This window comes from Micromonospora globispora (assembly GCF_003857015.1).
GTDB classification, from domain to species: Bacteria; Actinomycetota; Actinomycetes; order Mycobacteriales; family Micromonosporaceae; genus Micromonospora; species Micromonospora globispora.
The window spans coordinates 1-54732 of record NZ_QGGF01000612.1 but is presented as its reverse complement, the minus strand read 5'-3'; the positions used below and the strand labels follow the sequence as shown (position 1 = coordinate 54732).

The following is a 54732-nucleotide window of genomic DNA, read 5'->3' as shown; positions in this document are numbered from 1 at the left end:
GCCCGCAGGACAGGCTGATGGTGGAGGTCGCCACGGCGTCTCATCTCGACGAGAGAATGGCGCAGCAGGCGGCCCGCGAGTATGAGACCAGTTGGGTGTTCCGCGAGTTCGTCATCAGCGCGTTGCACCAGAACACCGACCTCTCGATCAACATGAATCATGTGCGATTCGAGGGAGTGGTCGAAGAGGGTCGCTCGCTGCTCATCAAGGTGATCTACTGCAACAAATCGGCCGAAGATCTGAAGATCGTACTTCCGAACCGCAGTGAGGTCCATTTCCCGAGCGGGGACACCATTCGCCTCCACATCACGCGGAAATACCAGCTGAAGGCCTTGGCAACTGCGTTGGCCAAAGCGGGACTTTTCGTGGAGAGTGAGGCCTTCACGCAGTTCCAGGCCTACGAAAAAGTCCGTCGGTTCGGCATGGATCTGATGCTCCTGTCGAGCAGCGACGCCGGCAACGGTCCCGACACGGCCGCGCGAGACGTGTTCCGCCGCGTAGGGAACTGATGAGCGGGCCGGTGCGGCCCCGAGCCGAGGCGCCGGTGCGCCACCTGCCGCCCCTGCCGTCATGGGTGAAGGCGCCCCGCACCTGGATCATGTCGGTCACGGCCGGCAGCCTGGCGGTGGCTTTCGTCGTCAGTGCTGTCTGGTGGAGCCGGTCATACGGGGTGTCGCGCTTCGAGCCGGCGGTGCAGATCATGGGTCTGCTCGGCGGCATCACCGGCATCGTCGCCGAGCGCTGGGCGGCGAATCGGGAAAGACGCGCCGAGGCCCTCCAGGCCATCGAGGACGAGTTGCAGGACAACCGGAAGATCCTGACCTCTCCGCCCTTCACCGCGGGAACCACGCCACTCGCTCGTCGGCAGGTCTACCCACGAATGAACCTCTCGGCGGTGAATGCTGCGTTGTCCTCAGCCGTGCTGTCCCCACGGCGCGATGAAACGCTTGCCAGCATGCTCCATGACTGGCGGAACGAAGCGGAGATTTTCAATCATCAGCTCTCGCTTGCCGAGATACTGGCGTTCACCAACGGCTCTGATGACGTGCTGCGCCACCTTCACCAGGGACTGCACAGCGCCGACGGTCCACTGGAACGTATGCGGGAACAACTCACAGCCCTCCTGGCCACCGCTCCGCTCGCTACGGTCAACCTCAGACAAGGCAACGCCAGGGAAGCAAACAGCGCCCAATAGGAACCTGCCCGCCGCCGGATGCCCTGCGAACGTCGGGCGCCAGCTGTCAAGCGGGCAGCGGATCCCGGATCCAGCACCTCGCCGCCACTCGCGCCGACACCATCGACACGCAGGCCGCCGAGCTGCGCCGGATCGAACGCGACCTGCACGACGGGGCGCAGGCCCGGCTGGTCGCGCTGCGGATGAGCATCGGCCTGGCCGAGCAGCTCCTGGCCGACAACCCGGCAGCGGCGCAGCGGCTGCTGACCGAGGCACAGGAGGCCAGCGGCCATGCCCTCGCCGAGCTGCGCGATCTCGTACGCGGCATCTAACCGCCCGTGCTCGCCGAGCGCGGCCTCGACGGGGCGGTGCAGGCCCTCGCCCTGGCCGTGCCGCTGCCCGTGGACGTCGACGTGCAGCTGGCCGGCAGCCCGCCCGCGGCGGTCGAATCTGCGGCCTACTTCGCGGTGGCCGAGGTGCTGACGAACGTCACCAAACACAGCGGCGCGCCGCGCCTGGGTTCGTCTGTCCTTTGAAAACGGCCTGCTGAGGATGGTGGTCGGCGACGACGGCCGGGGCTGCGCCACCCCCGACGCGGGGACAGGCCTGGCGGGTGTGCGACGCCGTCTGGCGGCCTTCGATGGCACGATGACCGTGACGAGTCCGCCCGGCGGACCCACCGTCGTGACCATGGAGCTGCCGTGCGCGTTGTCATCGCGGAGGATCTCGCCCTCCTCCGGGACGGGCTGACCCGCATCCTCGACGCGTACGGCTACCAGGTGGTCGAGGCAGTCGCCGACGGGCCGTCCGTGCTGCCGGCGCTCACCCGGTACCGCTCCGACGTCGCGGTCCTCGACGTACGCCTGCCGCCGACCTTCACCGACGAGGGCCTGCAGTCGGCGCTCGCGGCCCGGACGCAGCTTCCCGGGCTGCCGATCCTCGTGCTGTCCCAGCACGTCGAGCAGCTGTACGCGCGGGAACTGCTCGCCGACCGGGGTGGGGGAGTCGGCTACCTGCTCAAGGACCGGGTGTCGAACGTCGGGCAGTTCATCGACGCGGTGCGCCGGGTGGCCGACGGGGGCATGGTGATGGACCCCGACGTGGTCGCCGCGCTGCTGGCTCGGAATTCCGGGGCGCAGCGGTTGGGGGAGCTGACTGCGCGGGAGCGGGAGGTGTTGGGGTTGATGGCCGAGGGGCGGTCGAACGCGGCGATCGCGGGGCGGTTGTTCGTGACCGAGAAGGCGGTCAGCAAGCACATCAACAACATCTTCAGCAAGCTGGGGATGCCGCCGTCCGATGACGACAACCGGCGAGTGCTCGCGGTGCTCGCGTACCTGAACGGCTGAGACTCAGGCGGTAGACCGCCGCAGCATAGGCTGTCATCATGACGCGGGCAGATGCAGTCGACCAATATCGATCGGCCGTGAAGCGACTTGCTGAGCTGGCCGACGAGGTGGCGGCAGAACGATCACACGATGAGGTGCTCGACGCTCTGGCAGACGTTCGCGCGGCGGTCGCACGTGCATACCAGGGAAGGCGGCCGCGGTCCGAGCGTGGTGGTGGCGCACAAGCGCGGATTCTCGCCTACCTGTTGAAGCATGTGGGTGAGTGGGTCAGCAGTGGGGAGATCGCTGCTGTGTCCGGTATCGGGGAGTGGGCCCGCCGGATTCGTGAGCTCCGCGTCGAGGAGGGGTATGAAATCGAGGAAGGTGGTGGACGCTACCGAATCCTCACCGAGGAGCCCAATCTGGCACGGCGCGAACGATGGCGGACTGTGACCTCCATCCGTAACGGGCAAGGCAGTTCCTTAGAGCGTGTGCAGAAGCTGTTCGAGGCGCTGGTGGGCGAGATCGTGACGCTGGAGGAGATCTACCGCGTGGCGCACGGTATTGAGGGGGCGGAACTGGCGCGCCAGCTACGGAAGCGAGAGCTGTTGCCCATTGAGACCAATGCCGACGCTCCCGACCTCGATCCCGGCGATCACCGTCTGGCTTCACTCATGGAGTGGGATCGTCTGCATCCTTCTCAGGCATTGTTCGGCGAGGACATCCGTCGGCAGGTGTTCTCGCGGGATCGCTTCATTTGTCGCACGTGCCGCATGGGTCGAAGCACATCAGGTACGGCGGACCGGGCGTTCTACCTCGTTATTCGTCACCTGGATGCGTCGCCCGACGCGCTTCCGGGCCTCCAGGCCGAGCGCTTGACCGACCTTGCACGACTGGCAAGCTGGTGCAACCGCTGTGCCTCGAAGGGAAGCGCGTAGGGTCTGCTCGCGGCCAGCGCCCGGCGTAAGCAGTCTTGGTGTCTTCACGAGGAAAGCTTGGCGGCTTCCTGTCTTGCGAATGCGATGACGTCCTGGAAGTACCCGGGAGCGCCTTCGTCTCCGACAAGCATGACGCGGTCTAGCAGCAGGTTGCCCCGTTCACACGACGTCTCTGAAACCAAGGAGCAACCGTGACACGCGGCCAGGTTCATACTTCCGAGTCCTTGGCCACGGCTCCCACGACACAACGGATCAGATGAGCACCATGCTGCGCTCTCGAGCGCGGACAGCAGCGTCCTGACCAGTCGGGGTGGTTCTCCCTGGCGGACAAGCCCACCCAGCGTGCCCTCGGCGTCTCCGGCCGCTGTATAGATCAGCAGGCCTGCCTCTGGCTTCGGGCCTGTCGAGGCGTAGACGCGTTCGCGTAGGGAGGCGGCCGAGTAACCGCAGGAGAACGCCAGCTGCCGCATGAGGATATGGGCAAGCGTGTGTAGCAGGATGAGTCGCGGCGTCGCGTCGGAGAGCCGTGACCCAATCGGGGAGTCGCGTCGTCTGCGCTCCAGCTGTCGCGCACGTTCCGTTATCGCCTCGCGGTTCTCCCACTCCGTCAGGCGGCTTTCATCGAGGGTCAACAAGACGCCCTCGCCGAAGGACTCGACGGCTGGCAGCCATCGCGCGCGTCCCCTCGGCGCAAGGTTGACGTCGACGATATCGGCTGCGAGATCGTATCGGCGGAATCCGTGCAGCACTCGCACTTCCCGGAGTCTGTGGGCCAGCACGACGTGCCCCACCAGCTCTTCCGCGGCGCGGTGCACGGAAGGAGCGTTTGGCTTGAGGAAAGGGGTGGCGGAGACGATGAAGGTCGGTGTGCCGATCGACTCTGCGGGGTTGTCGATGGCCTGCTGGAACGCCTGCCATTCGTCGGCCAGAAGCCCGTCGCGTGCTGCCTTCACTTCGTCGTCGGGGCTGGTGGTGGAGGTGACCACTCGGCGTACCAGGTCTGTCGTTACCCCCAGCTCCTCCGCGATCAGCTCGATCAGCATCTCGGCGCGTGGTCCCGTCGGCGCCGATTTGACGTTCTCGAAGTTGCGATGCTGCCTGATCTCGGCTTCTTCATCACGTATGGGCATCGAGGGTTCGGGGATGTCCAGTGCGGTCGTGACTTCGTTGAGTGTCACGTTCGTCGCTCCGCGCTGCAGCACCTCGACCGGTTCGTCGCAGCCGTTCACGCTCGAGGGCTGCCAGGGTTGTCCGCCCGCGCATCGGAAGCCGATTCGGTTCAGGGCTCCCTTGGCCGTCAGATCGCCGAGGTCGCGGCTGGCGGAACAGACGGCGCAGTGCACGACGAGGCTGGATAGGCCCTCCGAACCTCCCCCCCGCGTCTTGAACAACAGGTCTTCTACCCGGCATCGCTCTTGGTCCGCGTTTCTGGGCTCGGAGTGTGTCCATCGGACCCAGGGAACGTCCATTGCGTGACCACGCTTGGTACCCACGGCGATGAAGCGCATGGGGACCATCGGGCCTCTGCAGTGTCTGCAAATGGGCACCTCCCCGGTCTCATCGTGGCGCTTGATGCGATGCATGCGCCGGCAGTCCTGGCAGAAGAGCCATCCAGGGAAGCGTTGATAGAAGATGCCGGGTGTGCGTCTCGAGGGATACGAGGGGACGCTAGGCGGGCTTCGGAGCTCTGTGACCCCGAGGCTCTCCTCCAGACGCCGGGACTCGATGCGCTGGGTGTGATCCACGGGCCATAGGCTGATGTCGGCGGCCATCAGCGATTCGCCGTCGATATCCAGGATGGCACCGACGCCGAACGGTGAGATGGTTTGACTGAGTCGGGTCTTCCTCATCAGGCCTCCCCCAGCGCGATCACCCGCACGGTGCGGTCGACTGAGCGCATCGAATGCATGGTCGGCCACGCATCCCGCCGCTCTCCGAAGTCGCACAGCAGTACCGGGTGTTCGTTGTCGCTGCTGTCGTAGCGCAGGTTCAACCCGAGTTCCTCAGCGCGGCGAGCCTTGCGCTCCCATTCGTTGACAAGCCGTTGTAATTCGACTCGAGTGTCCTCGGCTGCTTCCGGTTCGCACTCGGTCACGGCGTCGAGCAGGATGCGGACGGCCTTGGCCACGGGTGCGTCGGTAGCGCGGAACTGGCTGGCATCATCGTTAAATCGCAGTCCTGCACCGTGCCGGACGAGCATAACCAGCGCTGCGTGAAGTGATCGTTGCCGGGATGCCGCCGACCACGGTGTGACGCTGGTCGGTTCGACGTGGCGGTACAGCGATTCGTGGAACGCCCTGAAGGATTCGTAGTGGGAACGGTCTCGGGGTTTTCCCGCGCGGAGCAGGGTCACGACGAGGCCGGGCACGTCGGATCGGCCCACTCGGCTGGTGGCCTGGATGTATTCGGAGGTCGTCTTTGGCTGGCCGTTCATGAGCATCAGGCCGAGGCGACTGATGTCGATCCCGACGGACAGCATGTTGGTCGTGGCCACGAGGTCGATGGCATCACCGTGGTCGACGCGGCGTTCGAGGCGGGCGAGCCTCTTGATCAGGGCACTGGGCGGGACGTTACTGGTGAGTTCGACGACGCCGTCCCGGCGGATCCGCCGGGAGTTCTTTTCCCGCATCGATGCTCGGGCGGTGAGCATGCTTTCAATGTCGTCACGGGCGATGGTGACGGTTCGCCCGAGTTCTCGGAGCGAGTTGTGGTAGGCCACCACTGTCCAGTAGGCGTCCAGATCGCTGGGCTGTTCACGGACCAACATGGGCGCTTCGAGGAGGGCTACCGCGGCCAGGCCGGTCGCCCGGGACTGGGTGTGCGCCTGGGGCATTAGTCCCACATACATCCGGCCGGGCGACTCCCGGTCGACGGCGGCGAAGTAGCTATCGTCGGCGTCGAGCCCGCTGGGAGGAAATAGTGCGACCTCGGATCCGTATAGACGACGTACCTGTTCGGGCGCTGATCTGATCGTCGCAGTTGAGGCGACTACCTTGGCTCTAGTGCCGTTCCAGCCGATTAGCCCGAGGACGGCGGCCTCATAGAGTGCCACGGTCGTCCCCAGCGGACCCGACAGCAGGTGTAGCTCATCTTGGATGACGAGGCCCGGCGGATCGTACGGTGAGTTGTCGCGGCCCAGCACCACCCCTGCTTCGTTATGCCAGGGCATCCTGGCGAACTTGTCGACGGTTGCCACGAGAAGTGTGGGCGGATCGGCGAATATCTGCTGGTCGACGACCCGTACCGGCAGCTCCTGGTGGAAGGGGCACTCGGTGTGGGGGCAGAACAGTTCGAACGTGTGCCTGGTTGACCGCACACCGTAGGCGCCGTGATCCCTAGTGCGTTGCGCAGGGAGCAGCGGCGTGGCGCACCAGGGGCAATTGTTGATCTGGAAGGGGTTGTCTGGCTCCGACGCCCTACGAAGCTCTCGGGTAAGAGCGTGGGCCTCCTCGAACCTGTTCGGCGTCGTCTCGCCACCGACCCAGAGACCGATCGAGAAGGGAGCCTTTCCGGCAAGCCGGTCGTCCTTTTGGCGCATGCGCTCTAGCGCGCAGATGAGGGTCGCGGCTCGTTGGAACTGCTGGGCGGTGAGCATACGCAGGGTGTACCTGGTGAGGACGGCTGTTCCTCCGCCGTGGTGTCCCCGTATCAGCCGCCTGTGGATCATCTCGAATGCGGCTAGGGCGAGGTAAGCCTCAGTCTTACCGCCGCCGGTCGGGAACCAGATCAGGTCCACGACGCCCCGGTCCTCATGCTTGCTGTTAGCGGTCGAGGCGATGGTGAGAAGCTGAAAGGCGAGCTGGAACGGGTACCAGGCCGGTTCCGACATCTCGGATGGCCGCTCGACCAGAGGCTGGTTACGCCGTCCGGGTGCAACCTTGGCGTGACGGGTCTGCAGGATCTGTTCACGCATAGCCTTGTTGGCCAGACGGAACGCGACCAGTTCGTTACCGTTCTTCGCCAGGACGCGTACACCTTCGCGCATCCTTGCCCGGGCCGTGTCCATGCGGGTCAGGAGCCGGCTCGCCGCGTCGCTGTGATGGGCGCCGAGCGTCGGCGCCTCTTTGTGGCGTGCTTCTACCCACTCGTCGTAGGCGTCGATGAATGCATCGAGGGCCTCGACTAGCCGTGCCGTCGGCACGGTCTGGTCCGCAAGATATGCCAGGCGCAGTACGGCGGAACCGCGGGATCCAGGAGACACACCAGGCACGATGCTCCGGGGCAGCATCTCAGTCGCCACCGTGCGAACCGTTCCATCGGGCAGGGCGTCCCACGTCACCGAGCATCCGTGCCCGACCCCGTAGACCTGCCGGTGTCGGTACAGCAGCTGCAGTTCCTCGTCTTCTTGGTCGTCACTGAGCAGGGTGACCGAGGGGTACGGCCGCACCTGGCCGCTCTCTACGGTGCAGACAATGCGGACCTGGAACAGACAGTCCTCAGTGGGAGGCGGGGACTCTGCGTTGTCGTGGCGGGCACTGTTTTCAACCGCCACCGTGACCAGCCATGCATCACCTGTCCTGCGCCACTCGGCGCGAAGCCGTGCGGCACCGTCGAAGCAGGCGACCGGGTCGGTCTGCGGGTCGAGCACGATGGGTGCTTCAGTCAGTGGCAGGCGTCGCCAGCCGGTTTCGTCGGCTAGGCGCTCGTAGCGTGCCGCGGACAGCAGGACGGTGATCTCGGCTCCGTCATGGAGGAAAGATATGGCTGCAGAGGCTGGATGCCATGCATTCGCCAGCTCGATCGGTTCGTCAAGCCCTTCCTCGTGGCCGTCGTCGCCCAGGATCTCACCGTCGAGGGGCTGGGCCGCGGGTCCACGAGGGTAGAGGGTGCCGACGAGGTACACCCTGTCGGGGCGGTCCTTCAGCACCTCTGACTCATCGTTCTCAGGGCCGAGGTATTGGCGCCGCAGGTATGTGACGACGTCCTCGCGCAGTCGAGCGAAGGTTCGCGGTTCAGGCATCGCGGCGTCCTTCGGGCATCTTCGACAACTGTTGCCAGGCTAACGGACTGACGGCCAGCCACAGGGAGACCCGTGGCCTGGTCATAGCAACATACAGCTTCGACATGTCGCGGGCCTCGGACAGGTCATCCACGTCGATCACCAAAACGTGCTGTGCCTCCAAGCCCTTGTACTCCTGAACCGTCACCAATCGGGCGACACCCGCGACCGTTGGCGTTCCGGAACCCGTCTCGGCGACCAGTTGTCCTCTCATGAAAGCGCGGCTTCTCGTGGCAGCGCTATTCGCAACCGAGTCCCGCAACGTGACGACCACGATCTCGGCGAGGTCGATCTCCTCCTGACGGAACCTTTTGAGGCGTGCATCCAGCAGAGCCGCTGCATCGAGGTCGGTGGCGGGCCTCACGAAGTCCACCGCCGGGCCCTGGCCCGCCTTCGCGACACCCAGGTCGGCCCCGGTCATAAGCTGTGTCTGATCGACGATCGCTGAGGTGTTCCGGCAGTTGTACGGGAGCTGGTAGCGGGCGGCGCCGGCCGCCACCTCCTGATAGATGTCGGGGTCGAAGGCGCCATGAATGTTCGTCTGATTGTTGGGATCACTGAACATGCGCCATCGGCCTCGCTGTAGGCCCCCCACGACGAGCCGGTCGAGTTCCAGGCAGTCGTCGAGGTTGAGTAGGTCCTGCGCCTCGTCCACGACGAGGACGTCGAAGGGGTCGAGCTTCTCCGCATCGGACCATGGCACGCACCTGACCTTGGTCTCGCCGAGCGAACGACGCATCACATCGACGACGCCGGAAGAGCGACAGGTGAGAAGAACGGATGCCCCGCTGCTCGCCGCGCGGCGGGCCGTCTCGACCGCGAGAAGTGTCTTGCCCGAACCGGCGCCGCCCGTGCAGAAGATCCTGTCGTTGATCTCGCTGCCGCGCAGCATGTCGTACTGCTCCCGAGCCAACGCCACATACTCGGACTCGATGGCACCGGTCAATAGTGAGAGGCGGGGTACGCGGTCGAAGTCCGGCCGCAACACCGACAGGACACTCTGGTAGTCAGATCCCCTTGGGATACGAGACGACCTGCCGCGCCAGAATCTGAGGGCCTTGATCAACGCCGTTTCGAAGCCACTGACGGTCATGGCCGAGGGCCCGATGTGTTCGGCCGGATCCCACTCCAGGTCACGGTCCAGTGCCTGGCCGGGGGTCACGACAACGGTGCCGAACGCCGCAGTGAGGCCGGGTATGCGCTGTGCCAAGGTCGCCTCGAGGGCAAACATCGCGCTACGCGCCTGCTCGAACGGGCCTTCGCGTTTGGTGTGAACCTCTCCGAACCGATCCGTGAAGGTCCACAGGCCGTCCCGCCGAGACAGCCTGCCGCCCTTCACCTCGATGACCAGCAGCAGGTCTCGCAGCACTATGAGGAAGTCGATTTCCGCCATGCGCTTGTACTCGTGGCGTGGCAGATGAACCGAGTAGAAGCAGGTTGCTGGCTCACCCAGATCTGCCTGGGACAACAGCTTGGCGACACGTGTCTCCGCAACCGACTGGACGTATCCGAGCCGGTCCAGCCCAGGGATGATCTTCAGTTGGGACCACCACCCTGGTTCTTCCATAGGTGGTCGAACTTCTGGTAAGCGAGTTCCTCGCCGAAGGTCTCGAAGGTGTCCGCGACGTTGACGACCAAGCACTCAGCCTTACCGCCGTTGGCAGGCCCGCGTAGAGCCCGCCCGACCATCTGGATGTAGGCGTTCGGGCTGAAGGTGGGCCGCGCAATGTAGAGCGCCCGAACGCCCGGGGCGTCGAACCCCTGGGTCAGGACGTTGCAGTTCGTCAGCACCTGGATCGTTCCGTCACGGAACGCCTCGATCGTTCGCCGCCGTTCAGTCGTCGGTGTGGCGCCACTGATGGTGGCCGACGAGATGCCACGCAGCCGAAGGAGCGCGGACAGGGTCTGCGCGGCAAGCACCGATGAGGTGAAGACGAGGATCGGCCAGTCTTCAGGCAGCTTCGAGATGTCGTCCAGCAGGCGCAGGGTTCGATGCTGGTCTCGACCGACTCGCTCGAGGACCGATCGCGGGACGTCACGGTATCGGGCCAGTTGCTGCCGTTCGGCGGGGTCCAGGGCGTAGTAGGAGCCTGGCAGGACTCGGTGCTGGATCCTGGCCAGCACCTCGAGCCGCTGCAGTTCACCGTACGGGTCATCACCCAGCACGTTGAGCTGCCTGTTGTTGAAGCGGCTTGCCAGGGCCTTGTTCGCGGCTTCTCCGGTTCCCTTAAATGGGGTCGCTGTGAGCCCGAGCAGTGGGCGGGCGGTCCTCCCTTGGCCGATCCCGAGCCATCGAAGTGTGGCCGTAATGCCCTGTGCCGTGGCACCGTGCGCTTCGTCTATGACCACGACCGCAGCATCCAGCAGCCAGTCGTAGTCGGAGCGGAGGCGGACGTGGTCGAGCTTCGCATCTGTGGCCACGACGACGTTCGCGTCGGAGTCACTCGCAGTGACCTCGTTTTTATCCCACAGTCGGCACAGCCGCAGCGGGCGATTGCCGACCTGGCGCCACACCGTCGCCCACGTCTGGATCGCCTGCTCGCAGAGTTCCTCGCTCTGGGCGATCCAGAGGACGGGGCCGGTGAAGATGCGGTCGTGGATGGAGGTGGCCAACGCCTCGACCGTCACGCGGGTCTTGCCTGCCCCGGTGGGAAGGAAGAGGAGCGCTCGATCAGGCTTGTCGCTGGGATGCACGAGATCCTGGATCTGCTCGGCCAGGCGCTGTTGGTAGTCGTGGAGAGGTTTCAGATCGGGGGGGCCGAGGACTGTGATGTCGGAGTCGAGCTGACGGCCACGCTCGCCGGCGAACTCGGCGGAGAATCCCAGCTTGCGCACGAAGGCAATGGCCGGTGCAGATCCAGCCCAGGTTTCGGGTACGGGGTAACCATTGTCCCGGAGGTCGTGGCGCAGTTCGCTGAGCACGTTGTAGCCATGTACATGCCACAGCAGCTCGGCGACCTGCTTGTTCCCGGCGTCGCCCGACACCGCCCGTACCGTCTCGAGCAGCCCCGCGGGCAGCTTGGCCTCAAGGGCGGCGACGGGGAGCAGGGCCAGCAGTTTATCCCCCGGCTCGTGCAGTGAGCGTGCCTGTGCCATGGCGGCTTGGATCCGCTCGCTGTCGGCCTCTTGAAGGATGCGCGTGATGGCCAGGGCGTCGAGACCGAGCTGGAAGTGCTCTGAGATCCTCGCGAGCAAGTCCTCCTCGCCCAGTGAGTTCTCGAAGTAGATCGTACGTCTGGCGACCGCGAAGTCCTCGGGACGGCTGTCGGTTCCTGTGGGTAGGGTCACCGCCCGGCTCAGGGAGGCGCATCCGATCAGCTCGAACTCGTCGAGTTCTCCGCTTGTGTAGTCGCGCAGGCGGCGGAAGCGGTCGAGGAGCACGATGGGTTCGCTCGGCGTCTCAGGGAGGATCTCCACCCGGAGCATCGACGCAGCGGACTGGCATCCCCATCTCTCGACGAGGCCCTGTGCGACCGACTCGTCTTCGACGACGACGAACGGAAGCCCTTCCTCCTTCAGCGTTCTGACCTCTTGATCGGTGTTGGCGATGAGCAGCTGTGCGGTCGGCACGCTGTCGTAGCCGTTGTTACTTACTGCAGGTAGGCACTCCGGCACGTCGCCGGCTGGCAGCCGCTGGAGCGCGGTGCCGATGAGTGCTCCGAGCTGTCGGGCGTCGCCACCCACGGGCGTGCGCGAGACGAACTCACGCCACAGGTTGACGGACACGTCCTTCTCGTCGGCGATGGTGTCCAGCTTCGCGGCGACCTGCCAGCGCGCCACGGGAAGAAGGGGATCCAGGTGTGCGAGGTCGGGATGCAGGGAGCGCAGGGGCTCACGTGGACCCCAAGCTGTCTCCAGCAGCCCGTAGTTCTGCGCCGCCCAGATGTGTGGGGCGGCGACCTGGTGTGGCGCGAATTTCTTGGTGTTGGGGTGTTGCAGGGTCCACGTCGGCGGGGTGTCGATCTCGAGCAGAGCTCTTGTCCAAAGCATGCGTGCTCGGTCGTCGTGCGTGTCTTGGAACCGTCGTAGCACGTGTAGTGGCGTGGGGCCTTCCTGCTCGACGAAGTCGATGTCGCCGCGTTCGGGACGGCCACGTGGGGGCAGGCTCTCCACGTACTCGACGCGCTGCCTGCGTCGATACTCGGACAGCGTCAAGTCTTGTAGTGCGACGCTGCTGATCACCGGTCGATCGGCCACACCGATGACTCTGAGCAGATCCAGATGAAGCTCATGGTAATCGATGTCGACCGCTAGAGAGGCATCGATCGGATCCACGAGGCCGGGGGTTACTGCGCAGCCGACGTGTTGCCAGGAGCCGTCGCGGCACTGCACCTTGAGGGTGGCGCCCTTCCTGACATGTTCGAGGAGGATGACCTGAGCGTCGCGAACGCTGACGTCCGAGACCAGGTTCCAGAAGTCCCGCCACTCCTGGCCCGTCCACCGGTTGGCGACTGTCGTGGCGAGCTGCTGCAACTCGTGCTTAGGGTCGACGTCGGTGAAACCGAGTGCTCGGAGCTGATCCTCGACGTCCGGCAGGTCGAGGAAACTCGGCCGCACCAGTCGGATCCCGGCAGTCGCACTGAGGCGGTCACCGCGCAGGAAGAGGTTGTTCACCAGGCCGAGGCGGGTCAGCGTGCCCGAGGAGTCGGGAATGATGGGAGCGCGAAGCATGTCTCGGCGGACTGGTTCGTCTCCGATGGTGAAGACCACTTTCAGCGCGGCTACGCATTGTTCGTCGCTGGCGTCGGGTACCAGACTTGTCAGCCAGTCCGCCGCACTCAGTTCGTTCGGTGCGGGTCGGGTGGCATCGCCTCGCACCAGCCTACGGAGGCGGGCGCGACGTGTCGGCGTCCGGTAGCAGGTCCAATGTGGGCTGCGGACGGGCCTGCCAGGAGCCTGGCTCCACGCCACGAAGCTAGCCATCTCCAGGCGGAGGTCTGCGTTCGCGTATTCCAGATCCGCGGGCAGACGCAGGAGACCCTCGGCGTCCGGTACGCACGCCTCCGTCGCGGCGGCCTCGGGCACGAGCTCGGTCAGCCGGAGATCACCGAAGTTGTCAGTCTCGCGGCCACGTGCCGGCATGTAGTCGAAATGACGCGCCGGGTCCTCCTCGGTTCGCAGGTGCGGCAGAGCGGTCACCACGAGATCCGAGGCCACCCTGAGCAGTTCTTCGTTGAATCGACCGGGGAGGAGGTTGGTTCGGTCATCGCTGATGTGCCAGGGCGCATTGAAGATCCCACGGGCCGACGTGTAGTCCTGCAGCGGGAAATACGCCCAGAAGCGGCCCAACGTCTGCGTCTCGTCCAGCGGGGCAGCGTAGGAGACAGTGACCTCCGGTCGCCGGATGGCCTCGCTGACCTCGGCCAGCGCCTCCTCAGAGGGCCGGTGCGTCTGGTGCCATACCATCCAGTCCGCCGACGTGCCCTCCGTCCCGATCAGCCGGTACCGCCGTTCACCGAGGTCTTCGCAACGGAACCCCTGTCCGGATCCGTCGGGAAACCTCATGACCAGTTCGGATACAAAGGGCGCGAAGAGCAGGAACTCTTTCGGGAAGCTCCGCATGTCGTCGTTCAACCGCTGGTTGGAACCCGCCAAAGGCAACCGGATGATCGTCTGCGCCCAGTCGCCGAGGCCGGACAGAATTGGATCCGTGCTCATCTCCGCCCTGGCGTCAGCGAGAATCGGCAGACGCAGCACCGGGTACTTCGGCGCGTCCGGCGCCACCCGCGTCAACGCCCGGCGGCTCGCCTCAGCGCTGAAGGAGAAGGACACGGAGCGGCTGAGGACCAAGGGGGTGTTGGTGACGCCGAGTACTGACTTGAAGCCGAGGCCGAACCGGCCCATGTCGTCGCCGCGTTTGCCGCTGAGGTAGGCATGAGAGAGCGCCTCCAGCCCGTCCAGCCCGAAGGGTGCACCCTCGTTGGCGCAGTAAAGCGTGCCGTCGAAGAGCACCACCTCCACGCGGCCGCGGGTTCCGGCGCGCCGCAGAGCATCCGCGGCGTTCTGGACCAGTTCGAGCACCTGCCGCTGGGCGTATCCGCCGGTCCTGAACCCGTCCTCTTGGAGACCGTGTTCCCCGACTAGCAGTGGATCAGCCTCGTACGCGTTCAGGGCATTCTTCCGGTGCGTCTCGATCCATGCCTGAAGGGCTGGATCAGGCTGGTCCCAGTTGGCTGCGGTCGGCACGGTGATCATTATGGGGACCGAAGTACCGTTGGTGGGACCCCTAGTCGGCCGAGAGCTTCGACTGAGCGGCTGAATGTACCGGCGCGCGGACGGACATACCTCAAGGCTCAGTGCACTCGTCCGCCGCGCGGCCGGCTCTCCGTAGCCGCGCCGCAACGCGTGCCACCTTGGCTGCAGCCTCTTCCGCAGGCTCGTGCTCCCAGATCCTCACGACTATCCAGCCTGCCGTCGCCAAGACGGCGTTCGTCTCGGCATCCCGTCGACGATTGGTCGAGACCTTCTCAGCCCAGAAGGCGGCGTTCCTCTTGGCCACCGTGTGATGGTCAGGGCAGCCGTGCCAGAAGCAACCGTCAAGGAACACCGCGAGCCGCAGGCGCGGAAACAGGAGGTCTGCCGTGCGGCGGACGGATTTGATCGGACGCCTGTTGACGTAATAGCGCAAGCCGAGGGCGTGCACGGCCCGGCGGAGCGCCAGTTCAGGCCGCGTGTCGCGTCCCGTATTCGCCTGCATGGACTTCCGCACCCCTGCGGACGAAGCCCAGGATTTTTCGGACATGCGTTCTACCTCACCGGCGCGCCGGCGTTGCTTCGAGAGCAGGGGCAACTAACATGTCGCGGGTGAGCGACCGCCTAAGCATGATCGACCTGTTTGCAGGGTGCGGCGGTATGACCGTCGGTTTCCATAGTGAGGGCTTTCGTCCGGTTCTCTCTGTAGAGTGGGACTTGGCGGCGGCGGCAACCTACGCCGCCAACTTTGGCGAATCGCACACGCGGTGGGGGGACATCGCCCTCGTCCGTGAAGACGAGATCCCTCAGGCTGAGGTGATCATCGGTGGGCCGCCCTGCCAGGGGTTCTCGAACCTTGGCAGCAAGGACGTCGACGATCCGCGCAACAAGCTCTGGAAGGAGTATCTCCGCTTCGTTGTAACGGCGCAGCCCCAGGTGTTCGTCATCGAGAACGTGGAGCGCTTCTCGAGAACCAGCGAGTTCCAGCTCCTGTTCAACGAGGCCGACCACGGCATTATCAAGGACTACGAGCTCAGCTCGGGAGTCCTGCTCGCAGCCGACTACGGAGTGGCGCAACGTCGTCCTCGTACCATCGTGATCGGATCCCGCATCGGCAGCATACCGCTACCGCTGCCCACACACGCCAAGGTGCCGACCGGGGATCTCCTGCCATGGGAGACGGTGCGTAGCCGCATCGGATCCGTGGATGAGCATCCGGCTACGACAGAGCTTCCCGACGCCACGACGGAGTATTTCGGCGAGCGCATCAAGGGTGAGTTCAAAGGAACAGACATCCATTTCGGTCGACAACCTACAGCTCGATCGCTCGAACGCTATGACCACATCCCTCCAGGTGGAGGTCGTTTCAACCTCCCGGACCACCTCTTGTCTCGCTGTTGGCGTGAGAAGAAGACCGGGACGACGGACGTCATGGGACGCATGCGCTGGGATGCGCCGTCGTTGACGATCCGCACGGAATTTTTCAAGCCAGAGAAGGGCCAGTACCTTCATCCGCAGTGGGATCCCGTCGACCCGGCACGGCGGGTGAACCGCGTCATCACTCACTACGAGGCGTCACTGCTGCAGGACTTCCCCAAGGATTACCTGTGGTGCGGTTCGAAGATCGAGATAGCCAAGCAGATCGGCAACGCGGTGCCGTCCGGCTTGGCCGCAGCCATCGCGCGCCACCTCAAAGATTACCTGCGCTGAACTGTCAGCCCCATAGAGCAACACGGAACGGGGCTGTTTGACGAGGGGAGCCTGGTCTGGCAGCCTCCGCCTGTGTCGGTCACTCAAGGTGAACTCTTCTCGGATGACGCGGTCGATGTCGTGATACCTCGCACCGTCGATGTCGTGACACCACGCACCGTCGAGGTCGTGATACCACGTACCCTCCGGGTACACCGCAGGCGCGTACTGCCACGCCGCCCGTCAACCACGGGCCGGCCACGACCTGCCACGGGGCCCGCGCCGTTCCGAACGGACGCACGGCCGCCCACCCCGCAGGAGGACCCCGAGCTGTGGGGTGTATATGCGGCCATCAAGTCCATGGATCCAGACGGCGTACGAACGGGATATGCGATCCGGGAAGCGCTCGACCAGATCTACGACGGCCAACGTACCGGCCGCTGGGACTTCACACAGCTCATGAAGACCGAGAAGACGCACATAGGCACACTCGTCGAGATCTGGCTGCAGCGGGAATTCGGCTTCGACGACGGGGAGGAACTCGATTATCGGATAGCCGGCGTGGACGTCGACTGCAAGTGGTCGTTGAACCTGTACGACTGGGAGATCCCCCAGGAGATGCACAGCCGGGGCGCCAAGCTGGCTTTCGTCGCCTGGGCCAACGAGTACACCGCGCGGTGGGCATCGGGCCTCATTCGCATAAGCGAAGAGGTGCTCAAACCATTGGGACGCCAGCGCGACGGGAAACGACGGCTCAATGATCGCGGGCGTGACCGCATCCTCTGGGTAGTGCCCGGTGCGGACCTTGTGAGCAATACGCTTCTACATATCAAGGACGCCACCAAGCTGGACCTCATCGCCTACGCCAGGCATGGTCAGACCGCCGTCACGAACCTGTTCCGAGAACTGACCGGCGAGCTGGTCAATCGGGCCACGGTCCTCACCGCCGCCCAACAAGTCGACAGTGCCAAGCGAGTACGCGACGCTCGTAGGAAGTTGAAGCCCGAGGGCATAGTGATCTTCGGTCACTATGCGCCGCACCCCCAGATGGCACAAGAACTCGGCCTGCCTGCACCCACGCTCGGCAGGTTCGTCAGCACTCGTCTGCACCCTTGGGGACAAGGTGACCCCGAGCCATTCGTCGAGGTCAACGGAGGTGCATGGCGGCGCGCGCGGCCAGAGGACCCCGTAGTCGAGGCTCCGACGCTCCCCGCCCAAGGCGAATGAGTGCCGCCCCTAGACCTGTGCCTGGGCGAACGAACTCGGGCTTGCTGAGGCCGTAAGCGGCCTCCGCATCGAGGTCATCGCATGGCGCGGGGCAGGGACCGCGGTCTGTAGGACGGAGGGACTCAACGGTGTCGGTCACTCACCGGATCTACCCGACGAACGAGAAGAGCGACTACTACCTCGACAACCCAAATGGGGACACTGAGGTGTCATCGCAGCGTCTGCTTGACGACATTGAGCAGAGCCCTGACAAGGCGGATCCGTGGATCCTTGGCACCGGGTACCGCAAAATGCGGCCCGGCGATGCGGTCTGGGTCTACGCCGCTGGTCGATACCAGTACATCTGCGCACTAGGGAAGGCTGTCGACATCTATCCCGACGGTAACCATTGGTACGCGTTGCTCGATCTGGAACCTCGACGCCACTCATAAGCTGATGCGAGAGCCGATCCCGCGCTCGGCGTTCGGTCAGGTCGCCCAGAGAGCGGCGGTCCGAGCCGACCGGAGGACGGTAGATGTCCTCGATGGCTGGCTGCGGTCCAGGAGCATCGCGCTGCCTGATCTTGAAGGCGAACCAGATCCTGCCGAGGACCTGCGGCTCCGCACACTGCGATACATCGTTCAGCGGCAGGGGCAGGCGAGCTTCCGGCAGCGGCTGCTCGACGCGTATGACGGAAGGTGTGTCGTGACCGGTGAGTCGGCCGACGCTGTACTCGAAGCGGCGCACACCGACTCGTACATGGGTCCGCACGGCAACCGCATCACGAACGGCCTCATCCTCCGCGCGGATCTGCACACGCTCCTTCGACTTGCATTGTGCCCCCCCGCTTAGCCTTCGGATGCAGTTGCACCTCGTCCGGCGACAAAGACGCCGAGGCCTTGGTGGCCGTACAGCTCGCCTGTCTCGATGAGGATCGTGATGGCCTGGCGGACTGTTGACTGGCTGCCGACCTCGTACATCTCGGCGAGCGCCTTTGTGGATGGCAGCTTGTGGCCGGGAGGCCACTCGCCCGAGGCGATGCGCTCCCTGATGTCGGCGATGATTCGCCGGTAGTGCGGCTCGAACTTACGTGGTGCGGGCATGCGAAGTACTCCCAGCTAGACCCACACATCTGATCACGGGAGCCGGGAGAACTTCAAGGGCATCGTTGACTTTACCAGTAACGCCGGTAAAGTGGGAAGGCGAGGAAGCGCCCCAGCTAGGCACTGCGGTGGATCCTTCGTCGGAGCAGCAGCCGCCTCGGCTGGCCGAATCCCCCGAGTTCGCGCTGGCCAGCGCGCTGCTCCGACGCACAGAAGCTTCCCGCCACAGCCGCTGCATCGACGGAGGGAGGAGCAGAGAACAGGACTTCCGGCCGTGACACAGCGGTGGGAGTAACAGGCAGGCCCGGGGTGGGTGCTGGGCTCCGACAGGTACGGACGCGTGGTCGTACCTGTCGTCCCCGCCCGCCTCGGCGCCGCAACCATCCAGCAATGGGAGGGACATGGACTCGATCGACGACTTCCTCGGCGAACTACCCCTACCGCCCTACGTCACCGCCGAAGACGTCACCTTCGCCGTCAAGGCAGTTACCGTGCACGCCGCCGAGCAGTGGCCCGACGGCCCGCGCTGCCGCAACGACCGCGCCCCGCACCCCTGCCGCCTGCACCGCTGGGGCCGGCGCGTCCTGATCCGTCGCGGCCTGAGCGAGCGGGAGATCGAGGCCGTGGTCGCCGAACAGACCGCGAGGCAGCCATGATCTATGTGACCGGGGAACGCCTGCAACCGCACCAGGTCCGCGCCGCCGCCTTCGACACACGCTGGCGTGGCCTCGACCCCGACCAGGTCCACGCCTACCTCAACCAGCTCGCCGACGAACTCGACCGCCTGCACCGCGAGTTGACCACCGCCAACACGGAGGCCGAACGCATCCGCCAGGCCCTACGCCAGTGGCAGTCCCGCCACACCGGCTGCCGCCACCCGGACCCCGACTGGTCACTCAACAACCGGTGGCGGCCGTGACCGAGCCCCGCTGGATCATCCACCTGCCCACCACCCTGACCAGCCACGACGCCGCCACCGACCTGGCCGTCGCACTGTACGACTCCCTCGGCCACGTCGCCGCCCTCGATTTCGGCGAGACCACCCTCAGCGAGGAGGACAGGCAGCACCTCCGCCACAGGGTCTGGTGCGACGCTCGGCTTGACGGCGGCCAGCGGTGCCGACTACGCGACGGGCACCCCGGATCGTGCGGGACCGCGGGGGAGGGCTGATACCGGTACCGTCCGGGGATGCTCGACGCCGAAGATCTTCTGGCCGCCTTCACGCCTCCCCAGCCGTACACGATGGAAGCCGCCGCCGGCGCTCCTCGCTCGCCCGGCGTGCACGTGGTCCTCGACCGCGGCACGGTCGTCTACGTCGGCTACACCGGGAACCTGCGCAATCGCCTCCGGCAGCACTTGACGGGTAACCGGGATTCGTCGGTGCTGCACGAGCAGGTCGGCCAGCTCCTCGACCAGCCCGGCCACGAGGCGTCGGCTGCGGACATCGCCGACTGGCTGGGCCGGTGCGAGGTCCGCTGGCAGGAGACCGACAACCCGGAGGGTACGAAGGAAGCCCTGGTCCTGGCCCTCAAGCCCCGCTTCAACCGGCAGGTGCCGAAGCCGCGCCGCTGAGAGGGCTGCGACTTCTGCTGGCCGAGGTACGGACCGCAGGCCCATCAGTCCTGTTTGCCGTCCGCCGCGCGGCCTGCCAACGCCGCCTCGAGGTTGTCGGCCATGACCGACAGGATCCGGACGGTCTCGGCGTACTGCTCGGGGGTGAGCCCGCGCAGCAGCAGCAGCCGCGTCTCGCCGACGCGCTCAGCCGCCGCGCCGTGTGCCGCGCGCCCCTGCTCCGTCAGGGTGAGCGCGTCGGCGTCGTACCCCACCCATCCCCGCGTGACCAGGCCGTCGGCGCCGTCAAGGGCGGCCTCGAGTTGGGGTACGCCATCCGGCCAGAACGGTGCGAGCGCCTGCTCCATCTCGCCGCGGCTGCGCGTCGCGCCGGAGAGCACGTTCAGGATCTGCCACTGCCGGCGGTCGAGGCCGAGGTCGCCCAGCGTCGCGTCGAACTGCTCGTCGATCAGGTTGTGCAGGTGCTTGAGCCAGTAGCCGATCGGCTTGTCGGTGCCGTTCACAACCGCCTCCCTCGGGTAAGTCCTTTCACCACAATTCGACTCGGTGTCAAATGGCGTCGGGTACGTGGTTCCGTGGCGCCGCCAGGGTCACGGGCATGACTGCTTCTAATCCTGGCCTGTCCCGCTTCCGCCGTACCGGGGCGATCGCGGCTGCCGCGCTGGCCGCGGTGGCTCTCGGTGTCGTTCCGGGCGCCCGCGCCGAGGCCGCCGGCGACACCCTCCCGCTGGGCGACGCCGACCTGCCGGAGGTACACACCAGCCATGCGCTGGCCGACGGCGTCACCCTGACCCGGATCGAGCGGGGGACCGAGCCTGCCCCAGCCGACCAGATCAACACCACCACCCGGGGCCCGTGGGTGGTCAACGTACTCACCATCGACCCGAGCCAGGCCCACGGGCACCTGCAGGCGACGTACGGCCCGAACCTGAGCCAGGTCGAGAAGACCACGGACCTCGTCCGCGCCTCCGGCGCGCTCGCCGGGGTCAACGCCTCCTTCTTCACCTTCACCGCCAGCCAGCTCTACCCCGGCGACCCGGTCGGGCTGGGGCTGTTCGGCGGGAAGCTGCTCAGCGAGCCCACCACCGACCCGGCCGAGGTCAACTTCGTCGTCGACGCCAACAGCAACCGCGCCCTGACCGGGAAGCTGACCTGGTCGGGCAGCGTACGGAACCGGCAGACCGACGCCACCCTGCCGCTGGAGTTCGTCAACCACCCGCCGGTCGTCCCCGCCGGCTGCGCCACCCTCGCCGACCAGACACAGTGCACCCTCCCAGGCGACGTCGTCGAGTTCACCCCCGAATTCGCCTCGTCCACCCCGACCGGCGCCGGCGTGGAGGTCGTGCTCGACCGGCTCGGCTGCGTGGTGCGCACCTCGACCACCCGCGGCACCACCCTGGCCGCCGGCGAGACCTCGCTGCAGGCGACCGGGCGGGACACCGCCGCCCTGCTGAATGTGGCCGGGCAGGGGTGCGTGGATCGGACCTCGACCCTGACCGACCAGGAGGGCGAGGAACTTCCCGTGCGGCCCGGGCTGTTCGGGGTGAACGGCCGTTACCCGTTGACCGCGGACGGCCAGATCGTCGTACCGGCCGGCTCCGGCAGCTTCTTCGCCCGCAACCCCCGTACCATCGCCGGAACCACGCAGGACGGGAAGATCGTCCTCGCAACCATCGACGGCCGCCAGACCACGAGCGTCGGCACCACCATGGACGAGACGGCCGCCGTCGCCCAGGCGCTCGGCATGCACAACGCGGTCAACCTCGACGGCGGCGGATCCACCGCGATGGCCGTCGAGGACGCTCTGGTCAACCAGCCGAGTGGGTCCGCCGAGCGGGCCGTCGGCGACGCGCTCGTCTACGTGGATGGCCCGTACCGCAGCGGGAACTGACCGCCGCCACTGACGAGCCGCAGCAGCGGCCACGTCCGTACTCAACAAGGGGGGTGCGGCCGGCCCCGTACGATCGGTGCCGGCCGCACCCTCACCCGCCGTCACGTTCGAGTAGCGAGCTTCCTGCCTGGTGGGGTGGTTAACGGGTGACGCAGGGGTCGATGCCGGGGGAGCCGGGGCGGGCGATGCCACGCTCGTTGAGGATCCGCTCCAACAGGGTCGGCCACGATGACATCAGCCCGTCCGCGCATGCGTCGATGAGCGCGTTGTAGGTGGACTCGTCCTCGGGGGCGGTGCCGCTGAACCAGACGTGGACCGCGTACCCGTCGGCGTGGGCGCGGGCGATGAAGGCCGGGGTGGCGACCGGAATGCCCTGGAACTGCACCGGCACCTGAAGGGCGACCGTGCCGTCGATCGGCGGCACGCCGGCGAGGAAATAGTTGGTCAGCCCCGCCATGCCGGGTGCCAGCGCAACCTCCGGCGCCAGCCGGTGGAACTCCGCTACCGCGAGATCGTTGAATGAGGTCACGATCATGTTCTGGGTCCGGTGGGTCTGCTTCAGCAGCGTGGCGAGCAATCGCGCGTTGTGCAGGAAGGACTCGGTGTCGGCGTCGTTGGTGCCCTTGATCTCGATGCTGATCGGCACGTCCCGGAACGTGGTGAGCACCTGGTGCAGCGACGGGATCGAGAAGTCGTTGGCCTGGTAGCCCCGTGGTGGCTTCCGGTCGTGGGTCCGGATGCCCCGCAACGGGTACGACTCCGGCGGCAGCCCGGGCACGGCGTTCTGGCCCGGCACGAAGTTGTACGCCGCGTCCAGCCTGCGTACCTCGCGGTATGTCATGTCCCGGATGAATCCCGTCCCGTTGGTGGTGCGGTCGGCTGTCGCATCGTGGATCGCCACCAGTACGTCGTCGGCGGTCGAGTGCACGTCCATCTCCAGCATGTCGGCGCCGGCGGCGACCGCACGCCGGTACGCGTACATGGTGTTCGACGGTGCCTCGCTCTCGCCGCCCTGATGCGCGATGTGCAGGAACCGGTTGTCGAGCCAGGGGTTGCGTGAGTCACCGGGTTGGGAGGTAGCGGCTTGGGCAGGGCTGCCCGGGGCGATACCGAGGGCCAGCACGGTCAATGAGGTCATCGTGGCGGCGGCGAAGCGCCTGAATAGTCCGGAGGTCATGTCTTCGCACCCTCGTGACGTCGGGCGAACCCCGGATCCGGGACCAGTGCCCGATAGACGAAATGTGGATTAACGTCCTCGCCGCAGCGAGCCTTCCTCATCGTCATCGAGGGCGGTTGAGCTGGCAAGGGCACGGGGCGTGTCAACACTCCAACTAGGACACACAACGCGGCTATACGCAGGGAGCATTCACTGCGGAGGCTGCTGGATGATCGCCCAGTCGCAGATCGCCGCGAGGGGCTTCTCCAGCGTGTGACCGAGGTCGGTGAGCTCGTACTCAACGTGCTGTGGCGCGCTCGCCTTGACTACTCGGCGCCGCACGAGCCCGTCGGTCTCCATCCCGCGCAACGTCTCGGTCAGCACCTTCTGGCTGATACCCGGCAGGCGGCGGCGCAGCTGGGCGTGCCGCTGCGGCCCGGCCAGCAGCGCGTAGATCAGCAGGACCCGCCACTTCGCCGCGAACCGCTCCAGCGCCTGCCGGGTCGAGCAGCTCTCCTCGAGTACGTCGGGGATGACGAGAACCATCGAATCCTCCCGGTCGTCGGCGCCGCTGCTGGTGCCGGTCTCGGCGTTGGCGTCGTACCGCCTGGGCCCGCACTCTGGCCCAGCCCCTGCCTCGGCATGGGCACTCCAAAGTGCCTTCTGGTCCGTGCTGGCCCCGCCGCCTACCGTCACGACCAACCCTAATTCGCCGAAGCTGAGGACCAGAAGATGAGCCTTGCCCGTACCGCCGACCCGGGGGCCGGACCCGACCAGCCGGCGGCCCCCGACACCGAACGCGTCACCTTCACCAGCGACGGCATCGACCTGGTCGGCGAGCTGCGGCTGCCGCCCGTCGCCGGGCCGGCGTCGGCGGTCGCCCTCACCGGGCCGTTCACCGGCGTCAAGGACCAGGTCGCCGGGACGTACGCCGAACGGCTCGCCCGGGCCGGCTTCGTCACGCTCGCCTTCGACCATCGTGGATTCGGCGAGAGCGGGGGCCGCCGCGGGCACGAGGACAGCCAGGGCAAGCTCGCCGACCTGCGGGCGGCGGTCGAGCTGCTGCGGTCCCGGCCCGAGGTGGACGCCAGCCGGATCGGGCTGGTCGGCGTCTGCCTCGGCGGCGGCTACGCGGTACGGGCGGCGGCGGAGAACCCCCGGGTGAAGGCGGTCGTCGGCATCGCCGGCGGCTACAACAGCCCGGCCTGGTTCGTCGAGCGGATGGGGATCGACGACTACCGCTCATCGCTCGGCGGGTTCCTCGACTCGTACGACGAGGTTCTCCCCGCCGTCGCGCCCGGCGGCGCGGAGGCGGCGATGGGCGGCGACGAGCCGTACGCCTACTACGGCACCAGCCGGTCCGCCTCACCGCACTGGTTCAACCAGGTGACCCGCGGTTCGCTGCACACGCTGATGACGTTCGACGCGCTCGGCGCGGCCCCGCTGCTCGCCGCGACCCCGCTGCTGATCGTGCACGGCAAGCTCGACGCCTACTGCGCGCCCGAACTCGCCGCCGAGCTGCACCGCCGGGCCGCCGGCGAGAAGGAGATCGTCTGGCTCGACGCCGCCCAGCACATCGACCTCTACGACGTGGAACCGCATGTCACCGACGCGGCGAGCGCGGCAGCCGCGTTCCTGCACCGGCACCTCTGACTGTCAGGCGGCGGCGGCCGGCTCTGCGGGTAGTGTCGGCCGTCATGCGGATGGTCTACACCTCGGCGCCGGAAGAGCTGTTCTTCCCCGCCCGTGACCGGCTGGTGCGGCGGTTCGACCGTTGGGCGCGGCGGCACCGTCGGCCGGTCGACGCGTTCGTCGTCGAGACGCTGCTCGAGCATCGCTGGGCCGACGGTGACGGACTCCTCGGACGGTGGCAGCCCGAGGACCTGGAAGAGGCGCTGCTCGACTGGTTTCCCCGCCAGGTGACGTTGCCGCCGGACCAGTGGGCCGGCGTCGCGCCGACCGTCGGCGCGTTCATCGACTTCCTCTTCGACCAGGACCTCGCCGACCGGCGGTGCGCCGACCGGCAACTGCTGCACGCCGCCCTGGACAAGTTCGCCGCACCGTTCGCCGACGCGATGACGGACCAGAGCCGTTACGGGCTCGCGAAGTTCTGGACCACCCGGATGCTGGACGAGGGCGTCGACCCCACCGATCAGGCGGCCGCCACGCGGTTCATCAGCGACCTGCACGCCGGTCGCGTCGCCGTCGACGAGGACCTGCTGCGCCAGGTGATGGCCAACCACCTGCTCGGCGAGGATTCCGACCGGCACCCGCCGCTGCCGCTGGTGGCCGTGCCCGACGACGACACCCTCCGCGGGCTGGCCGCCGATTCCGTTGTCGTACGCCGCCTGCAGGAGCTGGTGCGGTGGCTCGGTGACGGGCGGACCCTCACCACCACCGGCCGGCTGCGGCTGGCCGACGCGCGGGAACTCGTTGCGCTGCTGGAGACCGGCGACGTCCTCGACCCGGTGATCGGCGACCGGGTCTTCAAGACGCGCAGCAGCGACGAGCTGTACGTGCTCACCGTGCTGGTCGCTTGGGCCCGGGCGGCCCGCGTCGTACGGGTGGTCAAGGGGCGGCTGCTGCCGGTCAAGAGCGCGGCGAAGGTGCTGGCGGACCCGCTCGCGCTGTCCCGGCGGGCCTTCGCCGCGCTGTTCGAGCTCGGCGAGGCGGTCTGCGGCGGCGGGTGGGCCGAGTCGGTGCTGCGGTGGCGGTTCGACGAGGCGGTGTTCGCCGTGACCATGGCCCTGTACATCGCGCCGGAACCTGTGGCGATCGACGAGTTGCGGCAGCTCGCCTACCAGGCGGCATGCGACGGACTGGGGTTCGACCCCGGAAGCGAGGAGCAGGAGCGGAGCTGGCGCCGGCTCGCTGACAACGACACCGACCGCCTGCTCGACCAGCTGGCCAGGCTCGGAGCGATCGACAAGGATGCCGCTGCTGCCGCCCTGACCCCCTTGGGCGTCGGTCTGCTCGCCGGGCACCTGCGGGAACTGGGCGTGACCGTGCCGACCCTCGACCAGATGCTGGAGGAGACCGCGGAGGTGGTGGTCTCCACCGCCACCGGGAGCCCGCCGGAAACCGCCGCCGCCCTCATGCACGCCTGGTGCGCGCGCCACCCCGCCACTGCCTCCGCCGAGTTGCGGGCCCTGGCCGAGCGCACCGACGACCCCGAACATCGCAGGCTCGCCCTGGCGTACGCCTGAATCGGCGCGTGCGACGAGCATCCCCGCGGCTATGGACGCGCGGCACGGCCAAGGCTCTCGTCCAGCACTTCAACCTGAATTCCTGACGGGAAAGTGATGAACGACTTTTCGGCAGAGACACGGCGGGTCCTGCTCGAGGCCGGGTGGCGGCCGGGCCGGCGGGCGGACACCACCGCATGGCGGACGCCGCTGGAGGCGGGTGGGTTCGACATGCACCAGGCGGCCGAACGGTTCCTCGCCGAGTTCGGCAGGCTGACGTTCGCCCACCGGGGATCGGGATCTCGCAGACGCGTGTCCCGTTCGAGCTGGACCCGCAGCTGAAGGCCCGCGTGAAAGGACCAGCTGGGCGCCCGCGAAAAGAGGTTCGTGTCGTCCAGCAGCCGTGAATAGGATCGGATCATGGGCCGGACCTTCGACATCATCACCCCGCCGCGCTCCTGAGCGGGGCGACTCTGCTCATCGTGTCCAGCCTGTGCCGGCTGGACGCGCGGTTCACCCATCGCTGAGTCCGGTACGCCCCGCTTCCGCGACCCCAATTCCTCTCGTCGCAGGAGCGATTTCTTCATGCTTGTCTCCGAACACCCGGTGGCCGCCGCCCGACGCTCCGCCACCGGCCTGTGGTCGCTTGTCCTCGCCGGCGTGCTGTGGGGCACCGGTGGCCCCACCGGCAGCCTCCTCGCCCACGAAACGGGGCTGTCACCGTCGGCAGTGGCCGCCTACCGGCTCGCCGCGGGCGGCACACTCGTCATCGCCTCGCTCTGTTTGACCCGGCAACCGCTGCCACGTGGCCGGCACGCCTGGGCCCGGATGGTCGTGAACGGACTGCTCGCCGCGGTTTTCCAGTCCTGCTTCTTCGCCGCAGTGTCACTGACCGACGTCAGCCTGGCCACCCTACTCACCATCGGCGCCTCACCCGCCCTGGTCCTGTCCGCTGAATGGATCGCCGGACGGCGGCGGGTGAGCGCGTCGATGCTCGCCACAGTGGCGCTGGCCGTCAGCGGTCTGACCCTGCTCGTCGGCACGCCGGCCGGCGGCATCACCACCATGGATGCGCTCACCGGAGCCGGACTCGCGTTGCTGTCGGCAACCGGCTTCGCCACCATGACATTCATAGGCACCCGGCCCGTCGCCGGTCTCGACGATCTCACCGGGACCGGCGTGAGCTTCGCGATCGGCGCGGCCGTGCTCGCCCCTGCGGCCACAGTGACATCCGGCATGGACTTCGCCCCGACCCCGACGGCCGTGACGTTGCTGCTCCTGCTGGGCACCGCACCTACCGCGATGGCGTACGCCCTGTACTTCCGGGGCCTGCGTACCACCCCGGCCAGTACGGCAGCGCTGATCGCGCTACTGGAACCGCTCGTCGCCACACTCCTGGCCACGCTGTTCCTCGGCGATCGCCTCGGCTCGACCGGGCTCATCGGCGCCGGGCTGATCACCACCGCCATCGTGCTGAACACCCGCAGCACACACCACTGACAAGAGGGGCCCGGCCAGGACCAACAGGACCTGCCCGGGCCCCGAGTCTCGGGACGTCGGGGCTTCGACCAGGAGCAGCGATCTTCAGGCGGGCTCGTCGTCCCAGGCCAGCGAGCTCAATTTCCAGCCCGATGGGGTTTTGACGAACTGGGTCATCTTCATGCCACGGCCCTCGAACCACTCGCCGTTGAGGTAGCCCGACTTGCGGTACTCGCTGAACCGGTGGGCGATCGAGCCGTAGATTTCGGTGGTCTCCGAGGTCTCCCATTCCCGGAACTCGGTCAGCGTCCCGTCGGTGAGGATCTTCTCGCGAGGTTCGACGAACTGGCGCAGATCGTAGATCACCGGGGTCGCGCCGACGTTCTTGATGATCATCCCTTCGGGGATGAACACCTCGTAGATCGCCTCGACGTTCGGCCTGGCGCCGCCCGGGTTGGCGAAGGCATCCAGGAAGGTGGCCATCAGGCAGTCGAGTTCGGCCTTCACATCAGCGGACATGATGCTCCTGGCTCGCGAGAAGCCCGGTCGGCCGGCGCGGCGGCCCCGCCACTCGTCGGCCAGCACGGACCAAATCTCGAGATCAATCCGTCCGCCCCCGCCGTCCGGGTAGACCTGACGCAGCGTTCCGTCGTGGCTCATTCCCAGCCGCTGCGCGACCGCGATGCTGCGCTCGTTGCGCGATTTGGTGCGCCACTCGACGCGAGCAATGCCGCGTTCTTCGACGGCCCAGTCGATGAGCCGCTCTGCGGCGCGCGTGATCAGCCCGCGGCCCTGTGCGCCGGGCTCCAGCCAGCAGCCCGCTTCGCAGACGCCCAGCGCGGTGTCGAAGGAGACGAACATGACGCCGCCGACCAGGCGGTCGTCCAGCCAGATGCCCCAGATGCCGCCGTCGTCCTGAGCCCGCTTGTCCGCGTAACGCTGCAGTACCGCGCGAGCCCCGCCGACGTCGCGGGCGACGAACGAGGGGGAGACCCACGGCGCGATGTGCTCGCGCGCCCGGTCCAGGTGGGCGAGGAACTCCTCGGCGTGCCACGGGTCCAGCGGACGCAGCACGGCAGAGTCGGCGAGGGGCAGCGCGAACATCACAACCTCCGTACATAACAAACGTTTGGCATGTACGCTAGCAGGCCATGAGCCCCGCACGCACCGACCATGACTCCCGCCGCCAGGACGTCTCAGAGGCGGTTTGGCAGGTCCTGGCCGAGCACGGCTTCGGCGGCCTCACCATGCGCGCCGTGGCGGCTGCCCTGGGCTCCTCGACCGGACTGCTCACCCACTACTTCGCGGGCAAGCGCGAACTGATCGCCCACGCCCTCGACATCCTCGAGGTGCGCACCGCGCAGCGCCCCCGGCAGGCCGCTCCCGCACCCGGACTGGCGGCGCTGCGCACGCAGATGCTCAACATTCTCCCGCTGACCCCCGATGCAGCGGCGATGAACCGGATCTGGGTCGGCTCCTGGGACGTCGCCCTGTCCGACCCCGACCTGTTTGCCGCCCAGAGCCTTCGCTACGAGCGCATCCGGGCAGGCCTGCGCACCTCCATCGAGGACGCCCAACGGGTGGGCGAGCTTCCCGACGGTGACTCAGGCCGGCTCGCGACGACCGTGCTGGCGTTCACCCACGGCCTGGTGGTTCAGGCGCTGTTCGACCCCGAGCGGCTGCCAGCCGCGACGCAGACCCGACTCGTCGACGACTTCCTCGCAGCGCTCACCCGCTGAACCGCGACGTTCAACACCCCAGCACGGAAAATGGCCGGTAAGCCCAGGGAGCGGATCTTGGGCGGGTCGCAGGCGACGTCGCCTGCGACATGAGTGTGAGAAAGCATCGGTGTGGCGTGGAGTCCCGGAGGTGCAGGCGGTCAGGTCTGGACGTCCGGACCATGCGGTTGTCCACAGCGGCGGCCGCACGGGCGTAGGGTCGGTGCCGTGGTAGGGGCGGGGGCGTCGATACCGATACGTCGGCCCGGCGGATGTGCTGGCGTCGGTCGCCGACTCTCCCGAGGGCTGGCCCGTTCGATCATCGGTCGATCTCGACACCTACCTGGCGGCCGCAGATCCGCGCGACCGTGACGAGCCGTTCACCTACGTCATCGACCCTGGCGGCCTGCTGCTGCTCGTGCCGAGACGCAGCGAGGACGTCGCCTGCGCCGGCGGTGGGGAGGTCCTCGGCGCGGGGGAGATCGCCTTCGCTGGCGAGCGGGACGGCTGGGTCGTGACCGAGGTGGACGAGGCGTACCAGATGTGCTCGGATGCCCTGCTGCGCGTGGCCGGCCGATTCGAGCGGGCGCTGTTCGTGGGTGATCCCGGCCAGCTCGACCCGTTCTCCACCGTCGAGACCGCGCGCTGGACCGGCCTGACCTGGGATCCGATGCAGTCGGCGGTGGCCACCCTGCTGCGGCACAACCCGCAGCTGCCCGTACACCGGTTGCCGGTGTCCTGGCGGCTGCCCGTCAGCGCGGCGCCGGTGGTGGCGGCGGCCTTCTACCCGTTCACCGGGTTCCGGGCCGGCACCGGGCCCGCCGACCGGGCGTTGACGTTCACCGAGGCCGGGCCGGGCGACGGGTACGACGCGGCCGTCGAGGTGGCGGCCGAGTCGGGCTGGGCGCTGTACGAGCTGCCGGCCCGGCACACCCTGCGTACCGATGCCGAGGCCGCGGCGGCCTGCGCGGAGCTGGCGCTTCGGGTGCTGCGGCGCGGCGCGGTCGCGGTCTCCGAGCAGGCGCCGCAGGGCGCGCCGGTGACCGCCGACCGGATCGCCGTCGGGGCTGCCCACCGGGACCAGGTGGCGGCGATCCGCTGGCATCTCGGCGCGGCGGGTGCGGGCATCACCGTGGACACCGCCAACCGGCTCCAGGGCCGGGAGTACGACGTGACGATCGTGCTGCACCCGCTCTCCGGGCGGCGGGACGCGACCGCGTTCCACCTGGAGTCGGGGCGGCTCTGCGTGCTCACCTCCCGGCACCGGCACGCGTGCGTCGTGGTGGCGCGGGCGGGGATCCCGGAGCTGCTGGACGCGCACCCGTCGACCGAGCGGGTGCACCCGGACGTGCCGGTGAAGTTCCCGGACGGCTGGGAAGCCAACCAGACCATGCTCGCCCACCTCGCCGCGCACACCGTCCCCTGACTACGGCAGAAGCGTCAACGGTGCCCGCTGGCTCCGGACGGGACGGTCAGCCGGGGCGGCGAGCACCGCTGTAGGGCATATCCGCCAGCTGGGCCATGCGGACCACGTCCCCGGTATGCGGGGCGTGGACGAGCAGTCCATTGCCGACGTAGATACCCATGTGATGGTGATCGGAGTAGAAGAAGACGAGGTCGCCCGTGCGAAGGTTGTCTCTGCTCACTGCCACACCTGAGGTCCATTGATCACCTGTGTAGTGGGCCAGCTGCACCCCGGCGGCAGCCCACGCGTACTGGGTCAGGCCGGAGCAGTCGAACGAGTCCGGACCGTTGGCTGCCCACACGTACGGCTTGCCGATCTGCTTGCATGCGGTCTTTGCCGCGATGCCGCCGCTTCCGGTGATGGGGACGGCGGGACACTGCCCACCGATGAACAGCGGACTGGTCCCCGTGATGGGTGAGGTGCTGCTCGTGGTGGCGGCTGACTGCGCGGCGGCTGCGGCTCTGGCCGCGGCGGCCTCCGCGGCCTCCTTGGCCACCTCGGCGGCGGCGATCTTCTTGCGCAGCGCATCCAGCCGCTTGATCTCGGCGTCGATGGCCTTCTTGCGAGCCGCCAGCTGGGCCTGCTGGCGCTGCTGTATCGCGATCAGCGCGTCGACCTTCTCCTTGTCGGCGTCGTAGCTCGCCTGCTGCGCCGACAGCCTGGTGATCTGTCGCTTCTCCGAATCCGCGACCTGGTTCACGAGCGCGAGCTGATCCCCCAACGCCGTCGGCGAGCCACGGGACAGCAGGGCGTTGACCGTGGATATCGACCCTGCCTGCTTGTAGTACCCCGCAAGGATTTCCTGGACTTGCGCCCGGCTGGCCTCCACCGTCTTGCCGAGTGGCTCGATTTTGCGGCTCAGTTCGGCGGATCTCCGCTGGTTCGCGGCCAGTTCCGTCCGCACCTTGTTGTACTGCTCGATGACGGGTTCGAGCTTTTCCCATGCCGCGTCGATCTGCTTCTGTACGTCGGCGGCCGACGGTGCGGCGTCGGCGTGGGCCGCTGGTCCGACGGCCACCATGACCGCCGCCGCGACGGCGAGGATTCTGGTGAGCAGACGTGATCTGGTGGACCGGGTGGGCGTGGGTGGCAACGGGCTCGGCTCCTTCCACCGGCGTCCGGAACGGACGCGGACCAACAGTAGTGAGGACGGCCCGAGGAATATGCGTACGTAAGGCGCCGCTAATCGGATTCTTAATGCTCTCTAATCTTGAGCCTCCACCTGCGGCTCCACGGCCTTCACGGTCGTGTCGGCGAGCTGCAGCCGGATCGACTCGCTCAGCACGTGGATCGCTACCGCACATGCTGTGGAGCTGACTCGGCTGTGCTGTCGGAATCGGCCGGCGTGCGGCGACAGCACAAACGGCTCAGCTCCAAAGCGGCTCTCCACCCATCGCCAGTCAGGACGGGCGACGGCCCACCCGCTGACCCTCGGGCGAACAGAGGCAGTCGGTCCGGCCCGGTAGGGTGCCGGGGACGCCGTATCGGGAGGTGAGTCGATGCTCGCGGAGCTGGCGGTGCCACCCGCGGTCGAAGCGGAGCGCGTGATCACCGCGGTGCTCAGCGACCTGCGCTCCGGCGAGCACCGGGGCGTGGTCGTCGACTCCCCTCCGGGTGCCGGCAAGTCGACGCTCGTGGTCCGGGCCGCCACCGAGCTGGCCGCCGCCGGCGAGCCGCTGATCATCATCGCGCAGACCAACGAGCAGGTGGACGACCTCATCGACCGCCTCGCCCGCAAGGCACCCGAGCTGCGCATCGGCCGGCTCTCCGCCACCGACTACCGGCCCTCGGCCCGGGTCAGGGACCACGACAGCGTCCGGGTCGCGGCCAAGGTCGCCGACCTCGGCGGTCCGGCGGTCGTCATCGGTACGGCCGCCAAGTGGGCCACGGTCGCCGAGGGCACCTGGCCGTGGGCGATCGTCGACGAGGCGTACCAGATGCGCTCGGACGCCCTCCTGCGTCTGGCCGGGCGGTTCGAGCGGGCGCTGTTCGTGGGGGATCCCGGCCAGCTCGATCCGTTCTCCACCGTCGAGACCGTGCGCTGGACCGGGCTGACCTGGGATCCGATGCAGTCCGCGGTGGCCACCCTGCTGCGGCACAACCCGGAACTGCCCGTACACCGGTTGCCGGTGTCCTGGCGGCTGCCGGCCACGGCGGCGCCGGTGGTGGCGGCGGCCTTCTACCCGTTCACCGGGTTCCGGGCCGGCACCGGGCCGGCCGACCGGGGGTTGACGTTCACCGCGGCGGGACCGGGGGACGCGGTCGACGCGGCGGTCGAGCTCGCGGCCCGCACCGGCTGGGGGCTGTACGAGCTGCCGGCCCGGCACACGCTGCGTACCGATACCGAGGCCGCGGCGGCCTGCGCGGAGCTGGCGCTGCGCGTGCTGCGGCGCGGCTCGGTCGCCGTCTCCGAGCAGGCGCCCGGTGGCACTGCGGTGACGGCGGACCGGATCGCGATCGGGGCCGCGCACCGGGACCAGGCGGCGGCGATCCGGTCGCGGCTCGGCGAGGCCGGCGCAGGCATCACCGTCGACACCGCCAACCGGCTCCAAGGCCGGGAGTACGACGTCACGATCGTGCTGCACCCGCTCTCCGGGCGGCGCGACGCCACCGCGTTCCACCTGGAGTCGGGGCGGCTCTGCGTGCTGACGTCCCGGCACCGGCACGCCTGCATTGTGGTGGCGCGGGCCGGGATTCCGGAACTCCTGGATGCGCACCCGTCGACCGAGCGCGTGCACCTGGACGTGCCCGTGAAGTTCCCGGACGGCTGGGAAGCCAACCAGACCATGCTTGCCCACCTCGCCGCGCACCGCGCCTGCTGACTACGCGGCGGATGCGAGCGCGCCCAGCTGTGCAGGGAGGTACCGGTCCCCGTCATGGTGCGGGGGCGAGTCGCTGTAGTCGGCGGTTCCACCACGCGGGGCGGGTCTGCGCCTGTCGGCGGAGTCGCCGGTGCTCCCAGTGCTGGAACGCGATGAGTCCCGGCACGAGCCCGAGCATGGCCATCGGCAGGTACCGGCGGGCGGTGCGGTTCTCCCGGAGGATGGCGAGCAGTCCTGTTGCGCCCGAGAAGTAGAGGATCGGGTTGTAGAAGGGCATCAGCTCGGGTCCCAGCCCTTCGCAATCCCTCAACCAGGGCAGACCTGTTCTGGTGCGACGGGTCGGCCAGCCGAGCAGATGGGCCGATATCGCAGCGATCCCGAAGCCGTTCGCCGCTGCCAGGAGCTTGTCAGCCGACTCGTCGCGAGCGCTCGTAGCTAGGACGCCGCCGGTGACGAGGGTCCAGAAACCGGCCGCGCCGTACGGCCCGATCACCGAGGCGAGCGGCATACCCACGCCGGCCCCCAGCTCGAACACCACGTGTCCCGCAAGGCTGACCACGGTCAGCCGGGTCAGCGGTCGGCGTTCCGCGGGCTGCCCGGCGGCCCCCGATCTCGTCAGCCACGATGCCGTCATAACGCGCTCGACTTTAGGTGATCTACGGCGTCCCAGGGGCAACATCCCTAAAGCCAGGGCTGCGTACCTAGGGATGGTCCGGCGCGTACCGGCGCGGTTGGCCGCGGGGGCGGTTGTCCGGACGTAGAGTCGATGCCATGGCAGGGGCGAGGCGCCGGTACCGGTACATCGGCCCGCTGGACGTGCGCGCTGCGGTTGCCGGCTTCCCCGAAGGCTGGCCCATCCGATCCCTGGCCGATCTCGACAGCTACCTGGCCGCCGTCGATCCGCGCGACCTGGACGAGCCCTTCACCTTCGTCATCGACCGCGACGGCACACTGCGGCTCGCGCCGAGGCGCAGCGAGCACGTCGCCTGCGCCGGAGGCGGCGAGGTCCTCGGCGCGGGGGAGATTGCCTTCGCCGCCGACCGGAACGGCTGGGCCGTGACCGAGGTGAGCAACCAGTCCACCGGCTACTGTCCCGATCTCAGCTCGTGGGCGGCGGTGGCGGACGCCCTCGCCCGGGCCGGCATCGCCCGCCCGGACGGCTTCACCGCGTCCATCGTCTTCCGGCGCTGCCTGGACTGCGGCCAGCGCAACGTGGTCCGCGACGGCGACTACAGCTGTGCGGTCTGCGGTGCTGAACTGCCGGAGAATGTGGAACCTCGGCTGACTGCACAGCCGTCGACCGATCAGCGTTCGCGCTGACCGCCGAACCGGCTGAGGGGAAGCGCCGCGCGAGGCGGGGCTAGCGTGCGGGGTTGCGGGCGGCGAGCGAAGCGTTCAGCGCGGTGGCGAAGCCGGTCCACGCCACGTACGGCAGCAGCGACGCCCCGGCGAGCCGGTCGGCCCGCCACGCCTGGCGCAGGAGTCCGACGTTGGCCGCGTTCAGCGCGACGATCTCGACCAGGGCCGACCGCGGGCTGCGGGCGCGGAAGAACAGCGCGGTCCAGCCGGCGTTCAGCGCGAGATCGACCGCGTACGCGCGGGCGAACCGGGCGCGCTGTGGGCCGGCCGTACGGTCCAGGACCCGCGCGCCCGCGAACGCGATCAGCGCGTACAGCGGGGTCCAGACCGCGGGAAACGCCGCCGGCGGCGGCTGCCAGGCCGGCTTGTCCAGCGAGCGGTACCACTCCGAGCCGGGGTCGGTGGCGACGGCGCCGGAGGCGGCGGTGGCCGCCGTGGCGAGGCCGGTCTTGACGAGCGTCGGAGTGCGCATGGGTGTCCCATACCCGTCCCGATGCCGGCCACCCCTCCCGTCACTTCCGCCAGGCGGGGGCCATCCGCTCCGACATCTCGCGCCAGAACGTCCGCAGATCCTCCCGGTTGACCGCCTGCCAGTCCGCCCGCCCGGGCGACCGCAACCACCGCTCGACGAGGTCGACCTGATGGGCGCAGAAGGCCTCGTCCATCTGGTACGGCAGCTCGTCGCCCTTCGGCGGCAGCGGGCATAGCCGGAACGGGCAGTCGTCGATGCAGGTGGCGCCCGGTTGCACGTCGTGGGCCTGGCGCCGACTCAGGGTGACCCGCATGGCGCTGCGGTCGATGGTGAGGCACGGCGGCAGCTCGGCCCGGCTGGCCCGGCTGAGCCGGCGCGCCCGCTGGTCGTTGTCCCGTCCCCGGTCGGCGAGGTTGAGCAGCAGCATCACGTCGGCCAGCAGCCGTTGGGCCCGCGGTTCCAGGACGGCCCAGCCGTGCCAGGGCGGCAGCCAGGAGGCCAGGTGCCGCCGGATGCCCGGCTGGGGGTTGACCGACCCGATCCGCCCGACGATCTCCCGTTCGTCCAGCCAGCAGTGCCGCTCGGGATGGCGGTCGATGAGCGCCGCGACGCACAGGTCCGCGACCTCGAGGACGAGCGGGTGGGCCGTACCGCCGCCTGGCTGCGGGGCGCGGTGCCCGCCCCCGGCGATGGAGGTCCAGAAGCTGACCAGCCCGCGCGGGTCCGAGCCGTGACCTCGCTCGCGCAGCGTCTCGCTGGGATCGCGGGGCAGGGCGAGCAGGGTGAGTGCCTGGATGAGCACCAGGTGGGAGTACCAGAACCGGGAGTGCCGCAGCGCCTTCTCGGCTTCCTCGATCAGCACGCTGCGGTGCGCCGGGTAGGTCCGGCAGTTGGCCGCCATCCGGAACCCCTGTGCCAGGGTGAGTTCGTAGACGCGGGCGCCCTCGCGGAAGTCGGTGGCCAGCCGGTCGACCCAGCGCCGCAGGGTTTCCCGGGCCATGCCCTGCCAGTCCGGTTCGTCGGGCGCGTGTGCGGCCTCGGTGAAGAGGAACAGCGACGGCGCGAGCCAGGTCCGCAGCTCCTCCAGGCGCTCCCGGCCCTGGGTGTCGGCCGCCTGCGGCGGCTCGTCGAGCAGGTCGCGCAGCGCGCCGACCGCCGCGTTGCCGCCGCTGGCGATCTGGCGGGCCGCGGTCAGCCGAGGCAGGTACGACGTCTCGTACGCCATCATCTGGAACAGCTGCCGGTATTGCGGCGTGGGCTGCTGCCGCCGCAGCCCGGTGGGCTCCGGTGGCCGGTCGCGGAGCCTCCAGGCGGCGGCGCCGTACCGGTGCACCAGGGCGATCTTGCCGTCTTCGAGCGGCCGGTCGGTGATCGAGCCGTCCCCTTGATACCGGGGCCATGCCTGGAGGATCGCGTCGGCCAGTTTCCGGTGGGCCGTGTGCCCGGTGCCGGCGTCCATCTCCAGCGCGGTCGCAAACATCTCCATCGCCCGGGTGCGGTTGCGCGTCCCGGTCGCCGCATCACAGAGCCGGTGGACGAGAGCGGTCGACCGCTCTTGGGTCGCTCTCGCGTCCCGGACGCCCGGGGACGATCCTTTCTGCCGGACGGCGTCCCGAAGTCGGAGCAGGGTTCCGTGCGGCACCGGTGGTTTCCGCCGCCCGTCCAGCCGTTCGAACGCGCCCGCGCTGCCGGTGTAGAGGGTGAGGGCGGAGAGCAGCTCCCGTCCGGGGCCGTGGTTCTCGGTGAAGGCCCGCTCCAGGAAGTCGTCGTCGCGCAGGGCGGCGGTGAGGTAGCGCGTCCCGAGGTACGCCTGGATCACGCCGTGCTGGAAACGGACCCCGTCCTGCCGCTTCACCACGATGTTCAGCGCGTCCCCGGTGGTCTCGGCGAGTCCGAGGTCCTGCGGGTTGTCGGCGCTGAGCTTGTGCAGCCGGGCCCGCAGCTCGGCCAGGATCCACTGGCGGCCGGCGTCCTTCCCGCCCTCGGCACCGGTGAGGTCCGTGGTCCGCACCGACAGCCGGTTGTCGCGCAGCCCGATGCAGGCGAGCGCGGAGAGCACCTCGATCGCGTCGGCCCGTTCGGTGCGCGGCATGCCGTAGTCCTCGTACAGGTCCCCGGCGACGATGGCGTCCCACCACTCCTCCAGCAGGCACCAGCGCAGCGCGGACCTGCCCTGGTCCGTCGGCCCGACCCGGTCCAGGCGGTCCACCCCGTGGAGCTGGCTGATCACCCGCAGGTAGAACGGTGAGTCGGCGACGTCGGCAGCCTTGACCAGTTCGGTGATCCGGTCCCACTGCTGGCCGGCGCCCGAGCGATGGCTGCGGGCCTGCACGTACTCCAGCGCGGCGCCCGTGGAGAGCGGCTCGAGTTGCAGCAGCAGCGCGTCCAACCCGCGCAGCGGATCGTCGGGTCGGGAGGCGACCACCAGGGGGAGCCGCTCGCGGACCGCGCCCCGCACCGCCTCGCGGAGCACGCTGTCCCGGTCGGCGGGCTGAGCGGAGTCGGCGAGGACCTCCTCCAGGCCGTCCGCGAGCACCACGATCCGGTTTTCCAGCCAGAGCCGCCGCCACACCTTGTCGGCCTCGCCGGCGGCGTGCAACTGGCTGTCGATGGTCTTGGTGAACTGTTCGAGGGCAAGCTGGTGGAAGTTCAGCTTCGCCGGGTCCGTGACGGTGCGCAGGTCGATCCCGACCGGTACCACGTCAGTGGCCATCAGCATCTCCGCGAGGCGGACCAGGGTCGCGGTCTTGCCGGTGCCGATGCCCCCCACCAGCAGCAGCGGCCGCCGGCGATGCTCGTCCTGCAGCCGCTGGATCATCAGTTCGCACAGTTCGTCGCGGCCGACGACGTGGTTCGCGCCGACGTCGCGTTCGGCGGTGGGCAGCAGCATCCGCAGGTTGCGCAGGGCGTTGCGGTCGTACCAGCGACGGACCGGGACGTACCGCCAGAAGAGGAAAACGGCCAGCCCCAGCGCCAGCACCAGTGGGCCCTTGACGAAGCCCTCCACCTGCCCGCAGTAGTACGACCTGGGCGGTTTCCCCGCGCACCACTTCGACATCGGCAGGAAACCGAGCTCGGTGTTGAGGACGGTCAGGACCAGCGAGAAGACGGTCCACACCACGAGCGTCCCGGCGGTGGCGAGGATGACCCACCGCAGCCCGCGGTGGTGCCGCCAGGTCATCCGGTGGTCGGCCCGCTCGTCCTCCCGCCGGCGGCGGGTCCGCTCGGCGTGGCGTTCCTGTCGGGTACGCCACCGACGCCGGCGCTGGCGTAACCACAGCTGGGTCGCCCAGACGGGACCACGTCTCGGCCCGCGCATGGACACCCCCATGATCGGCATGGTCGGCTACCGGACGGAGGCGTAGCTCCCCTTCCAGGCCCACGGTAGTGCCCATCTGCGCAGGTCAGCGCCGGTTCGGTAATTCTCGCGGCGGGCCGGGGTCAACGGCCCGGGGGCTGGTAGGTCTCTTTCACCCGGACCGCCTCGTCGACCTCCTCGGCGGTCAGCACCGGTGTGACCCGCGAGTCCAAACCGCCGGCTGCCCGGATGGCGATGACCAGTGCGGCCGCGCTCCTGTGGTCCGGCAGGTCACACAACACATAGGTGTCCTTCTTACCGAATGAGAAGTACATCGACTCCAGCCGCCCGCCGTTGGCCTCGATCGTCTTCCGGACGACGTCGACGCGCTTGGTGCCACCGTCACTGATCAGCCCCTTGAGCCCCTCGACGGTGTAGGTCGACTGCAACAGGAATTTGGGCACCTCGACATCAACTCCCGATGTGGTGGCGGCCGCGCGGCGGCCGCCAGTGCCTACGGATCAACTCTCGGTGGACCGGGGGTCTGTTCAGCGCGTTCCTTGGCGTTGGACCCGTTCGCGGCCCTCGACCCTGGCCCGGCCCTGGTCGCGTTCTGTGCCGGATGTCCCGGTCGCGGCTCGCAGCCGCCGGCGTTGCGGCGAGTGTTCGACCTCGGAGCCCTGCCGGCCCCGTGCCCCGCTGCCGGGATTCCGCCCCGCGCGCGCCGACTCGCCGCCTGGATCATGCTTGTTCGGCTTGTGGCTACCCATGGCCCGCGCATTCCCGGTAGCCCGACGGCTAGTCCTCCACGAGCGCTCCCGACCGTTTCGTCAGTCGGTGACCTTCGCGTAGGTGACGAGGAGTGCGCCGGTGCTCGTCGCCTGGCTGCTCACCAGCGAGAACGACCGCAGCAGACCATCCTCCGGCCAGATGCGCTTGCCGCCGCCGAGGCGCACCGGGTCGACCATCAGCCGTAGCTCGTCAACCAGGTCGTGCGCCAGCAGCGTCGCGGCCAGCCGAGCGCTGCCGATCAGGTGCACCTCACCGTCACCCAGCTCCTTGAGCGCGCCCACCGCCGGCACCAGGTCCCCGGGCAGCAGCGCGGAGTGCGCCCAGTCGGCGGACGAGAGCGTCGAGGACACCACGTACTTCGGCTTGCTGTTCAGCGGGTCCGCGACCACCCGCTCCGGCCCAGTCACGTGCGGCCAATGCGCGGCGAAGTTCTGGTACGTCACCCGTCCGAACAGGAAGGCGGACGCGACGTTCAGATTGTCGACCACCCACTGCCGCGACGTGTCGTCGAACCAACGCAGGTGCCAGCCACCGTGCGTGAACCCGCCGCTGGGGTCCTCGTCGGGCGCGCCGGGCGCCTGCACCACACCGTCCATGCTCATCCACTCGACCACCACCAGCTTCACGCCGCCACCTCCGCGAGCTTGTCCAGCGCCGACTCCCAGCCGGGTGCCACGCCGTCGGCCACCTGCGGCATCGCCGCCGCCAGCTCGTCCAAACGCTCGTGTACGAGGGAAAGGTCAGTCCCGCCGTCCGGCTTTCCGTCGAGGGTCACGGTCAGCAGCGAGTCGAAGCTCGGCCCCTCGGTGCGCTGCGGGCCGACGAAGCCCCAGCGCCAGACGATGCGCCGGTCCTGTTCCAGCTCGACAATTTCGCAGTCGAAGCCGCCGACGTCGGTGCCGGCATCGGAGTGCCAGATCCGGTACCGGCCGCCCACCCGCGGCTCGACCTCGGCGCGGGCCACCTCCAGCCCGCCGGGGGCGAGCCACCGGCGCAGCAGGTCGGGGTCGAGCCAGGCCCGGTAGACCTTGTCGGGTGGGGCGGGGATGTCGCGGTGCAGCCGTACGGCGGTGCTCATCGGTCGGTCCCTTCGTCGGTGAAGAGCGCCTCCAGGGCGTCGAGCCGCTCGGTCCAGTGGCGCTCGTAGAAGTTCAACCAGGCCGAGGCGGAGGCGAGCGGGGCGGCTTCCAGCCGGCACACGTGCCGCCGGCCGGTGACCGTGCGCTTGACCAGGCCGGCCCGCTCCAGCACCTGCACGTGCTTGGACGCGGCGGCCAGGGACATCTCCAGCGGCTCGGCCAGTTCGCCGACGGTCAGCTCCCGCTCGGCGAGCCGGCGCAGCATGGTGCGCCGCGCGCCGTGTGCGAGGGCGTGGAACACCGCGTCCATGCCCACCGAATCCTCAACCATGTGGTTGAGGATAGGCGACGGCGTGCCCGTTTGTAAACCAGTTGGTTGAGCTTTACTGGCGCGGCCGCGAAAAGGCCCCCGACCCGCCGTGGCGGCTGGTCGGGGGCGGTCGGCTCGGGACGGGTCAGCGCTCCTCGGGTGCCTCCTCGCCCTCCAGCAACCGGGCCAGGCCGGTCGCTCCTGGGCCGATCCGGTCGACCTGCTCGTTGAAGAGCATGTGGATGGTGCCGTCGGCGTCCATGGCCAGGCTCGCGTGCCCGTCGTACTCCTCACCGACCGGATAGAGCTGGCCGGCCGTCGACCCGTCGAGGCTGTCGAACCACCTCTTCTGGCCGAGGCACAGCACCGGGTCGAGTCGTACGCCGATGCGGGCGTAGTCGCGGCCCGGGCCGCTCACCGGCACCGCCAGCCCGCCGAACTCGGTCAGGAACGCGCGCGCGGGGGCGTGCATGACGAACCCCTCCGGGGTGAGCGCCTTCTCCCACTCGGACACGTCCACCCGGCGGCGCGGCGACCAGCCCGCCGTCTTGAGCTCCTGTGCCGCCCGCGCCGGCAGGTCGCGGTCGTCCCCGCGCATCACAGCACCTCCTCGAGGTCGAACTCGTTCCGCAACGCCTTACAACTGCTGCAGCACGGATTGTGGGCGCATGTCCGTCACCCGGGAAGCCACCCGGAATGTCGGTGGTGGCTGCTTCACTACCACCCGGCATGAGGGGGCGTCTTGACCGAGGTACGCATCGAACGCTGGAGCGCCGACGACCTGGAGCTGCTGCGGCAGCTCAACGCGCCGGAGATCCGCAACCACACCGGCGGCCCGGAGACCGACGAGCAGGTGATCGCGCGGCACGACCGGTACGTCCGCGGCCCCGGCCCGCGCAGCGGCACCATGTTCACCATCGTGCTGCCCGACGGGGTGAAGGTCGGCAGCGTCGGCTACTGGGAACGGCTCTGGCACGACGAGCCGGTCTACGAGATGGGCTGGGCGGTCCTGCCCGCGTACCAGGGGAGGGGGCTGGCGACCGCGGCGGTGCGCGCGGCCATCGCGGAGGCCGCGGCGGAGCGGAAGCTTCGGTGGGCGCACGCCTACCCGTCGGTCGACAACCCCCCGTCGAACGCGGTCTGCCGCAAGGCCGGCTTCACCCTGCTCGGCGAGACCGAGTTCGAGTACCCGCCGGGCCACCTGATGCGCTCCAACGACTGGCGCGTCGACCTGACCGATCGAAGCTGACCACACCTGGGGGAACAGGAGTGACGAGTCGGCCTGTCCCAGGTGACGCCGTTATGCGAAGTCGTGCAAGGGCTGCGGAAAGGTCGGGGCGGTGCCGGGTCACGGACAGTGCGTGACGGGCCGGTCGCCATACGATGCCGGCGGCACATGACGCACGGGGGGTGTCTCGTCACTGCCACGCGGGTCCCTCGTCGCGCGTCCACACGAGAGGGGTGCCCATGACACGTCGAAGTCTCGCCACGTTGACCGTCGCGGTTCTCGCGGCTGCACTACCCGCTACCGCCGCGTCCGCAGTGGACCAACAGGATGTCGGAACCCTCCGGCTCACCGTGACCCAGCCCGACGGCGCCGTCGCCCGGGGCGCGATCGACGTGGTCGCCGCCGACAGCAGCTACCACCGATACGACCTGCTGGACGAGTCCGGCCAGCTCACCATCGAGGTGCCGGCCAATGACTACAAGATCAGGGTCACTCCGGCGTACGGCGACCCCGACATGCCGGACGACGGCCTGCAGCAGTGGGCGCACGGGAAGACGAGCTTCGCCCAGGCCGATGCGTTCCGGGTGACCGCGGGGGGCACCACGGAGGTCGCCGAGCGGCTGCTCCCGCCGAGCCCGATCACGGTGAAGGCGCGGGACGCGATCACCGGTGCGCCGATCAGCAGGGTCTGTGCGTTCGCCGACGCCCGCCGCAACCACTGTGGCGACACCGAGGTGACGATAAGCGGGCTGGTCCCCGGTCCGCAGACGATCCGGGTCTACACCGAGGACGGGAACTACCTGCCGACCGATGCCACGGTGATGGTGGTCGAGGGCAGCACGGCCACCGCCGTGGTCGACCTGACGCCCGCCGCCCACGTGGAGACCACGGTCGTCGACGCCGCCACCGGCGCACCGGTCGCGGGCGCGTGTGCGACCGTGGCGCCGGCCGGCACCGGGGAGTTGCCGCGGGTGGGGTCGCTGGCGTGCTCCGACGAGGCGGGGCGCCTCCGTCTCGACAGCCTCGAGGCCGGTTCCTGGAACCTCTTCGTCCGACCGACGAACGGTTCGCCGTACGGCGCGCAGTGGGTGGGTGCCACCGGCGGCACCGGCGACCCCGCCCGCGCCCGCACGGTGACCCTCGCGGCCGGCCGAACCGTCAGCGTCCCGCCGGTCCGCCTCGACCGGGCCGGCGTCATTACCGGCACGGTCACCAGCGCCGCCACCGGCGCGCCGGTCACCGCTGGCGAGGTGTCCATCGCCCACGCCGACGGGCTGTCCTACCTCCGGTGGGGGACCTCCCTCGACGACCAGGGCCGGTACCGGCTGGACTGGCTGGGGCCGTACAAGTGGCCGCTGCTGTTCACCACCGATGACCACGCCCTGCAGTGGTCCGGCGGGGTGCCCGTCCGAAGCCGGGCGAAGCCGGTCACCGTCCGGACCGGTCAGACCACCGTCTACAGCCCGGCCCTGAAGGTGGGCACGGTGGTGACCGGTCGGGTCACCGATCCCGCGGGGCGCCTGGTCACGGCGGACCTGGAGTTCCACAACGCCCGCACCGGCGAGGTCGTCGGGAAGGTCTGGGACTACGACGGTGAGTATCGGGCGCTGGTGCTCGGCCGGCAGGACGTCACGATCGCCTGGAAGTGGCAGCCGCCCTTCGTCTCCTACGCTGGCTGGTACGACGGTGCCACCGACGCCGCGAGCGCGAAGCAGGTGCTCATTCCGCGCAGCGGCACGGTGACGCTCGACGTCGGGGTGGGCCGGATCCCGGCGACGAACTGAGTGCCGGGGACGGGCCCTGGCCGGGCGGGACAGTGCACGCCCGACCAGGGCCCGATCACCGGGCCCCGTCCAGCCTGGCCCGCTGCTCGGCGGTCAGCTCCAGCTCCACCGCGGCCAGGCTCTCGTCGAGCTGCGCCACCGACGAGGCGCCGACCAGCGGGATCGCCGGGATGTCGCCGCCCATCAGCCAGGCCAGCACCACCTGGTTCACCGTCGCCCCGGTCTCCGCCGCCACCTCCCGCAGCGCGGCCAGCCGACCCGGGACGCTGGGCAGGTCGTAGTCGGCGCCGAGCGGCTTGTCCGTCCGGGTGTAGCCGCCTCGGATCAGCGGCGAGTAGGCGACCAGGGCCAGCTCCGGCTCGGCCCGCAGGTAGCTTGCCAGGTCGGGCCCGACCGACCCGACGTCACCGTCCGGGTCCAGCTCGCTGGGCAGGTCGTGGCGGCGGTGCAGGTAGGTGTGGTGGTACTGGAGCACCTCGTACCCGGGCAGGCCGGCCGCGGCGGCGATCGCCCGGGCCCGCTCCACCCGCCAGGCCCGGTGGTTGCTCGCCCCCAGCAGGCCCACGGCGCCCTCGCCGACCAGCTCCGCGAAGCCCTCCACGGTCTCCCGCAGCGGCACGGTCCGGTCCTCGATGTGGGCGTAGAGCAGGTCCAGCCGCTCCACGCCGAGTCGTTCCCGGCTGCGCTCGGCCGACTCCCGGATCACCTTCGCCGACAGGCCCTCCGGGTTGTCGAGGTAGCTGGTGCCGGGGGCGAGGGGCCGCGCGCCGAGCTTGGTGGCGATGATGATCTCCTTCCCGACGCCACGGCTGCGCCGCCACCGGCCCAGCAGTTCCTCGCTCTCCCCGCCCTGGCCGCCGTTCATCCAGAACGCGTAGTTGTCGGAGGTGTCGATGAAGGTGCCGCCGGCCTCGACGTACCGGTCGAGGATGGCGTACGAGGTGGCCTCGTCGGTGGCGGTGCCGAAGAGCATCGCGCCCAGGCTCAGGACGCTGACCTCCCGGCGGGTCGCCGGGTCGGTGCCGATCGTGCGGTATCTCATGGGTCCTCCCCGCTGGATGAGAGCCGTCGCCGACCACCGTCCACCTTCGAGCGCACTCGAGGTCAAGCCCTCACCAGGGCAGCACTCCGTAGCCGCCGCCGGCGTCCATCTGGAAACCCCAGAGCAGCCCGCTCGGCCCGTCCGCCGGCAGTGTCGCCAGGTGCACGCTCACCTCGGCGCCCTCTTCGGGCGTACGGAAGCCGCTGTGGTGGTTCAGGTCGGTGGCGCAGTAGCCGGGGTTGGCGGCGTTCACTTTGATCGGGGTGTCCCGCAGTTCCTTGGCGTACATCGCGGTGACCATGTTCAGCGCCGCCTTCGACGACGGGTACGGCACCGAGGTGAGCGCGAACAGGGCGCCCTGCGGGTCGGTCATCACCGCGATCGAACCCACCTCGCTGGAGACGTTCACGATCCGCGCGGCGGGCGCCTTCCGGAGCAGCGGCAGCAGGGCGTTGGTCACCGCCACCACCCCGAAGACGTTCGTCTCGTACACCTCCCGCAGGGTGGCGAGGGTGGTGGCGCTGGGCAGCCCGGCGCCGTCGGCCCGGACGATGCCGGCGTTGTTGACCAGCACGTCGAGGTGGCCGTACTCCTGCTCGACCAGCTTGGCCGCGGCGGCGACCGACGCCTCGTCGGTGACGTCCAGCGGCACGAACCGGGCGTCCGCGCCGCCGTCGCGCAGCGTCCGCTCGGCCTCCCGGCCCCGCGCCGCGTCCCGCGCGCCGACCAGCACGGTCATCCCGCGCGCGCCGAGCTGCCGGGCGGTGGCCAGGCCGATTCCCTTGTTGGCCCCGGTGATCAGGGCAATCGTCGTCGTCATGACACCGAGCCTGCCGCCGGCCGCGGTGGGTCGGGAGAGACCCGCGGAGGCTGGGATCGGCGGTACCACCCTGACCGGCCGCGGGTGGGGCAAGCTGGAGGGCATGACGAGCAGCGGGTTGCGGCGCGACGAACTGGCGGCGTTCCTGCGCAGCCGCCGCGCCCGGCTGCGCCCCGCCGAGGTCGGCCTTCCCGACGGGGTACGCCGCCGCACGCCCGGCCTGCGCCGGCAGGAGGTCGCCCAGCTCGCCGGCATGTCGATCGACTACTACATCCGCCTCGAACAGGGCCGGGGGCCGCACCCGTCCCGGCAGGTGCTCGCCGCGCTGGCCCGGGCGCTGCTGCTCACCCGGGACGAGCGGGAGTACCTGTTCCGGCTCGCCGGGGAGGCCCCGCCGCCGTCGGCCGGGCCGAGCCGCGAGGTGACCCCGGGGCTGCGGCATCTGCTGGACGCGATGACCGAGACCCCGGCGTACCTGGTCGACGCCCGCTACGACGTGCTGGCGTGGAACCGGCTGGCCACCTTCTTCGTGGGCGACCTGTCGGCGGTGCCGGTCGACGAGCGGAACATGATCCGCTGGATGTTCCGCCGGCCCTTCCCGGAGGACGACCCGGAGCTGCTGCGGTTCGCCCGCACCACGATCGCGGACCTGCGGGCCGCGTACGGCCGCTGGCCCGGCGATCCGGCGATCGCCGCGCTGGTCACCGAGCTGCTCGGGGTGTCGCCCCCGTTCGCCGCGCTCTGGGCCGAGCACGAGGTCAGCGAGCGCCGCCCGACCGTCAAGCGGGTCGCCCACCCGGAGCTCGGGCCGCTGGAGTTCGAGTGCCGGGTGCTGCACGTGCCGGAGACCGACCAGCGACTGATCGTCTACGTGCCCGAACCGGGCTCGCCGACCCAGGCGGCCTTCCGCCGCCTCGCCGAGCGCGTCGGCTCCTGACCAAGCACGAAGAAGGGGCCCCCGAGGGAGCCCCTTCTTCCGTCGACTCAGCTCGGGACGTAGTCGAACGTGTCCGGGTTCGGGCCCTGACGGCCGGCCTCGCCCTTGTCCAGCGCGGTGATCCGCTCCATCGTCGCGTCGTCCAGCTCGAAGTCGAAGATCTGGAAGTTCTCCTCGATCCGCTTCGGCGTGGTCGACTTCGGGAAGACGACGTCGCCGCGCTGCACGTGCCAGCGCAGCACCACCTGCGCCACCGTCCGGCCGACCTGCTCGGCGATGTCGACCAGGGTCGGGTCGTCGAGCACCTTGCCCTGCGCGATCGGCGACCACGCCTCGGTGAGGATGTTGTGCGCCTTGCCGTACGCGCGCACCTCCTCGTTGCCGAAGTACGGGTGCACCTCGATCTGGTTCACCGCCGGCACCACGTCCGCCTCGGCGGCGAGCCGCTCCAGGTGCGGGACCTGGAAGTTGGAGACGCCGATCGAGCGGGCCCGGCCGTCGCGCTGGAACTCCTCCAGCACCTTCCAGGTGGAGACGAAGTCACCGTCGTAGAGGGTCGGCAGCGGCCAGTGGATCAGGAACAGGTCGATGTAGTCGAACTTCAACGCCGCCAGCGTCGACTCGAACGCCTTGCGGGCGTCGTCGGGACGGTGGAAGCCGTTGTTCAGCTTGCTGGTGACGTAGACGTCGCCGCGGTCCAGCCCGGAGGTGCGGACCGCCTGGCCCACCTCGGCCTCGTTGCCGTACATCTCGGCGGTGTCGATGTGCCGGTAACCGACCTCGAGGGCCCGACCGACCGCCTCGGCGGTGTCCTTCGGCTCGATCTGGAAGACCCCGAAGCCGAGCTGCGGGATGGTGTTGCCGTCGTTGAGCGGGATCTGGGGAATGGTGTTCGCGGCCATCGAAGCCTTGTCTCCCATCGGTCGGGGGCGCCCGGAAACGCTTCCACACGTTGCGCCGGGCCGTGCAACCTGTTCGTGGTACCCGCTGCAACGCGCTCCTCACCGACTGCCCGGCTAATCTGCGCCAAGTCAGCCCGCCGGGGCTCAGGTGCGGTGCTTAGGCGTCGGCCATCTCCCGCAGCGCCTGCACGGACTTCCAGTTCCGGGTGGTCGCCACCACGTCGAGCTTCTTCTCCAGGTACGCGTTGGTGAACTTGCTCCGGCCGTACCCGCCGTCGGGGAAGTGCAGGTGGACCTCCCGACCGGCCACCGTGTACTCGACGTTCTCGCCGCCCGGCACGGTTAGCTCGGCGACCCGGGCCTTGGTGGGCTCGGCCGACAGGAACGCCACCAGCAGCCGGGCCGGGTCGTCCTGCTTCTTCGCGTACGGGCTGGCCGCCATCACCTCGGCCAGCTCGGCGCCGCTGCGGACCAGCACCGGGACGGTCATCCCCAGCTCGTCGGCGATCGCCCGCTCGATGCCCCGCGCCAGCTTCGCGGTGTCCGTCGCCGTACTGGTGAAGACGACGTTGCCGCTCTGCAGGTAGGTCTTCACGTCCTCGTGGCCCAGGTCGGTCACGAGGCGGCGCAGGTCGGCCATCGCGATCCGGGTGGCGGTGCCGACGTTGATGCCGCGCAGCAGGGCGACGTACCGGCTCATGCCGCCTCCTCGCTCTCGATGAGGGCCCTCAGCCTAGTGCCCGTACCGCTTCCGGCGCCTTCCGTCAGAGCTGGCGGATGGCCGAGGAGTTGACCCGGTATCCGATGGTCCGGTCGACGATCCGGTCGATCAGGTCCGCCTTCTTCAGGCCGGTCACCCCGCGCATCTCCAGGTGCGCCGCCAGCACCCTGAGGTCCTTGGCGTTCCACGGGGACAGGTAGACCGTACCCTCGTCGCGGCTGCCCATGGCGGTGAGCGTCGCGCGGGCGCCGTCCGGATCGAGGGCCGGCGCGGCCGGCCGGTGGGCGCCGACGGTCCGGGAGGGACGTCGCGCGGCCGGCACCCGTGGGGCCGAGGCGCCGAACGGCACCACCGCCAGCCGGGCCCGGCCCGCGGCGAGATCGGCGACGTCGGCCTCCGGCAGCTCCTGGAGGAACTCGGCGACCCGGGCCAGCACGGCGATGGAGAGCTTCGCGTTCGTCATGCCGCCGCCCTTTCCGGCTGGAGGTTCTCGAGGAACTCGGTGGTGAGCTGGCGCAGCTCGTCGCGGACCGCGGGGACGGTCAGCCGGTTGCGGAGCACCACCGGGACCCCGCGCGGGGTGTTGCTGGCGTAGAGACTGACGTTCTCCCGCAGCGCGGTGGGGAAGACCGGCAGGCCCAGCGCCCGGGTCTGGTCCATGAAGCCCTGATGGGCGGCGATCGGCCGCTGCGCCATGAGCTGGATCATCGTGAACACCACACCGGCGATGCCCGGCGCCACCTTGTGGTGCCGCCGGACGGTGGCGAACCGGCGGGCGTCGGCGTTGTACCGCTCGACCAGCTCCTGCACGTTGCCGTAGAGGTAGTCGATGCCGAGGGTGGACAGGTAGTCGGCCCGGGCCGGGATGACCAGGTGATCGCTCGCGATGATCGCCGACTGGGTGACCACGTTGAAGTTCGGCGGGCAGTCGATCAGCACCATGTCGTACGGATCCAGCACGTGCTCGTGCAGCGCCCGCGCCAACGCGCCGCGTACCCGGAACAGCTCGGCGTCGTATTCCTCGCCGTTGGCCACGCCGCGGGCCAGGGCCAGGTCGATGTCGATCAGCCCCAGGTGGGAGGCGATCAGGTCGAGCCGGCCGGTGCCGGTGATGTGCGCGTTGGCCGGCCCGGGGGAGACCACCAGATCGCCGAGGGTGACCGGCCCGTCGTCCCCGCGCAGGCTGTCGTACCAGCGCTTCACGGTCCTCGCGTCGCGCAACCGCTCCCGCCAGTCGTCCGGGTCGTAGAAGCTGAATGTGAGGCTGGTCTGCGGATCGAGGTCGATCAGCAGCACCTTCATGCCCCGGTTCGCCAGTTCCGCGCCGAGGTTGGCGGTCACCGTGGTCTTGCCCACCCCGCCCTTGTAGTTGATCACCGACACGACGTACACCGGCACCTCCCCGACCGGGAACGGTAACGGGCGATCGGCGTTTGGGACAGACCGCCCAGCGCCGGGGTCGCTGGTGCGGCAGCCAGCGGATAGCGTCCAGCCCATGCGCGTGAATCCGCGGTACGGCGTCGGGCTGCTCCTCGCCGCCGCGTCGGTCCTGTGGTGGGCGGTCGGCATGGCGGTGCTGCAACCGCTGACCGAGCCGGCCGGGCCCTGGTCCGAGGTGCTGCCCGGGAACAACACCTACTGGGCGCGGGACCTGCGGTTCACCGCCCTGATCGCGATTGTGCTCGGGCTGGTCCTCGCGGCCGGCGGCCGGCGGGTGCCGACCCGGATCGCGGCCCTGCTCGGTGTCGGCTGGCTGTTGGCCGACGTCGCTGTCGACCGGTCCGACCTGGAGGGCTGGGCCTACGTGGCGCCGCTCGCCATCGCCGGGTGCGCCGTGCTGGCCGGGGCGGTGCTGCTGCTCCGCCGCCGGCCCGGCGACGACGTGGACGAGGTCGCCGCCCGGCGTACGTTGCTGGTCTGCGCCTGCGTCGCGGCCGTCCTGGCGGTCTTCGGCGCCGGCGTCGAGTCGCCCACCGACCGGGAGCCGCAGCTCACGTGGGCCGGCCTCACCACCGGGGTGCTGATGCTGGCGCTGACGCTCTCCTGCGCGCTGGCCGCCGCCGGGTCGGTCACCGGTGCCCGCCGGTGGCTGACCGCCGGGCTGGCCATGGCCGGGCTCGCCGGGCTCACCGCGACCCGCCTGCTTCCGCCTGACCCGCGGGTCCTGCCCATGTGGGCGACCGCTGTCCTGCTGCTGACCGGGATCACCCTGCTCGCCTGGGACCACCCGGACGGGCGACCGCATTGGGGTCGGCACGTTCTGGCTGGCGTCTCAATCGCCGTCGGTCTGCCGGTACTGGTGATCATCCTGGTCACGGTGACCAACTTGGTTCCGATCGGACCGGTGATGACGGCGCTGAGCGGCAACATCTCCATCAGCGACGCCGACTCCGACGTGTTGGTCTCCATGGTCGGGCTGGTGGCCGGGCTCGTGATCGGGGTGTTCCTGGCCCGGCAGATCGGCCTCGGCTATTCCGCCGACTGCCGGCATTCGGAGCCGGGGCAGCCGGTCGGGAAAGCGGGTCAGGACTCCTTGTAGACGGGCAGCCCGAGGGTGGCGCGTACCTTGTTCGCCTGCGTGCCGCCGTCGTGCGCGGCGGCCGCCCGGATCTCCCGCATCAACGCCTCGGCGCTCGTCGCGGCGCCGGCCCGCTGCCAGTGCGGCAGGGCCAGGTCGTTCTCCTTGAGCAGCGCGGCGACCGGGGTCTGCACGTTCGCCGGCCAGGCGGTGGTGCGCAGCTGCTCGGCGTGGGCGGCGTTGGTGGTGGCGACCGTGCGGGCCAGGCTGCGCACCGTCCGCCACGGCTTGCCGGCCTTCAGGGCGTCCTCCAGCTCCTCCAGCGCCGTGTTGTACGGCGCCACGATCGCCAGGTACCGGCCCTTGGCCTCCTTCATGGTCAGCGGAGCCGCGGCGCTCGCCGAGGGGGCCTGCCAGGCCGGCAGCTGGGTGGCCGGTTTGACCTGCTGGCCCCCGCAGCCGGCGAGCAGCAGGACCAGGGCCAGGGCGGCGGGCCAGCGACGCACGGGACTTCCCATCTGAGCCGGGGCGGGACACCGGGATTCTAGGGGTGACCCGGCGACCGCCGGCGCCGACCTATTCGACGACCGGGAGGACGACCTCGTTACGGCGCAGAAACCAGGGCTTCCACGGTGGGTCGAAGCGGGCGTACCGGACCGCGTCGGTCGGCTGGAGCCCGGCGGCGGTGACCGCCCGACCCAGCGCGGTGGCCCGTTCCTCGAGCGCGCGGGCGCTCCACCGGCCGGAGAAGCGCACTGCGGCGGCGAGCTGCGCGGGAATCTCCCGGGTGGTGATGCGGGGATCCTCCGGCTCAGGCAGCGTCGCCGCGGTGAAGCTCGCCGGCATCACGAACCGCACCAACCAGCAACCGGGCTGGTCGCCCTCCTCCTGGACCACCGGCGCCGTCATCGGGATCTCCCTTCGGGACCGGTTCGCCCCGCCGATGTACCGGGCCAGCGGCCGGAACGCCTCGTTGCCGGCCTTCTCGAAGGGACCCTCGACGCGTACCTCGGCCACCAGGTGGGCCGGGTAGCGGCGCAGCTCGAAGCGGGGGTGCCGGGCCAGCACCCGGTACGGCTGCTGCTCGGTCATCACACGCTCCCGGCTTCGCTGTCCCGCCGGAAACGCTACCGGCCCGGACGGCGGCCGGCAGCGGAACGGCCGGTCAGCCGGCGCCCCCGGCTGCTGCCCAGGTGCGGTACCCCCCGTCCAGGTTGGACGCCTCCCGGCCGGTCCGGCGCAGCAGCATCGCCGCGGTGTGCCCGCGCTGCCCCACCTGGCAGTAGACGATCAGCTCACCGGCGGGCAGCTCGTCGAGCCGGTCGCGCAGTACGTCGAGGGGGACGTTGACCGCGCCGGGAATGTGGCCGGCGGCGTGCTCGGCCGGGCTCCGGACGTCGATCAGGTGCGCCCCGGCGGCCAGCCGGGAGGTCAGCTCGTGTCACTGCACCGTACGGGTGAGCCGGCGCGCAGGTTCTCCGCCACGTAGCCGAGCTCCGCCGCAGCCGCGATCGACGCTATCCGGGCGACTCGCCCGCCCGTCAGGGTCCAAGGTCCCGGGGCCCGAATCGATGAACGCATACACTCAATCTTGGTGGTATCAAATTTGGTTGTATCTGGAGTGAGTGCATGGACGGTTTCGTCGGGCGTACCAGAGAACTGGCGCTGCTGGACGGCATGCTGCGCCGGGTCACGGGCGGCGGGCGCGCCGGCCGACCGGGACGGGCGCTCTTGATGCGGGGGCGTCGCCGGGTCGGCAAGTCCCGGCTGGTGGAGGAGTTCGTCGAGCGGGCCGAGGTGCCCCACCTGTTCTTCACCGCCTCGGCTCAGCCCACCATCGCCGCCGACTTGAACCTCTTTGTCTCGGCGGCGGCAAGCTCGACGCTGCCCGGCGCCGACCTGTTCGCCGCGCAGGCGCCCCGGACCTGGGACGCCGCTCTCACCCTTCTCGCCGCCGCGCTGCCGGCCGACCGGCCGAGCGTGGTCGTGCTGGACGAGATGCCTTACCTGATCGCCACCGACCCGGGCTTCGAGGGGACGCTGCAGAAGGTGTTCGACCGGGAACTCTCGCGTCGTCCCGTCCTCCTGGTTTGCATCGGTTCAGACCTCGCGATGATGGAGGCGCTGAACGACTACGGCCGCCCGTTCCACCAGCGGGCCACGGAGATGGTCGTGCCACCGTTGAGTCCCGCCGACGTCGCCGAGATGCTCGACCTGCCCGCGGCCGAGGCGTTCGACGCCTATCTCGTTTCCGGTGGGCTGCCCCTCATCCTCGACGAGTGGCCGGCGGGCTCGTCGCTGACCGACTATCTCGCCGATGCCGTCACCGATCCCACCTCGGCACTGCTCGTCAGCGGAGAGAGGGCGCTGGCCGCCGAGTTCCCCGCGCAGTCCCAGGCGGGTCTGGTGCTGCGGGCGATCGGTTCCGGGGAGCGCACCTTCTCGTCGATCGGCCGCGCCGCCGGAGGCATCCCGCAGGCCTCGCTCACCCGGGCTCTGCGCCTGTTGAGCGACAAGCGGATCGTCGACGTGACCCTCCCCCTCTCCACCCAGCCGTCCCGGGAGACCAGGTACCTCGTCTCCGATCCGTACCTGCGGTTCTGGCTGTCGTTCCTCGGCCCTTGGCTGCCGGAGATCGAGCGCGGCCGGGGCGATCTGACCCTCGCCCGCATCACCTCGTCCTGGACATCCTGGCGGGGGAGAGCCGTCGAACCGGTGGTGCGTGAGTCGTTGCGCCGGTTGCCGGCCGGTCAACTGCCGGAGAACACGGCGGTTGTCGGTGGGTACTGGACCCGGACGAACGATCCGGAGATCGACCTCGTCGGTGCCGATCGGGCACCCGTGGCGAGGCGCATCACCTTTGCCGGCTCGGTCAAGTGGCTGGAGAACAGTCCCTTCGACGCACACGACCTGAGCCGGCTGCTGCTGCACCGCTCCCGCTTGCCCGGTGCGGACGAAAAGACGGAGCTGATCGCTGTCTCGCGCAGCGGGCGGGCGGTTGAGGGCATCAGGGTGCTCGCTCCGGAGGACCTGCTGACCGCATGGGGGGATTGAACTCCTGCCGGTCCGGCTCCGTACCAATCGACGAGGATGTGGTGCGGCGGGTCAGCCGCACCGCTGCCGAGCTGCGGGAGGCCTGCCGTGCGAGTTGGTGAGCAGTCGACGGATCCCATCGATCAGGTCCTGGGTGAGGTGCCGGTTCCGGCGCCGCTGACCCCCGAGGATGTCCGGCTCGCGGTCCGGGCGGTGGTGGTGCACGCCGCCGAGGAGTGGCCCGCCGGACCGAAGTGCCGCAACGACGGCGCGACGTACCCCTGCCGGCTGCACCGCTGGGGGCGGCGGGTGCTGGAGGCCCACGGCCTCAACGAGCGTCAGATCGACGCGCTGATCCGGCACGGCAACCCGTTCGTGCACGTCCCCTTCCCGTTCGTGCTGACCGGCCCGGGGCCCGCCCGGCCCTCGGCTCCGGTCACCCAGTCCCCGCGCGGCCAGGCCGGCCGGGTCGCCGCACCGGGGGCGCGGCCCGCGATCCGGCCCGGCGGTACCGGTCGGCCGG

Annotated in this window: 57 protein-coding genes and 1 pseudogene (1 of these 58 only partly in view); 30 read left to right on the top strand and 28 right to left on the bottom strand. The window is 69.3% G+C overall.

The window, feature by feature from the left end; all coding sequences use genetic code 11:
• The 7 genes in view from DKL51_RS30660 to DKL51_RS30640 are tightly spaced (at most 38 nt apart) and all read left to right on the top strand, a layout consistent with a single transcriptional unit that may run on beyond the window.
• Positions 1-509: the end of an L-histidine N(alpha)-methyltransferase gene (locus DKL51_RS30660; RefSeq protein ID WP_124812990.1), read on the top strand. 673 nt of this gene lie to the left of the window's left edge; 509 of the gene's 1182 nt are visible here — the last part of the coding sequence; the start codon falls outside the window, past its left edge; it ends in the stop codon at positions 507-509.
• Positions 509-1195 carry a hypothetical protein gene (locus tag DKL51_RS30655; protein WP_124812988.1) on the top strand — a complete coding sequence of 229 codons (687 nt, stop codon included), beginning with the start codon at positions 509-511 and terminating at the stop codon, positions 1193-1195. The genes DKL51_RS30660 and DKL51_RS30655 overlap by 1 nt, the downstream gene beginning before the upstream one ends.
• Positions 1192-1506: a histidine kinase gene (locus DKL51_RS37005; RefSeq protein ID WP_311768096.1), complete on the top strand. Its 315-nt coding sequence runs from the start codon at positions 1192-1194 to the stop codon at positions 1504-1506. Before DKL51_RS30655 ends, DKL51_RS37005 begins: the two co-directional genes overlap by 4 nt.
• A 6-nt stretch (positions 1507-1512) precedes the next feature.
• Positions 1513-1710 (top strand): sensor histidine kinase, encoded by a 198-nt coding sequence (locus DKL51_RS36790; protein WP_260428723.1) that lies wholly within the window; start codon positions 1513-1515, stop codon positions 1708-1710.
• Positions 1711-1726: 16 nt separating this feature from the next.
• The gene (locus DKL51_RS37705; RefSeq protein ID WP_498070963.1) at positions 1727-1924 is read left to right on the top strand and encodes a hypothetical protein; all 198 of its coding nucleotides are present in this window, start codon (positions 1727-1729) and stop codon (positions 1922-1924) included.
• Complete coding sequence (locus DKL51_RS30645) at positions 1876-2520, top strand: LuxR C-terminal-related transcriptional regulator (RefSeq protein ID WP_124812986.1); 645 nt, start codon at positions 1876-1878, stop codon at positions 2518-2520. The genes DKL51_RS37705 and DKL51_RS30645 overlap by 49 nt, the downstream gene beginning before the upstream one ends.
• Positions 2521-2558: 38 nt before the next feature.
• Positions 2559-3437, top strand: coding sequence for a KpnI family restriction enzyme N-terminal domain-containing protein (locus DKL51_RS30640; RefSeq protein WP_124812984.1), 879 nt, complete (start codon positions 2559-2561; stop codon positions 3435-3437).
• 44 nt (positions 3438-3481) lie between these two features.
• On the opposite strand, the gene drmB is transcribed toward DKL51_RS30640, so the two are convergent.
• The 5 genes from drmB to DKL51_RS30615 form a co-directional block, all read right to left on the bottom strand.
• Positions 3482-5287 (bottom strand): DUF1998 domain-containing protein, encoded by a 1806-nt coding sequence (drmB, locus tag DKL51_RS30635; protein ID WP_124812982.1) that lies wholly within the window; start codon positions 5285-5287, stop codon positions 3482-3484.
• A complete protein-coding gene (locus tag DKL51_RS30630; RefSeq protein WP_124812980.1) occupies positions 5287-8397 on the bottom strand; it encodes a helicase-related protein in 3111 nt (1036 codons plus the stop codon). Before DKL51_RS30630 ends, drmB begins: the two co-directional genes overlap by 1 nt.
• Positions 8390-10003, bottom strand: a complete 1614-nt coding sequence (locus DKL51_RS30625) for an NERD domain-containing protein (RefSeq protein WP_124812978.1) — start codon at positions 10001-10003, stop codon at positions 8390-8392. The genes DKL51_RS30630 and DKL51_RS30625 overlap by 8 nt, the downstream gene beginning before the upstream one ends.
• Complete coding sequence (locus DKL51_RS30620) at positions 9973-14631, bottom strand: DEAD/DEAH box helicase (protein ID WP_124812976.1); 4659 nt, start codon at positions 14629-14631, stop codon at positions 9973-9975. The genes DKL51_RS30625 and DKL51_RS30620 overlap by 31 nt, the downstream gene beginning before the upstream one ends.
• 91 nt (positions 14632-14722) lie before the next feature.
• Positions 14723-15178: a very short patch repair endonuclease gene (locus DKL51_RS30615; protein ID WP_124812974.1), complete on the bottom strand. Its 456-nt coding sequence runs from the start codon at positions 15176-15178 to the stop codon at positions 14723-14725.
• 53 nt (positions 15179-15231) lie between these two features.
• Here DKL51_RS30615 and DKL51_RS30610 point away from each other — a divergent pair, with 53 nt between their 5' ends.
• From DKL51_RS30610 to DKL51_RS35940, 4 genes are all read left to right on the top strand, one after another.
• Positions 15232-16338, top strand: coding sequence for a DNA cytosine methyltransferase (locus DKL51_RS30610; RefSeq protein ID WP_124812972.1), 1107 nt, complete (start codon positions 15232-15234; stop codon positions 16336-16338).
• A 72-nt stretch (positions 16339-16410) separates the two neighbouring features.
• Positions 16411-17544, top strand: a complete 1134-nt coding sequence (locus DKL51_RS30605; RefSeq protein ID WP_311768095.1) for a NaeI family type II restriction endonuclease — start codon at positions 16411-16413, stop codon at positions 17542-17544.
• Positions 17545-17672: 128 nt separating this feature from the next.
• Entirely contained in the window at positions 17673-17975 is a 303-nt protein-coding gene (locus DKL51_RS30600) for a hypothetical protein (protein ID WP_124812968.1), read from the top strand.
• A gap of 4 nt (positions 17976-17979) precedes the next feature.
• Entirely contained in the window at positions 17980-18375 is a 396-nt protein-coding gene (locus DKL51_RS35940; protein WP_221623265.1) for an HNH endonuclease signature motif containing protein, read from the top strand.
• On the opposite strand, the gene DKL51_RS30595 is transcribed toward DKL51_RS35940, so the two are convergent.
• Positions 18372-18626: a GntR family transcriptional regulator gene (locus DKL51_RS30595; RefSeq protein WP_124812967.1), complete on the bottom strand. Its 255-nt coding sequence runs from the start codon at positions 18624-18626 to the stop codon at positions 18372-18374. The two genes, DKL51_RS35940 and DKL51_RS30595, sit on opposite strands and share 4 nt — an antisense overlap.
• Before the next feature lie 401 nt (positions 18627-19027).
• Between DKL51_RS30595 and DKL51_RS30590 the strand changes: the two genes are divergently transcribed.
• The 4 genes from DKL51_RS30590 to DKL51_RS30575 are packed head-to-tail and all read left to right on the top strand — an operon-like array spanning position 19028 to position 20198.
• Positions 19028-19282 (top strand): hypothetical protein, encoded by a 255-nt coding sequence (locus DKL51_RS30590; protein ID WP_124812965.1) that lies wholly within the window; start codon positions 19028-19030, stop codon positions 19280-19282.
• Positions 19279-19545 (top strand): DivIVA domain-containing protein, encoded by a 267-nt coding sequence (locus DKL51_RS30585; RefSeq protein ID WP_124812963.1) that lies wholly within the window; start codon positions 19279-19281, stop codon positions 19543-19545. The genes DKL51_RS30590 and DKL51_RS30585 overlap by 4 nt, the downstream gene beginning before the upstream one ends.
• Complete coding sequence (locus tag DKL51_RS30580) at positions 19533-19796, top strand: hypothetical protein (RefSeq protein ID WP_311768094.1); 264 nt, start codon at positions 19533-19535, stop codon at positions 19794-19796. Before DKL51_RS30585 ends, DKL51_RS30580 begins: the two co-directional genes overlap by 13 nt.
• Positions 19797-19814: 18 nt before the next feature.
• Positions 19815-20198 carry a GIY-YIG nuclease family protein gene (locus tag DKL51_RS30575; RefSeq protein WP_124812959.1) on the top strand — a complete coding sequence of 128 codons (384 nt, stop codon included), beginning with the start codon at positions 19815-19817 and terminating at the stop codon, positions 20196-20198.
• A 44-nt stretch (positions 20199-20242) separates the two neighbouring features.
• Here DKL51_RS30575 and DKL51_RS30570 read toward each other — a convergent pair whose 3' ends face one another.
• Positions 20243-20701 (bottom strand): winged helix DNA-binding protein, encoded by a 459-nt coding sequence (locus tag DKL51_RS30570; protein WP_124812957.1) that lies wholly within the window; start codon positions 20699-20701, stop codon positions 20243-20245.
• Positions 20702-20844: 143 nt separating this feature from the next.
• On the opposite strand from DKL51_RS30570, the gene DKL51_RS30565 reads away from it, so the two are divergent.
• Entirely contained in the window at positions 20845-22089 is a 1245-nt protein-coding gene (locus DKL51_RS30565) for a phosphodiester glycosidase family protein (protein ID WP_438819682.1), read from the top strand.
• A gap of 139 nt (positions 22090-22228) precedes the next feature.
• Here the strand turns inward: DKL51_RS30565 and DKL51_RS30560 are convergent, their stop codons facing one another.
• Positions 22229-23266, bottom strand: coding sequence for a glycerophosphodiester phosphodiesterase family protein (locus tag DKL51_RS30560; protein WP_221623264.1), 1038 nt, complete (start codon positions 23264-23266; stop codon positions 22229-22231).
• A gap of 189 nt (positions 23267-23455) precedes the next feature.
• Complete coding sequence (locus DKL51_RS30555; RefSeq protein ID WP_124812953.1) at positions 23456-23791, bottom strand: winged helix-turn-helix transcriptional regulator; 336 nt, start codon at positions 23789-23791, stop codon at positions 23456-23458.
• Between the two features lie 186 nt (positions 23792-23977).
• Between DKL51_RS30555 and DKL51_RS30550 the strand changes: the two genes are divergently transcribed.
• The 4 genes from DKL51_RS30550 to DKL51_RS30535 all read left to right on the top strand — a co-directional run bounded on the left by DKL51_RS30550 (position 23978) and on the right by DKL51_RS30535 (position 27930).
• Entirely contained in the window at positions 23978-24898 is a 921-nt protein-coding gene (locus DKL51_RS30550; protein ID WP_124812951.1) for an alpha/beta hydrolase, read from the top strand.
• Between the two features lie 44 nt (positions 24899-24942).
• Positions 24943-26451 (top strand): hypothetical protein, encoded by a 1509-nt coding sequence (locus DKL51_RS30545; protein ID WP_124812949.1) that lies wholly within the window; start codon positions 24943-24945, stop codon positions 26449-26451.
• Positions 26452-26547: 96 nt separating this feature from the next.
• Positions 26548-26772 carry an SUKH-3 domain-containing protein gene (locus DKL51_RS37335; protein WP_124812947.1) on the top strand — a complete coding sequence of 75 codons (225 nt, stop codon included), beginning with the start codon at positions 26548-26550 and terminating at the stop codon, positions 26770-26772.
• Positions 26773-27015: 243 nt separating this feature from the next.
• The gene (locus tag DKL51_RS30535; protein WP_124812945.1) at positions 27016-27930 is read left to right on the top strand and encodes a DMT family transporter; all 915 of its coding nucleotides are present in this window, start codon (positions 27016-27018) and stop codon (positions 27928-27930) included.
• 534 nt (positions 27931-28464) lie between these two features.
• Here the strand turns inward: DKL51_RS30535 and DKL51_RS36785 are convergent.
• Positions 28465-29013, bottom strand: a pseudogene (locus DKL51_RS36785) (GNAT family N-acetyltransferase); the annotation flags it as partial.
• A gap of 47 nt (positions 29014-29060) precedes the next feature.
• Here DKL51_RS36785 and DKL51_RS30525 point away from each other — a divergent pair.
• Together DKL51_RS30525 and DKL51_RS30520 are read left to right on the top strand one after the other, a co-directional pair.
• Positions 29061-29648 carry a TetR/AcrR family transcriptional regulator gene (locus DKL51_RS30525; RefSeq protein WP_124812941.1) on the top strand — a complete coding sequence of 196 codons (588 nt, stop codon included), beginning with the start codon at positions 29061-29063 and terminating at the stop codon, positions 29646-29648.
• A 253-nt stretch (positions 29649-29901) separates the two neighbouring features.
• The gene (locus DKL51_RS30520) at positions 29902-31053 is read left to right on the top strand and encodes an AAA domain-containing protein (RefSeq protein WP_260428722.1); all 1152 of its coding nucleotides are present in this window, start codon (positions 29902-29904) and stop codon (positions 31051-31053) included.
• A 46-nt stretch (positions 31054-31099) separates the two neighbouring features.
• Here the strand turns inward: DKL51_RS30520 and DKL51_RS30515 are convergent, their stop codons facing one another.
• Positions 31100-32185 (bottom strand): C40 family peptidase, encoded by a 1086-nt coding sequence (locus DKL51_RS30515; RefSeq protein ID WP_124812939.1) that lies wholly within the window; start codon positions 32183-32185, stop codon positions 31100-31102.
• Between the two features lie 406 nt (positions 32186-32591).
• On the opposite strand from DKL51_RS30515, the gene DKL51_RS30510 reads away from it, so the two are divergent.
• Positions 32592-33914 carry an AAA family ATPase gene (locus DKL51_RS30510; protein WP_124812937.1) on the top strand — a complete coding sequence of 441 codons (1323 nt, stop codon included), beginning with the start codon at positions 32592-32594 and terminating at the stop codon, positions 33912-33914.
• 52 nt (positions 33915-33966) lie between these two features.
• Here DKL51_RS30510 and DKL51_RS30505 read toward each other — a convergent pair whose 3' ends face one another.
• Positions 33967-34548, bottom strand: a complete 582-nt coding sequence (locus DKL51_RS30505) for a hypothetical protein (RefSeq protein WP_124812935.1) — start codon at positions 34546-34548, stop codon at positions 33967-33969.
• A 137-nt stretch (positions 34549-34685) separates the two neighbouring features.
• Between DKL51_RS30505 and DKL51_RS30500 the strand changes: the two genes are divergently transcribed.
• Positions 34686-35234: a TFIIB-type zinc ribbon-containing protein gene (locus DKL51_RS30500; RefSeq protein ID WP_124812933.1), complete on the top strand. Its 549-nt coding sequence runs from the start codon at positions 34686-34688 to the stop codon at positions 35232-35234.
• A 40-nt stretch (positions 35235-35274) separates the two neighbouring features.
• Here the strand turns inward: DKL51_RS30500 and DKL51_RS30495 are convergent, their stop codons facing one another.
• The 7 genes from DKL51_RS30495 to DKL51_RS30465 all read right to left on the bottom strand — a co-directional run bounded on the left by DKL51_RS30495 (position 35275) and on the right by DKL51_RS30465 (position 41822).
• On the bottom strand, positions 35275-35745 hold the full coding sequence (locus DKL51_RS30495; protein ID WP_124812931.1) for a TspO/MBR family protein: 471 nt from the start codon (positions 35743-35745) through the stop codon (positions 35275-35277).
• A 40-nt stretch (positions 35746-35785) separates the two neighbouring features.
• Complete coding sequence (locus tag DKL51_RS30490; RefSeq protein ID WP_185734974.1) at positions 35786-39076, bottom strand: NACHT domain-containing protein; 3291 nt, start codon at positions 39074-39076, stop codon at positions 35786-35788.
• Between the two features lie 110 nt (positions 39077-39186).
• The gene (locus DKL51_RS30485; protein ID WP_109948084.1) at positions 39187-39507 is read right to left on the bottom strand and encodes a GYD domain-containing protein; all 321 of its coding nucleotides are present in this window, start codon (positions 39505-39507) and stop codon (positions 39187-39189) included.
• A 366-nt stretch (positions 39508-39873) separates the two neighbouring features.
• Positions 39874-40461, bottom strand: a complete 588-nt coding sequence (locus DKL51_RS30480) for a dihydrofolate reductase family protein (RefSeq protein ID WP_124812927.1) — start codon at positions 40459-40461, stop codon at positions 39874-39876.
• Positions 40458-40913, bottom strand: a complete 456-nt coding sequence (locus tag DKL51_RS30475) for an SRPBCC family protein (protein ID WP_124812925.1) — start codon at positions 40911-40913, stop codon at positions 40458-40460. Before DKL51_RS30475 ends, DKL51_RS30480 begins: the two co-directional genes overlap by 4 nt.
• A complete protein-coding gene (locus DKL51_RS30470; protein ID WP_124812923.1) occupies positions 40910-41245 on the bottom strand; it encodes an ArsR/SmtB family transcription factor in 336 nt (111 codons plus the stop codon). Before DKL51_RS30470 ends, DKL51_RS30475 begins: the two co-directional genes overlap by 4 nt.
• 124 nt (positions 41246-41369) lie before the next feature.
• Positions 41370-41822: an SUKH-3 domain-containing protein gene (locus DKL51_RS30465; protein ID WP_124812921.1), complete on the bottom strand. Its 453-nt coding sequence runs from the start codon at positions 41820-41822 to the stop codon at positions 41370-41372.
• A gap of 144 nt (positions 41823-41966) precedes the next feature.
• On the opposite strand from DKL51_RS30465, the gene DKL51_RS30460 reads away from it, so the two are divergent.
• Together DKL51_RS30460 and DKL51_RS30455 are read left to right on the top strand one after the other, a co-directional pair.
• Positions 41967-42473 carry a GNAT family N-acetyltransferase gene (locus DKL51_RS30460; RefSeq protein ID WP_109948076.1) on the top strand — a complete coding sequence of 169 codons (507 nt, stop codon included), beginning with the start codon at positions 41967-41969 and terminating at the stop codon, positions 42471-42473.
• A gap of 329 nt (positions 42474-42802) precedes the next feature.
• Positions 42803-44236 carry a hypothetical protein gene (locus DKL51_RS30455; RefSeq protein ID WP_124812919.1) on the top strand — a complete coding sequence of 478 codons (1434 nt, stop codon included), beginning with the start codon at positions 42803-42805 and terminating at the stop codon, positions 44234-44236.
• A gap of 55 nt (positions 44237-44291) precedes the next feature.
• On the opposite strand, the gene DKL51_RS30450 is transcribed toward DKL51_RS30455, so the two are convergent.
• Both DKL51_RS30450 and DKL51_RS30445 read right to left on the bottom strand, forming a co-directional pair.
• Positions 44292-45278, bottom strand: coding sequence for an aldo/keto reductase (locus DKL51_RS30450; protein ID WP_124812917.1), 987 nt, complete (start codon positions 45276-45278; stop codon positions 44292-44294).
• A 70-nt stretch (positions 45279-45348) separates the two neighbouring features.
• Complete coding sequence (locus DKL51_RS30445) at positions 45349-46098, bottom strand: SDR family oxidoreductase (RefSeq protein ID WP_124812915.1); 750 nt, start codon at positions 46096-46098, stop codon at positions 45349-45351.
• On the opposite strand from DKL51_RS30445, the gene DKL51_RS30440 reads away from it, so the two are divergent.
• A complete protein-coding gene (locus DKL51_RS30440; protein ID WP_260428721.1) occupies positions 46097-47035 on the top strand; it encodes a helix-turn-helix transcriptional regulator in 939 nt (312 codons plus the stop codon). The two genes, DKL51_RS30445 and DKL51_RS30440, sit on opposite strands and share 2 nt — an antisense overlap.
• 47 nt (positions 47036-47082) lie before the next feature.
• Here the strand turns inward: DKL51_RS30440 and DKL51_RS30435 are convergent, their stop codons facing one another.
• The 4 genes from DKL51_RS30435 to DKL51_RS30420 all read right to left on the bottom strand — a co-directional run bounded on the left by DKL51_RS30435 (position 47083) and on the right by DKL51_RS30420 (position 50050).
• On the bottom strand, positions 47083-47937 hold the full coding sequence (locus DKL51_RS30435; RefSeq protein ID WP_124812913.1) for an aldo/keto reductase: 855 nt from the start codon (positions 47935-47937) through the stop codon (positions 47083-47085).
• 157 nt (positions 47938-48094) lie between these two features.
• Positions 48095-48637, bottom strand: coding sequence for a DUF1697 domain-containing protein (locus DKL51_RS30430; RefSeq protein ID WP_109948072.1), 543 nt, complete (start codon positions 48635-48637; stop codon positions 48095-48097).
• Between the two features lie 64 nt (positions 48638-48701).
• A complete protein-coding gene (locus DKL51_RS30425; RefSeq protein WP_124812911.1) occupies positions 48702-49121 on the bottom strand; it encodes a hypothetical protein in 420 nt (139 codons plus the stop codon).
• Positions 49118-50050 carry a ParA family protein gene (locus tag DKL51_RS30420; protein ID WP_124812909.1) on the bottom strand — a complete coding sequence of 311 codons (933 nt, stop codon included), beginning with the start codon at positions 50048-50050 and terminating at the stop codon, positions 49118-49120. The genes DKL51_RS30425 and DKL51_RS30420 overlap by 4 nt, the downstream gene beginning before the upstream one ends.
• A gap of 103 nt (positions 50051-50153) precedes the next feature.
• Here DKL51_RS30420 and DKL51_RS30415 point away from each other — a divergent pair, with 103 nt between their 5' ends.
• Positions 50154-51197, top strand: coding sequence for a hypothetical protein (locus tag DKL51_RS30415; RefSeq protein WP_124812907.1), 1044 nt, complete (start codon positions 50154-50156; stop codon positions 51195-51197).
• Here DKL51_RS30415 and DKL51_RS30410 read toward each other — a convergent pair.
• The 3 genes from DKL51_RS30410 to DKL51_RS35935 all read right to left on the bottom strand — a co-directional run bounded on the left by DKL51_RS30410 (position 51182) and on the right by DKL51_RS35935 (position 52578).
• Entirely contained in the window at positions 51182-51682 is a 501-nt protein-coding gene (locus tag DKL51_RS30410; RefSeq protein WP_124812905.1) for a hypothetical protein, read from the bottom strand. The two genes, DKL51_RS30415 and DKL51_RS30410, sit on opposite strands and share 16 nt — an antisense overlap.
• A 70-nt stretch (positions 51683-51752) precedes the next feature.
• Positions 51753-52268 (bottom strand): SOUL family heme-binding protein, encoded by a 516-nt coding sequence (locus DKL51_RS30405; protein ID WP_109948068.1) that lies wholly within the window; start codon positions 52266-52268, stop codon positions 51753-51755.
• A 73-nt stretch (positions 52269-52341) separates the two neighbouring features.
• Positions 52342-52578, bottom strand: a complete 237-nt coding sequence (locus tag DKL51_RS35935; protein WP_260428725.1) for a rhodanese-like domain-containing protein — start codon at positions 52576-52578, stop codon at positions 52342-52344.
• Between the two features lie 227 nt (positions 52579-52805).
• Between DKL51_RS35935 and DKL51_RS30395 the strand changes: the two genes are divergently transcribed.
• A complete protein-coding gene (locus DKL51_RS30395) occupies positions 52806-54230 on the top strand; it encodes an ATP-binding protein (protein WP_124812903.1) in 1425 nt (474 codons plus the stop codon).
• A gap of 87 nt (positions 54231-54317) precedes the next feature.
• Positions 54318-54732 (top strand): hypothetical protein (locus tag DKL51_RS30390; RefSeq protein ID WP_124812901.1); only part of this gene is annotated, 415 nt, incomplete at its 3' end.

Bases quoted from the DNA above. Each gene is read 5' to 3' on its own strand.
- DKL51_RS30655 (WP_124812988.1), top strand. From the start codon at position 509: ATGAGCGGGCCGGTGCGGCCCCGAGCCGAGGCGCCGGTGCGCCACCTG.
- DKL51_RS37705 (WP_498070963.1), top strand. From the start codon at position 1,727: ATGGTGGTCGGCGACGACGGCCGGGGCTGCGCCACCCCCGACGCGGGG.
- DKL51_RS30640 (WP_124812984.1), top strand. From the start codon at position 2,559: ATGACGCGGGCAGATGCAGTCGACCAATATCGATCGGCCGTGAAGCGA.
- drmB (WP_124812982.1), bottom strand. From the start codon at position 5,287: ATGAGGAAGACCCGACTCAGTCAAACCATCTCACCGTTCGGCGTCGGT.
- DKL51_RS30630 (WP_124812980.1), bottom strand. From the start codon at position 8,397: ATGCCTGAACCGCGAACCTTCGCTCGACTGCGCGAGGACGTCGTCACA.
- DKL51_RS30625 (WP_124812978.1), bottom strand. From the start codon at position 10,003: ATGGAAGAACCAGGGTGGTGGTCCCAACTGAAGATCATCCCTGGGCTG.
- DKL51_RS30620 (WP_124812976.1), bottom strand. From the start codon at position 14,631: ATGATCACCGTGCCGACCGCAGCCAACTGGGACCAGCCTGATCCAGCC.
- DKL51_RS30615 (WP_124812974.1), bottom strand. From the start codon at position 15,178: ATGTCCGAAAAATCCTGGGCTTCGTCCGCAGGGGTGCGGAAGTCCATG.
- DKL51_RS30610 (WP_124812972.1), top strand. From the start codon at position 15,232: ATGTCGCGGGTGAGCGACCGCCTAAGCATGATCGACCTGTTTGCAGGG.
- DKL51_RS35940 (WP_221623265.1), top strand. From the start codon at position 17,980: ATGCGAGAGCCGATCCCGCGCTCGGCGTTCGGTCAGGTCGCCCAGAGA.
- DKL51_RS30595 (WP_124812967.1), bottom strand. From the start codon at position 18,626: ATGCCCGCACCACGTAAGTTCGAGCCGCACTACCGGCGAATCATCGCC.
- DKL51_RS30590 (WP_124812965.1), top strand. From the start codon at position 19,028: ATGGACTCGATCGACGACTTCCTCGGCGAACTACCCCTACCGCCCTAC.
- DKL51_RS30585 (WP_124812963.1), top strand. From the start codon at position 19,279: ATGATCTATGTGACCGGGGAACGCCTGCAACCGCACCAGGTCCGCGCC.
- DKL51_RS30575 (WP_124812959.1), top strand. From the start codon at position 19,815: ATGCTCGACGCCGAAGATCTTCTGGCCGCCTTCACGCCTCCCCAGCCG.
- DKL51_RS30560 (WP_221623264.1), bottom strand. From the start codon at position 23,266: ATGACCTCCGGACTATTCAGGCGCTTCGCCGCCGCCACGATGACCTCA.
- DKL51_RS30555 (WP_124812953.1), bottom strand. From the start codon at position 23,791: ATGGTTCTCGTCATCCCCGACGTACTCGAGGAGAGCTGCTCGACCCGG.
- DKL51_RS30550 (WP_124812951.1), top strand. From the start codon at position 23,978: ATGAGCCTTGCCCGTACCGCCGACCCGGGGGCCGGACCCGACCAGCCG.
- DKL51_RS30545 (WP_124812949.1), top strand. From the start codon at position 24,943: ATGCGGATGGTCTACACCTCGGCGCCGGAAGAGCTGTTCTTCCCCGCC.
- DKL51_RS37335 (WP_124812947.1), top strand. From the start codon at position 26,548: ATGAACGACTTTTCGGCAGAGACACGGCGGGTCCTGCTCGAGGCCGGG.
- DKL51_RS30535 (WP_124812945.1), top strand. From the start codon at position 27,016: ATGCTTGTCTCCGAACACCCGGTGGCCGCCGCCCGACGCTCCGCCACC.
- DKL51_RS30525 (WP_124812941.1), top strand. From the start codon at position 29,061: ATGAGCCCCGCACGCACCGACCATGACTCCCGCCGCCAGGACGTCTCA.
- DKL51_RS30510 (WP_124812937.1), top strand. From the start codon at position 32,592: ATGCTCGCGGAGCTGGCGGTGCCACCCGCGGTCGAAGCGGAGCGCGTG.
- DKL51_RS30505 (WP_124812935.1), bottom strand. From the start codon at position 34,548: ATGACGGCATCGTGGCTGACGAGATCGGGGGCCGCCGGGCAGCCCGCG.
- DKL51_RS30500 (WP_124812933.1), top strand. From the start codon at position 34,686: ATGGCAGGGGCGAGGCGCCGGTACCGGTACATCGGCCCGCTGGACGTG.
- DKL51_RS30495 (WP_124812931.1), bottom strand. From the start codon at position 35,745: ATGCGCACTCCGACGCTCGTCAAGACCGGCCTCGCCACGGCGGCCACC.
- DKL51_RS30490 (WP_185734974.1), bottom strand. From the start codon at position 39,076: ATGGGGGTGTCCATGCGCGGGCCGAGACGTGGTCCCGTCTGGGCGACC.
- DKL51_RS30475 (WP_124812925.1), bottom strand. From the start codon at position 40,913: ATGAGCACCGCCGTACGGCTGCACCGCGACATCCCCGCCCCACCCGAC.
- DKL51_RS30470 (WP_124812923.1), bottom strand. From the start codon at position 41,245: ATGGTTGAGGATTCGGTGGGCATGGACGCGGTGTTCCACGCCCTCGCA.
- DKL51_RS30465 (WP_124812921.1), bottom strand. From the start codon at position 41,822: ATGCGCGGGGACGACCGCGACCTGCCGGCGCGGGCGGCACAGGAGCTC.
- DKL51_RS30450 (WP_124812917.1), bottom strand. From the start codon at position 45,278: ATGAGATACCGCACGATCGGCACCGACCCGGCGACCCGCCGGGAGGTC.
- DKL51_RS30440 (WP_260428721.1), top strand. From the start codon at position 46,097: ATGACACCGAGCCTGCCGCCGGCCGCGGTGGGTCGGGAGAGACCCGCG.
- DKL51_RS30445 (WP_124812915.1), bottom strand. From the start codon at position 46,098: ATGACGACGACGATTGCCCTGATCACCGGGGCCAACAAGGGAATCGGC.
- DKL51_RS30435 (WP_124812913.1), bottom strand. From the start codon at position 47,937: ATGGCCGCGAACACCATTCCCCAGATCCCGCTCAACGACGGCAACACC.
- DKL51_RS30430 (WP_109948072.1), bottom strand. From the start codon at position 48,637: ATGAGCCGGTACGTCGCCCTGCTGCGCGGCATCAACGTCGGCACCGCC.
- DKL51_RS30425 (WP_124812911.1), bottom strand. From the start codon at position 49,121: ATGACGAACGCGAAGCTCTCCATCGCCGTGCTGGCCCGGGTCGCCGAG.
- DKL51_RS30415 (WP_124812907.1), top strand. From the start codon at position 50,154: ATGCGCGTGAATCCGCGGTACGGCGTCGGGCTGCTCCTCGCCGCCGCG.
- DKL51_RS30405 (WP_109948068.1), bottom strand. From the start codon at position 52,268: ATGACCGAGCAGCAGCCGTACCGGGTGCTGGCCCGGCACCCCCGCTTC.
- DKL51_RS30395 (WP_124812903.1), top strand. From the start codon at position 52,806: ATGGACGGTTTCGTCGGGCGTACCAGAGAACTGGCGCTGCTGGACGGC.